Annotated in this window: 43 protein-coding genes (1 of these 43 running past the window's edge); 25 read left to right on the forward strand and 18 right to left on the reverse strand. The window is 31.4% G+C overall.

Annotation, left to right across the window (positions count from 1 at the left end):
- Both IW20_RS17465 and IW20_RS17470 read right to left on the reverse strand, forming a co-directional pair.
- On the reverse strand, positions 1–1,268 hold a 1,268-nt coding region (locus IW20_RS17465; protein WP_035625262.1), incomplete at its 3' end, for a TolB-like translocation protein.
- A 97-nt stretch (positions 1,269–1,365) separates the two neighbouring features.
- Positions 1,366–2,283, reverse strand: coding sequence for a PorP/SprF family type IX secretion system membrane protein (locus IW20_RS17470; protein WP_035625264.1), 918 nt, complete (start codon positions 2,281–2,283; stop codon positions 1,366–1,368).
- 230 nt (positions 2,284–2,513) lie between these two features.
- Here IW20_RS17470 and IW20_RS17475 point away from each other — a divergent pair, with 230 nt between their 5' ends.
- From IW20_RS17475 to IW20_RS17525, 12 genes are all read left to right on the forward strand, one after another.
- Positions 2,514–3,623 carry a hypothetical protein gene (locus IW20_RS17475; protein WP_035625266.1) on the forward strand — a complete coding sequence of 370 codons (1,110 nt, stop codon included), beginning with the start codon at positions 2,514–2,516 and terminating at the stop codon, positions 3,621–3,623.
- A 104-nt stretch (positions 3,624–3,727) separates the two neighbouring features.
- The gene (locus tag IW20_RS17480; RefSeq protein ID WP_035625268.1) at positions 3,728–4,225 is read left to right on the forward strand and encodes a DUF4280 domain-containing protein; all 498 of its coding nucleotides are present in this window, start codon (positions 3,728–3,730) and stop codon (positions 4,223–4,225) included.
- A 21-nt stretch (positions 4,226–4,246) separates the two neighbouring features.
- Positions 4,247–7,033 carry an OmpA family protein gene (locus IW20_RS25455; protein ID WP_051885869.1) on the forward strand — a complete coding sequence of 929 codons (2,787 nt, stop codon included), beginning with the start codon at positions 4,247–4,249 and terminating at the stop codon, positions 7,031–7,033.
- A 2-nt stretch (positions 7,034–7,035) separates the two neighbouring features.
- Positions 7,036–7,638 (forward strand): hypothetical protein, encoded by a 603-nt coding sequence (locus IW20_RS17490; protein WP_035625271.1) that lies wholly within the window; start codon positions 7,036–7,038, stop codon positions 7,636–7,638.
- Positions 7,639–7,644: 6 nt separating this feature from the next.
- The gene (locus IW20_RS17495; protein ID WP_035625273.1) at positions 7,645–8,337 is read left to right on the forward strand and encodes a hypothetical protein; all 693 of its coding nucleotides are present in this window, start codon (positions 7,645–7,647) and stop codon (positions 8,335–8,337) included.
- A 53-nt stretch (positions 8,338–8,390) separates the two neighbouring features.
- Positions 8,391–9,170, forward strand: coding sequence for a hypothetical protein (locus IW20_RS17500; protein ID WP_035625275.1), 780 nt, complete (start codon positions 8,391–8,393; stop codon positions 9,168–9,170).
- Between the two features lie 68 nt (positions 9,171–9,238).
- Positions 9,239–9,895: a hypothetical protein gene (locus IW20_RS17505; RefSeq protein WP_035625278.1), complete on the forward strand. Its 657-nt coding sequence runs from the start codon at positions 9,239–9,241 to the stop codon at positions 9,893–9,895.
- 135 nt (positions 9,896–10,030) lie between these two features.
- Positions 10,031–10,426 carry a type VI secretion system tube protein TssD gene (gene tssD / locus IW20_RS17510; RefSeq protein WP_035625279.1) on the forward strand — a complete coding sequence of 132 codons (396 nt, stop codon included), beginning with the start codon at positions 10,031–10,033 and terminating at the stop codon, positions 10,424–10,426.
- Positions 10,427–10,460: 34 nt separating this feature from the next.
- Positions 10,461–12,269 (forward strand): type VI secretion system Vgr family protein, encoded by a 1,809-nt coding sequence (locus IW20_RS17515; RefSeq protein ID WP_035625280.1) that lies wholly within the window; start codon positions 10,461–10,463, stop codon positions 12,267–12,269.
- A 17-nt stretch (positions 12,270–12,286) separates the two neighbouring features.
- Positions 12,287–12,454: a hypothetical protein gene (locus tag IW20_RS26400; protein WP_165571458.1), complete on the forward strand. Its 168-nt coding sequence runs from the start codon at positions 12,287–12,289 to the stop codon at positions 12,452–12,454.
- A gap of 4 nt (positions 12,455–12,458) precedes the next feature.
- Positions 12,459–14,048 (forward strand): hypothetical protein, encoded by a 1,590-nt coding sequence (locus IW20_RS17520; RefSeq protein ID WP_051885870.1) that lies wholly within the window; start codon positions 12,459–12,461, stop codon positions 14,046–14,048.
- 77 nt (positions 14,049–14,125) lie between these two features.
- Positions 14,126–14,464 (forward strand): hypothetical protein, encoded by a 339-nt coding sequence (locus IW20_RS17525; RefSeq protein WP_035625283.1) that lies wholly within the window; start codon positions 14,126–14,128, stop codon positions 14,462–14,464.
- Between the two features lie 155 nt (positions 14,465–14,619).
- Here IW20_RS17525 and IW20_RS26130 read toward each other — a convergent pair whose 3' ends face one another.
- From IW20_RS26130 to IW20_RS17545, 4 genes are all read right to left on the reverse strand, one after another.
- A complete protein-coding gene (locus IW20_RS26130) occupies positions 14,620–14,859 on the reverse strand; it encodes a hypothetical protein (RefSeq protein ID WP_123869476.1) in 240 nt (79 codons plus the stop codon).
- 277 nt (positions 14,860–15,136) lie between these two features.
- Positions 15,137–16,621 (reverse strand): DUF1254 domain-containing protein, encoded by a 1,485-nt coding sequence (locus IW20_RS17535; protein ID WP_035625289.1) that lies wholly within the window; start codon positions 16,619–16,621, stop codon positions 15,137–15,139.
- A 176-nt stretch (positions 16,622–16,797) separates the two neighbouring features.
- The gene (locus tag IW20_RS17540; RefSeq protein WP_081912506.1) at positions 16,798–18,213 is read right to left on the reverse strand and encodes an AcvB/VirJ family lysyl-phosphatidylglycerol hydrolase; all 1,416 of its coding nucleotides are present in this window, start codon (positions 18,211–18,213) and stop codon (positions 16,798–16,800) included.
- Between the two features lie 127 nt (positions 18,214–18,340).
- Positions 18,341–18,829: a hypothetical protein gene (locus IW20_RS17545; RefSeq protein ID WP_035625294.1), complete on the reverse strand. Its 489-nt coding sequence runs from the start codon at positions 18,827–18,829 to the stop codon at positions 18,341–18,343.
- 251 nt (positions 18,830–19,080) lie between these two features.
- Here IW20_RS17545 and IW20_RS26870 point away from each other — a divergent pair, with 251 nt between their 5' ends.
- The 4 genes from IW20_RS26870 (at position 19,081) to IW20_RS17560 (ending at position 23,612) form a co-directional block, all read left to right on the forward strand.
- Complete coding sequence (locus tag IW20_RS26870) at positions 19,081–19,341, forward strand: hypothetical protein (protein ID WP_243397484.1); 261 nt, start codon at positions 19,081–19,083, stop codon at positions 19,339–19,341.
- Positions 19,307–20,305, forward strand: coding sequence for a glycoside hydrolase family 27 protein (locus IW20_RS26875; protein ID WP_243397483.1), 999 nt, complete (start codon positions 19,307–19,309; stop codon positions 20,303–20,305). The genes IW20_RS26870 and IW20_RS26875 overlap by 35 nt, the downstream gene beginning before the upstream one ends.
- 51 nt (positions 20,306–20,356) lie before the next feature.
- Positions 20,357–22,360, forward strand: coding sequence for a glucosidase family protein (locus IW20_RS17555; RefSeq protein WP_035625297.1), 2,004 nt, complete (start codon positions 20,357–20,359; stop codon positions 22,358–22,360).
- A gap of 340 nt (positions 22,361–22,700) precedes the next feature.
- Positions 22,701–23,612, forward strand: coding sequence for a GNAT family N-acetyltransferase (locus IW20_RS17560; RefSeq protein WP_035625299.1), 912 nt, complete (start codon positions 22,701–22,703; stop codon positions 23,610–23,612).
- An 8-nt stretch (positions 23,613–23,620) separates the two neighbouring features.
- On the opposite strand, the gene IW20_RS17565 is transcribed toward IW20_RS17560, so the two are convergent.
- Positions 23,621–25,357, reverse strand: a complete 1,737-nt coding sequence (locus IW20_RS17565; protein WP_035625302.1) for a tetratricopeptide repeat protein — start codon at positions 25,355–25,357, stop codon at positions 23,621–23,623.
- 225 nt (positions 25,358–25,582) lie between these two features.
- On the opposite strand from IW20_RS17565, the gene IW20_RS17570 reads away from it, so the two are divergent.
- The 5 genes from IW20_RS17570 (at position 25,583) to IW20_RS17590 (ending at position 36,555) form a co-directional block, all read left to right on the forward strand.
- On the forward strand, positions 25,583–30,430 hold the full coding sequence (locus IW20_RS17570; protein ID WP_081912507.1) for a T9SS type B sorting domain-containing protein: 4,848 nt from the start codon (positions 25,583–25,585) through the stop codon (positions 30,428–30,430).
- 22 nt (positions 30,431–30,452) lie between these two features.
- A complete protein-coding gene (locus IW20_RS17575) occupies positions 30,453–31,391 on the forward strand; it encodes a PorP/SprF family type IX secretion system membrane protein (protein ID WP_051885872.1) in 939 nt (312 codons plus the stop codon).
- Between the two features lie 220 nt (positions 31,392–31,611).
- A complete protein-coding gene (locus IW20_RS17580) occupies positions 31,612–32,664 on the forward strand; it encodes a helix-turn-helix domain-containing protein (RefSeq protein ID WP_035625308.1) in 1,053 nt (350 codons plus the stop codon).
- Positions 32,665–32,712: 48 nt separating this feature from the next.
- Complete coding sequence (locus tag IW20_RS17585; RefSeq protein WP_035625311.1) at positions 32,713–33,777, forward strand: helix-turn-helix domain-containing protein; 1,065 nt, start codon at positions 32,713–32,715, stop codon at positions 33,775–33,777.
- A gap of 378 nt (positions 33,778–34,155) precedes the next feature.
- Positions 34,156–36,555, forward strand: a complete 2,400-nt coding sequence (locus IW20_RS17590; RefSeq protein WP_035625313.1) for a TonB-dependent receptor domain-containing protein — start codon at positions 34,156–34,158, stop codon at positions 36,553–36,555.
- Between the two features lie 43 nt (positions 36,556–36,598).
- Here the strand turns inward: IW20_RS17590 and IW20_RS17595 are convergent, their stop codons facing one another.
- The 8 genes from IW20_RS17595 to IW20_RS17635 form a co-directional block, all read right to left on the reverse strand.
- Positions 36,599–38,149, reverse strand: a complete 1,551-nt coding sequence (locus tag IW20_RS17595; RefSeq protein WP_035625317.1) for a DHA2 family efflux MFS transporter permease subunit — start codon at positions 38,147–38,149, stop codon at positions 36,599–36,601.
- A 118-nt stretch (positions 38,150–38,267) separates the two neighbouring features.
- Complete coding sequence (locus IW20_RS17600) at positions 38,268–38,858, reverse strand: TetR/AcrR family transcriptional regulator (protein WP_035625320.1); 591 nt, start codon at positions 38,856–38,858, stop codon at positions 38,268–38,270.
- Positions 38,859–39,425: 567 nt separating this feature from the next.
- Entirely contained in the window at positions 39,426–40,184 is a 759-nt protein-coding gene (locus IW20_RS17610) for a LytR/AlgR family response regulator transcription factor (protein ID WP_035625324.1), read from the reverse strand.
- Between the two features lie 59 nt (positions 40,185–40,243).
- Complete coding sequence (locus tag IW20_RS17615) at positions 40,244–41,563, reverse strand: RagB/SusD family nutrient uptake outer membrane protein (RefSeq protein ID WP_035625327.1); 1,320 nt, start codon at positions 41,561–41,563, stop codon at positions 40,244–40,246.
- Between the two features lie 10 nt (positions 41,564–41,573).
- A complete protein-coding gene (locus IW20_RS17620; protein ID WP_035625330.1) occupies positions 41,574–44,912 on the reverse strand; it encodes a SusC/RagA family TonB-linked outer membrane protein in 3,339 nt (1,112 codons plus the stop codon).
- A gap of 26 nt (positions 44,913–44,938) precedes the next feature.
- Positions 44,939–47,533: a zinc-dependent metalloprotease gene (locus tag IW20_RS17625; RefSeq protein ID WP_035625336.1), complete on the reverse strand. Its 2,595-nt coding sequence runs from the start codon at positions 47,531–47,533 to the stop codon at positions 44,939–44,941.
- Between the two features lie 104 nt (positions 47,534–47,637).
- Positions 47,638–49,200 carry a sensor histidine kinase gene (locus IW20_RS17630; RefSeq protein ID WP_035625340.1) on the reverse strand — a complete coding sequence of 521 codons (1,563 nt, stop codon included), beginning with the start codon at positions 49,198–49,200 and terminating at the stop codon, positions 47,638–47,640.
- Between the two features lie 147 nt (positions 49,201–49,347).
- Positions 49,348–49,905, reverse strand: coding sequence for a GNAT family N-acetyltransferase (locus IW20_RS17635; RefSeq protein WP_035625343.1), 558 nt, complete (start codon positions 49,903–49,905; stop codon positions 49,348–49,350).
- A gap of 1,058 nt (positions 49,906–50,963) precedes the next feature.
- On the opposite strand from IW20_RS17635, the gene IW20_RS17640 reads away from it, so the two are divergent.
- The 4 genes from IW20_RS17640 to IW20_RS17655 all read left to right on the forward strand — a co-directional run bounded on the left by IW20_RS17640 (position 50,964) and on the right by IW20_RS17655 (position 55,655).
- Complete coding sequence (locus tag IW20_RS17640; protein ID WP_035625346.1) at positions 50,964–52,715, forward strand: sensor histidine kinase; 1,752 nt, start codon at positions 50,964–50,966, stop codon at positions 52,713–52,715.
- Between the two features lie 75 nt (positions 52,716–52,790).
- Entirely contained in the window at positions 52,791–53,438 is a 648-nt protein-coding gene (locus IW20_RS17645; protein WP_035625348.1) for a response regulator, read from the forward strand.
- Positions 53,439–54,019: 581 nt separating this feature from the next.
- Positions 54,020–55,243: a sensor histidine kinase gene (locus IW20_RS17650; RefSeq protein WP_051885874.1), complete on the forward strand. Its 1,224-nt coding sequence runs from the start codon at positions 54,020–54,022 to the stop codon at positions 55,241–55,243.
- A 40-nt stretch (positions 55,244–55,283) separates the two neighbouring features.
- Positions 55,284–55,655: a YegP family protein gene (locus IW20_RS17655; protein WP_051885876.1), complete on the forward strand. Its 372-nt coding sequence runs from the start codon at positions 55,284–55,286 to the stop codon at positions 55,653–55,655.
- An 88-nt stretch (positions 55,656–55,743) separates the two neighbouring features.
- Here the strand turns inward: IW20_RS17655 and IW20_RS17660 are convergent, their stop codons facing one another.
- From IW20_RS17660 to IW20_RS17670, 3 genes are all read right to left on the reverse strand, one after another.
- Positions 55,744–55,920: a histone H1 gene (locus tag IW20_RS17660; protein WP_035625350.1), complete on the reverse strand. Its 177-nt coding sequence runs from the start codon at positions 55,918–55,920 to the stop codon at positions 55,744–55,746.
- Positions 55,921–56,300: 380 nt separating this feature from the next.
- Positions 56,301–56,663, reverse strand: coding sequence for a putative quinol monooxygenase (locus IW20_RS17665; protein WP_035625352.1), 363 nt, complete (start codon positions 56,661–56,663; stop codon positions 56,301–56,303).
- 37 nt (positions 56,664–56,700) lie between these two features.
- Positions 56,701–57,671, reverse strand: the 3' portion of a protein-coding gene (locus IW20_RS17670) for a ferritin-like domain-containing protein (protein WP_035625355.1). It continues 274 nt past the right edge of the window; the window shows 971 of its 1,245 coding nt (coding positions 275–1,245); its start codon lies beyond the right edge, outside the window — the gene reads right to left on this strand; its stop codon occupies positions 56,701–56,703.

Here is a 57,671-nt window from a genome sequence, read left to right on the forward strand (position 1 = left end):
GTTTCTAAAAACTTATAAATATCATCAGATCCAAGACCTCCATCTTTGTTAGAGGTAAAGAAACCTCTTCGTGATTTAGTATCGATTATATAAGCAAAATCATCTTTAGGCGAATTAATATCAGAACCTAAGTTTTGAATATTACTTACCCCGCTATCATCTAGTTTTCCAACAAAAACATCCAATCCTCCAAGTCCGGGATGCCCATCTGAGGCAAAATAAATCTCATTCTCATCAGTTACAAACGGAAATGTTTCTTTCCCTTCCGTATTTATTCCAGGACCTAAATTTACAGGAGAACTAAAACCACCATTATTATTAATACTTACTTTATAAATGTCCGATTGCCCAAACGTTCCCGGCATATCCGATGCAAAGTATAATGTTTTTTCATCCGGGCTAAGTGCAGGATGAGCTGTACTATAATTATTGCTATTAAAAGGAACCTCCATTATATTAGTCCATTTGTCCCCCTCAAGTGTAGCTTTGTATATTTTTATTAAAGTTATTTTGTTCTCATCTTTTCCCTTTTTACCATCAATGTAATTGTTTCGTGTAAAATAAACAGTCTTTCCATCTTTTGTAAAAACAGGAGTAGATTCGTGAAATTTAGAATTTATCTTAGACCTGAATTTTTTTGGAGCATTGGGATTAAAATCCTGATCCACATCAGACTGGTATAGATTAGTAAAATGCTCACCCGTCCATTTGTGTTTGCGTTGTCCTAAACCACCCGTATCTCTTGCCGTAGCAAATACAATTTTGTTTTGATAAAAAGTAGTTCCATAATCAGAATATTTACTATTTATTCCGGCATCCTCAATTTTATAGCGACCAGAGTTGGCTTTAATTTGGTCAAGATAATTTTTATCACCCTCATAGAGTTTACCGCGAGTATCCTTTTTTGATTTCTGATTAAATAAATCAAGCATTTGGTTGGCTTTAGTAATATCTCCGGTAGATTTTAATGATTGGGCATATCGGTAATAATACTCCGGTTCAACCTCAGAGTTCATAGCAAATAATTCGCCATACCACTTTGCCGCCTTATCAAATTCAGAGTTAAAGTAATAAGAGTTACCTAACTTCTTGAACATATCTTCAGATTTGTATCCTTTTTCGGCTACACGCTCATAAGTTTTAATAGCATCTATATAAGCATAGTTGTCGTATTTTTTATCTCCAGAAGCAATCTTGCTCTGTTGTGAATAACTGTTTAAGGAAAAAACACTTACTATTGTTATGTAAAGGATTGTAAAATTTTTCATGTTGATCTATTTTTTGTTTTTTAAAGGAACATGGTATCTTCATTCTTTTTATTATTGGCTATTTTAAAATCATTGCCGATTGCATAATAAATAGTTTTTAGAAGAAACGAGGGGTTGTCATTTTACCATTGTTTTTGATAAATTCAAAGCGCAAGAATATTTCATGTGAACCCGAATTATAATTGTTTAAGTTAGTAGTTTCACGGTCATAGCCATATCCTATATATAATCCATCGCTAACCTGAAAACCAACCATGGCACTTAATGCAGCGCTCCATCTGTATGCTACTCCAACCACAAATTTGTTGATGAACATAAAATTTGCCGAAACATCTACTTGCAGAGGCGCACCTTCTACCATTTTAGTCAATAATGCAGGTTTAAACTTAATGTCTTGGTAGTAATCCAAATCAAATACATATCCCGCCATTAAGTAATAATTTATTTTATCCTTATAAATTGCAATATCATTATCATTATAACGATTAGTCTCGATGAAGTTCGGCACAGATAAACCTATGTATGCTTTATCAGAATGAAGATATATTCCGGCTCCGATATTTGGTTTAAAGACATTATCTAAATTTTGAAATTGAGGATCGCCTTGATCGGCTGGGTTTAATTTATTGACATCTAAATTGAATAAATTCCCTGTGGCTTTAATACCAAAAGATAATTTATAGTTTGGTGAAGTAGGTATAGTATAGGAAAGATCTACAGAAAGATTATTTTCGTTAGTAGGTCCAATCTTGTCATTAACCAATGACACTCCTAATCCTAAATTACTGTTATTAATTGGGGTATTTACCGATAAACTACTAGTTTCGGGCGCACCATCAAGCCCGACCCATTGAGTACGATATAAACCAAAAATACTTAGAGCTCCTCGTGACCCTGCATACGCTGGGTTGATATTTATGGTGTTGTACATATATTGAGTAAATTGAGCATCTTGTTGAGCGTAACTTACTATAGCTGTAAACATCAAAACGAAAGAAAATAAATTTGTTCTCATAGTAGATATTTATTATTTTATTATTGCATTGGGTTCTTCTTGTTACTGATAAAAAGCATTGATGCATTTGTATATCAATAAAAAATATAACTTAATAAGAAATTATGCTTGTTCTATTTTTTAAGTTATTATGCTATTAATATACATTAAATCATAAGTTAGATTTATTTATAAATGAAAGCTAACCTCTGGATGATAAATCATAAAAAAACTTTGGAGATACAAAATTTATGAAGGAAAATAGTTTTTATGTAACAGAAAGAAATAATGATACTCATGATAGGTATAGCCTAGAAGAAGGAGACACATTTGAAATTGTTGCAGAAAAACTTGGTATCGAATGGCAAACTTTAAGAGCCTATCATAATATACATTGTGTGTCTGATGCAGATGTAATAAATGCCAATTTCCCAAGTCATTTAAAGTTTTTACTCTTAAAACCAATTAAATTACAAGCTAATGGAGAAGCTGTAGAAGAGCCTCTTAAAAAAGCTGAATTTTATAAAGGTCATAGAATCCCTTTTAATCACGTAACCATAAAGAAAAAATATGGGGTTATGTATACGATTGAAAATGGCGAACAAATTGACACGGTAAAATTTGAAGCAAGTGTAAATTGGATTACAACTGACAAAAACGGATATTCATTATTTGAAATTGATAGATTATCAAAAATATACATCAATGAGATAGAAGCTGATTCTGTAGCCGATGAACTTGCAGAAAAAACATCCAGTGTTTTATACCCTTTACAAGTAGTGGTAGATCAGGAAGGTGAGTGGATAGATGTTCATAATTATGAAGAGATAAGTGAACGCTGGGAAACAAAAAGAAATGAAATTCTTGAGGATTACCCTGGGGAACAAACAACCAAATACTTAGATCTGTTTGAAAGAAACTTAGAGAGTAGTCAAAGTTTATCATTAGTACTTGCTAACGACTGGTTTATACGGTCTTTTTTTAACGGAATCCACACAGAATACACTCCGAAATTGGCTTTTAAAGGTTATACCTATTTCCCGTTTATTGCTAAAAGTGATGACTTAATATTTGATATTGAACAAAAGGTCGATGAATATCTTGATGAGAACGATTTGATGAATATCAATTTGAAAGGAGTTTTAGACGACAAGAGAATGAAAATAGAATTTGAGAATGAGTTAGGTCATTTCTCTGAGTTTTCATCAAATCAAGAAACTGTTGGTCAATATAGAGCCAAATACTTCCTAAACCCAAATAACTACTCGATACAAACTCTATTTATAGAATGTATTCTTGCACTAGATGTACCTCAAAAATATACCGTAATGATTTCGAATCTAAATGAAAATGAAAACTAAATTTTAAGAACCAATTCCCTTTATGTGGGAGCTGAAAAGAAAAAAGAGGATGGTGTTTTCAAAATGATTGGAGATATTTTTAGAGGTAGATAAAAATTTAACTTATGAGCGAAAAACATATTGTAGTACAAGGCGCTACTTGTAAATGTAAATTTAGTGTAGAACCTAAAACAGACAAACTGAAGGTAAAAACACAAACAAAGCATTATGGTAATGATAAAGACGGGGCAGAAAAGCTGATTGCCAGTGATAAAGATATAGGACAAACTTTAGAGAAAAACACTTTCGGCAAATGCAAAAAGCAACCAGCGGGTAATGATTTTTTGCCTTGCCAGGCCCAAATTACAAAATGGAGTGGCCCTTACGAAAAAATGATTTTATCTAATAAGGGAAAGGCATTATTAGAAGACAGTAAAGCAACATGCCCAATGGGAGCACCAGACTGTATTGAAATCACTAAGCATGGACAGGTTACAGAAGCTAGTGAACAAAATTTCAAAAATGCAAAACCCATGGTACACAATCTGATAAATCCTATGGTAGATGTAAGGGATATGAATAAAAAACAGCCTACTCACAAAGGTTTAGATGATAACAATTGATTGTAACAAATATTTTTTGAAATGGCAAAAGGTGTAAAAAAAATAAAGTGGACTGGCGAAGGAACTGTAAAAAGCAATTTATCCATTCCTAATAAAAAAGTGACTATTGATCCTGATCAATTTGTCTTGTTTTCGGTTGGTCAATGGGATGAAGGCGTAACAGAAATTGAGAAAAAGAAAAACCTAACCTGGATGTTGCAAGACAGAAAGGCGAAAACGATAATAAAACAGAAAACATTACCATTTAATAATAAGTACGGCGTAAAGATTTCAAGAAATCTTTGTGGCCCTTTTGAGTATTATGTCGAGGCAAGTATTTCTGGTAAAAGAGACGTTTCTAGAGAATGCGGGCTTTTTATAAGTGGATATTGTGAACCAAGAATTAAAAATTGTAAATGGAGTACAAGTAATGATGGTGCGGATGTAAGTAAAACACATACTTTTTCGTATGGAAATACTATATACCTAAATGTTGAAACGGAAGGGCTAAACGGGCATAAGAATTTAATTGTAGATGTTTTTAGGAAATTACCAGGTTTTAGTAGCTTAATATATACATATACTAGTGTAGATGTTGTAGATGGAGAAATAAACCTAGCAATGTCAAATACTTTTATATGGTATGGGAAAATGAAACTTATGCGAGAAACTGAAGAGTTTTTTATACAAGTAAAAGATCCTATAACAGGGAAATATATAGGGGATAGTAAGCACAATATCGAACATGCAAAGTTTTTAAAAATATTAAAAAAAATAGAGTCTAAGGATATCAAACCCCCTAAAAACTTAACCCCTTTAAAAGTCGGTAAACCAGATAAAAGTGCAGTAAGGTATGAACCTTGTAAACTTGAAACAATTGCTTTAGACAAAGTTATTCTTTTCGACAAAGGAATAAGCAATAAGGGGGCGATTTACCCACAAGAAACAATTACCAAAACAATTATTTTCGATTTTGATAGCTCTGTAATTAATGCTGAAGGAAATAGTAAACTAAATAATGCTTTGCAATTTTTGTTAGAGCACGAGTATTCAAGTATTACAGTTGCTGGATATGCCTGCGTAATCGGAAAAGAGAACTATAACCAAGGATTATCTCAAAGGCGAAGTGATGCGGTAAAGAAGCTGTTTGTTGATGGAGGTTTAAATGCTAAAAGAATAATCTCTAAAGGTCATGGAGAGATACAAATACAGGCAGGAAACATAACAGTGCTAGCAAATGATGACAAAAAAGGCAAGGATAATATAAAATACAAAGATGAATTTTCATATAAAGAAGCTCGAAGAGTTGATGTATCTTTTACTTTTAATGGGCATGCACAAACTATTAGATATGAGGTAATTGCCCCTAGTCATGATAAAAATGTAACCATTGATATAACGGAATATCAAAATAAAGCCTGTTTTAGAGAAAAAAACAAACACGAAAAGAAAATTAGAGTAACCTCCCCAGAATATAGCGAGAAAAAGGGAAAAGAAAAAAAAGGAGATACGATTACTTTTCCTATTCGATCAAGCTTAGAAACATGGAATGTTGCACCAATGCAATACATTTGGCCAAAATATAATTTATTAGAAGGAGCTACAGGCAAAGCTTTAGACTCAGCAACAATATATAATGTTCACGCTCATTCTTGTAGGTATTTCTCAGATGAAAAATATGTTCCCGTAATAATAAAAGCATATCCCGATATTAAATGGGATTTTCATTTCTTTTTAAATCTTAGTAACCAACTAAGCGTAAAATGGCAAAAGCAGACACCTGCAAAGCATAAAGAAATGCAAAGTAAAGCAGGAAAAATAGGTGCTGAGAAAAGATGGAAACAAACTGAAATTGATTTTGGAGTAATTTTAGAAGCAAATTGGGATAAAGTTGGCAGCGATAAATATAATGGCCATTTTGATGGGACTTTGAAATATGAAAAAAAAATCAAGCAATTTTATTCTGTTTTTTCGTCACTAAAGGAATTTTCAAAAGGGGTAACTGATAAGGTTGGAGGAAAAGTACGAAAAAATGACTTCACAAAAAATTTACCAATTACCTTGGAAATATTACCTCCTAATTTTTGCCTTGGCGCAATTTGGCAACTAGAAAGGGCAATGCTTGACAAGAAAGAAATCGCAACAATTGGAGAAAGTGTTGAATTTTATTTGCAAGCGCACCCATTTATTGGAGTAGAATTTACTATTGATTTGCTCGATATGTTGGTACAAGCAGGAGTTGGAGTAGTAAGTGGTGGTACGGCAAATATTGCTGCTTCAAAAATTTTAAGAGAGGTTAGAGCATGGCTAGAAGATGATGGACATCCCGTAAATTTAAAAATGTATATCGATTTAAAGCTCACAGGCGAGATATCTGGTGACTCGACATTAAAATTTAATACTTGTTCTGATACAGGCGAGGCAACAGCAAAATTAGCAACTAAAATAGGATTCGAACTAGATGCAGGAATAGAAATTAAAGCAAAATTTGTAGTAATCATTGCAGAAGCTTATGCAGAAGGTAAAATGAAAGCAACAGGAAAAGCTTCAGCCACTTTTGGTCATGGTTTAGAGTATGACCAAAAAAGCAGTACTGATAAAACTTTGTATTATCTTCCTGAGTTAAAATTTAATGGATTAATTGCAACTGTAGTTGTAAAGGCAAGTGTTGGTCTTACTATAAAAAAAGGAGTTTTTAAGGGGGATAGAAAGGTTGATCTTGTTGATTTTGACAAAGAGTATAACATAATACCCGAATTTGATGTAATTAAGAATTTAGAGAAATATGCAGGAATAGACGCAAAGATTCCTCTAATTAAAAAAAATTAAAAATGAAAAAAGTTATTTTAATGTGTACAGTTTTTATATTATTTAATTGTAAATCACAATCAAGGATTGATTTGGCAAATCTAGATTTGAAAAGTTCTTTAAATGATTTGATAGAAAATAAAATAAAACATCAAAATTTAGATCAAACAACAGGGCTTCCTTATTATGAGACCTTTAAAGTTGATAAATATAGTTTTGCGGATGTTAATTTTTCTATAGAATATCCTAAAGAAAAATTCTTAAAAAGTGCAGTTGGATTTTTAGTAGACAATCAAAAAGATAATAATTTAAAAGGCTTTTATTTATCAACATATAATTTTAGTGAAACTAATACTTTATTTGAGGCTTTAAAACAAAAGTATGGAGAGCCAACAACAATAAAAATTGCTAGTGATAGCTGGCCTTATTCAGCTTTTTATTGGAAGAATACTGCTGGAGATTTCGATATTCTATTAAACCAAGTAAAAGAAGAATACAAAGTTGAAGGAAAAATGATTTCTGGTTTTTCTTGTACACTATATTTTATTGAAAAAAACTTAAAAATAGGTAATGTGACAAATAGAGAAAATGTCTTAGATAATTTTATTGAAAAAAACTCACGATAGTAGAAAATGAAGAAAGTTGAAATTATAATAATTTGCTTTATCCTTTCATTGCAATCATGCAAATCAGATGTGAAGAAACAAGACATTCAAATAAAACAACCTTTTGATTTAGCTGATTTAACATTAAATGAAGATATAAACGATATTTTGTCATCTGTAAAATTATCAAAAAAAGATACTGTTAAAAGTGATAATTTGACTTACCTCGGAAATGAAAGAGTTGCATTTAACATTGATAAAGTGCTAAATTTTAAAAGAATTAATCTAAAAGGAGAAAGCAATAAAAACAATGTTATTTTTCATTATGGTGTAGTAGATAGTGAAATAGGCCCGCTCTTTAATGAACGAAATAATATTTTGGGAATGTATCAACTGAATATCTATACAGAAATTGAAAAGAAAACTCTTTTTGAAGTTCTTGAAAAAACATTAAATAAACCTGTTTTTGATACTATTGTAGAAGGCGTGGAAGCTGATATAATTGATAACAATATTATACCAACAAAAAATAAAACTAAGAGGGTAGTGTCTATATGGAAAAAGAGCAATTTAATATATTACTATTTTAAATTAGAAACCAAAAATAGCCCTGAAAAAGACATCTGTAATTTATTTGTTTTTAATAATAAGCATAAGGAATGGATGGAACTTTTGAACGCGAGCGGTTATCCGTATCTAGATAAAATATTAAAAAATTAAAAATGAGAAAAAGTTTAAGATATGTGCATCCCTGATAATAAAGAATAAAATTCATGATAAAAGAGCCTTATTACACAATAGATTTCAGTGCAACAGCCTGTAATTTTGAGATTTTGATTAATGACATTCCTGTGATATCAATGGAGGTTAATGGTCAAGTAGCCACTAATGTCCCGATTAATTATGCCATTTATAATAATGGTATTCAAAATGTAACAACTAAGATGACACCTTTATTGGGTGAAATAAGCTTGGATCCAGAGGCGGCATTAAAGTATAATGTACGATTATTTGACGTAGCCAACGATGAATTCAAATTCGTGCAAGATTTTCCAATTGCTGAACTTCCAAAAATTGAGAAAGATCAACAAATACCATTTCTTACTAATTCAGCTGAATTTTCGGCAGAAATCCCTTATTCAATGACTAAATGGAATGACGGTGAAAATTTAAAAGACGTAGAGAATATTAAAGATAAACTTATTGCTTCATATAAAGATCTTACCGAACTTCTTAAGAATGAAAAATACGATGAGTTTGTGGAGAAAATAAAAGTTAGAGAAAAGAATATGGCTATTTCTATGTACTTAAGCAATTCCGATTCTAATGCAAGAATTAATAGTTTAATTAATGATGCAAAAAATGGCTTTAAAGTGATGCCATTTCCAAAGGATACTGTCATAAAATTTTATGGCTATGGCAAATTAGCAACTTTTAAAAAATTAAATGGAGAACCAGCTTTATTTTTATACAATGATGAAACTAGTGAAGAACTAATGATTGATCAAATGTTTTATGTACCTAAAGGTAAAACTGAACTTGAAGTTATTTAAGAATTAGAGTAGCTATTAGGTATAAGTCCAGATAGATATATTCACAATTAAAATTTCAATTGAAGAAAATGAAACAATTAATTTTATTAGTCACAATCAGTTTATTGATTACGTCATGTAATTCTCAAACAGATTTAGAAACTATGAAATACAATCAAGATATTACAGAGTATATTGATGATAGCTTCTCTGAAGACAATAATATAATAACAGGTCAAAAGGCATATATTTCTGAAGATGTTCAAAAATTTAAATATGGTTCAACAAAATTTAATAATTACACACATACAGACGACTTAATAAAAGATAGTAATAGTCTATCCTTTTTTGTGGATTCCTATGATAAAAATAAGTATCTAGGTTTTCAATTAGATATTTGGGAAATAGAGAAAAGCAACGAGCTTCTTAATTATTTAATGCAAAAATATGGAAAACCTTTAAAAAAATATGAGTATAAAGGTAAAGGAGATTATCTCGATAAAAAGTACCTGTGGGAAAGCGTATCTACGGATGAAATAGTTTTTGTAAACATTCATAATGAGAATAGAATAAATAGCAGTACCAAGCAAAAATATATAAGTTCCCAAAGTGAATTTATAATTATTAAAAGAGGATTAATATTAAAACCCAGCGAAGAAAATAATCCTGAAAACATTAAAAAATTGCTTGAAGAAAACCCAAATGCATTTAACATATTAGAAATATTGAAAAAATATTTTTATTAATGAGGAATGAGTTTTACACTGAAAGTGATTAGTATAACTAGTACAATGAAATTATATAGATTTGAGAGATTAGGTTTATATATAAAAAAATACAAAGAATTTTAATATTTAATAATCTAAAAAAATATAAGACAAATGAGTTTTTTATCCAAATTACATATTGATGGGGAAGAGTATAATGTCCTTGAATTTAATATCCATTTTAAACAAGAAATTGATACCACAAGCAAACCTACCGGAAATGCTAAAGGAGGTATTATAAAAATGATAATAGAATCCAACCAAAACACCCATTTTTTGTCTTGGATGTTAAATAGTGATTTAACTAAGGATGGAAAAATCGTTTTTTATAGAAGAGATGCATTAAGTAAAATGAAAGAGCTAAAGTTTGTGAAGGCATTTTGCATTAGTTATGAAGAGCAATTTACGAGCACTACAGAAGTACCAATGAAAATAACAATGGAATTAGTTTCTAAAGAATTGACTTTTGGAGATGCTAAATTCTCAAACAACTGGATTGCTTTAGATTAAATTTTTAAAAATTTATTAAACACAAGTACGCATTATGGCACATTTCTCAGAACAAGTTCATATTTCCATAGGAAGTTTTACTCAAAATGTTGTTTATTATGATTTAAAGCTGTCTCAAAAAATGGCTGATCATCATCATTTTTCGTTTGTTTGGCAATATACGGGTAAAGCAATAATTAAACCAGCAGATCAAGCCAAAGCTTTAAGGAGTTATTTGGGAGATGAAGTTATTTTTACTTTTAAGAGCCTTACAGGAGTTAGGCTTATGAGTAAAGGAATAATAACAGAACTTTCATCAGTTGATCTTCATGGTAGCCCAGTAGGTTTGCATGTTACAGGTATAAGCCATACGATTGTTTTGGATGACATGAAAAAATCCAGAACATATTTAGAACGAGGAATGGATGATATCGCATTAAGTATCCTGGCAGAAGGACCTGGAGAGTTTTATCAGCGTGAATCGATTCGCTCTACTTATCTTAAGGAATTTAAGTACATGGCACAGTATAACGAAACTAGTTTTGAGTTTCTAAAAAGATTAGCTACACGATACGGACAATGGTTTTATTTTGATGGAATGCGTATGCAGTTCGGACAAACTAAAACATCCAAAGTAAAACTCATCAACGGAGCTTCTCTTCATAGTTTTAAGATACAAACCAACATGAAAGCTCATAAAATTTCATTGGCCTCTTATGACTACAAGAATGCAAGCAATGCCCGTAATTCAGCTGCTAGAACATCTGGAGGGAGTAAAGATAGTTTTTCGTCTATTGTAGGTTATAATCAAGGAACAGTTACTCAGGGCGATTTGAGCACGGGAGCTTATACAACCAATGCTCAAAACAAAGATGAGATAGACGAGATGGTCAATTTACAAACTGCTGGTAGTGATGCCAACAGTGTGTTTTATAGCGGAATATCTTACTTACCCTTGGGATTAGGACAGGTATTTACAATAGTAAATCAAACTGTAGAACATGAACTTATCGCTACAGAGGTTATACATCATTCTAAGGTACACGGGAATTATTCTTGTGAGTTCAAGGCCATCCCAGCCGATGTAGCAGCACCACATTACACAGATGTGCATGTTTTTGCCAAAGCAGAAACTCAACCTGCCAAAATAAAAGATAATAATGATCCAGAAGCATTAGGACGTGTAAAAGTTGAGTTCTATTGGGCAGGAGGTACCACTACGAGCGAATGGATGCGTATGATACAACCTCACTCTGGTGGAGGAAAAGGATTTTACTTTATTCCTGAAATAGGAGAAGAAGTATTAGTAGGTTTTGAAGGAGGTAATGCACAGAATCCGTATATACTAGGAACACAGTATAATGGTAAAGAGTCTTCTGGCTATGGTTCTGCCCAAAATGATATGAAAGCTATTCATACCCGTTCTGGAATAAAAATGGTCTTTAATGATGCCGAAGGAAGTCTTTTAATAGAAGATCCGAGTGGAAATACTTGGCTAATGGACGGAAAGGGAAATATAAGTGTAAACGCACCTAAAAATTTCACCTTAAATGCAGGTGAGAATGTGAGTATTTCGGCAGGTAAAAACGTAATTATAACAGCTGGAGAGAATATTGAAAATTCGGCAGATAAAGATATTACACAAACTGCTGGACAAGATATTAGCCAAACTGCAACTGGAGATTTTACAGAAACTGCAAATAATAAAACTGAGATAGTAGAAAAAACGCATATCAGAAGTTCTCTAGAATCAACTCAACATGCCGAAGAAGTTACCATTTTTAGCACTAAAGAAAATATGCTTTTAGAAAGTAGTGCAAAAACAGTAGATGTAAATAGTGCAGAGAAATCGAATATGTTTTAATATCTAATACGTTAATTATGGCCATTAATAAAACTGCAAAAAACTTATACGTTACTATCGAAAATAAGTATTATAGTATTTCGCAAAAATTTACAGAAACAGCAGAGAAAGTTGAAGTTGTTGCAACTGACAAGAATCTAACATTGCTTTCAAACAAAAAAGTACAACTAAAAGGTAATAAATAATAGTATGGGGAATGTAATACTTGGAGAACCTAGATTTAAAAAACCAGAAGTAGTAGTAAAAGGAAATGGATTACCAACGGATATTATTATGTTTGTACCAGGAACTACTGATCCTATTAACCTAAAAACTTTAAAACACGAAGCTAATAAGGATTATTGGCGCGCTAGTAAAGATAATTTTTGGGGAAAGTTAAAAGAATTAAAATTTCAATTTAATGATTTACATATTGAAGATACTTTTTTAAGTTGGTCAGGGGATAATAACACAGAGGAAAGAAATAAGGCTGCAGACGGCTTGTTAGGTTTGTTTGTTAGAGTATATCCTAAATACAAGAATAAAGAAACACACCTACACTTAATAGGTCACTCGCATGGAGGTAATGTTATTAATCAGTTTACAGAACTGATAGCTACTGACAGTCGTTTTCCTAAATTATGGAAAATAAAAAGCATTACTTATTTATCTACGCCGTTCTTCCAAAAAAAACACCAATTAAACCATACTAAATTACATGAGGAATGTAAAATCATCAATGTGCATAATGAGTATGATATTACCCAACAGTTTGTGGCAGACTTTTCACTTGTAAATTTGGAAATTCTTATAAGAAAATTAAATAAAGGTGATTTTGAGGCAGCTTTAAAAAGAATAAAAGAAACAAATTTCGAGCCTTTTGCAATAATTGGTGATTCTGGATTTAGAGGTAAAATTAATGAAACGCAAGGGCATAATCTATGGAGAAATACTGGTATTTTGTTAGATGGTGTCGGAATGCTTATGGATGCTATTATAAAATATATTAATAGTATTGAAACCAATAAATTTAAATCTGAAAAAACCAAATTTGTAGATTTATTTGATAGAATACATAAATGGTCAGTTAATGCTAAAACAACAATTATAAGAAATCAAGCTGCAAGAAATGGTGGATATAGTAGAGATTTTTACTTTGACGACCTCGATTTACTAGGTATTTTAAGACTCATAAATGAATTGTTGGCAATTAAAACAGGATTGACCGATAGTTATTTACTTGGTGTTTTAGCGGCATTGTTCAATGAAAACACTGGTATTACCGAAAGTATCGAAGAAACCTCTTGGACTCCAAAAAAGCAAACAAAAGGGTTAGCTATAACCGATTTAGTTATAACAGGCAACGACAAATATGCATCTAGAAAGAAAAGAGCTAACTTCGATAAATTCCTTTCAGGCTTACAAACTGCACAAAAAAACAAAGACACAAAAGAAATATTAATGAGATTGATAAGTCAATTCATAACAGAGGATCAAATCCAAGCTATTAGGGATCAAATTAATAAATTAGAATATGTTGTAAGCGGTGCAAAAGATACACAATTAACGTTGTTAAGAGGAACCAATCTTAAAGTATATCAAGAACTTGTAAAAAAATATAATGCTGATCTTGTTGCAAAAACAGATATGGACATAGAAATGGCTAAAAGACCTGGAACTGTACCTTATTTAGCAACTGTTTCCCATAGTTTGAGTCACACTCAATATTGGTTAAAAGTTGATGAGGCATTGAGATCAGCTTTTAGCTCGGGTATAAACACTGGATACAAACCTAAATAGACTTTTTTTTATTTTAATAAACAATCTGTTTAAAAAAAATAATAATAATTAGTTACATTTAACCACAATTATTTTAAATGAAAGTTATAATTACAATTATTAAATATCTAATATGGCTGTTTTTAAGTATGTTTTCAGGAATGGGATGGATGAGAATAGAACTTGGAAAACCTATTAAAGCAACAGGATTTTTTTCGATACTTAATGGACTAGATGAATCTATAATGATTTGGATAGGTGGGTTTATTGGATTAATTTCCTTTATTCCGTTTGTATTAGTCGACATATATTATATTAAACGAAAAATAGAAACCAAACTAAATCAAAATATCGCAAGAATTTTAACTGTTTTTATTTTAACTGGAATAGTTACATTAATTCATTATGTTTTAGAATTCAAGCTAAATTGGATATAAGTTTAGTTTTTACTTGTTCTTGAATGTATTTAGCTATAACGTAAAAGGTAAATTAAGAAGTTTATTTGGCTAGGTATGACAAAGAATTAAACCTAAAAAGGTTTTATACTTTAATAATAATCCGTTTGTCCAAAAAAATAGTTGATTTCATCATATTAAACCATAATTAGAATGAAAGTTACAATAACAATTATTAAATATATAATATGGCTTCTTTTAAGTATACTTTCAGGAATGGCATGGATGAGAATAGAATTAGGAAAACCTATATCTATAGATCCAACAAGTATTTTCTCCATATTTAATGTACTAAATGGACTATATGTATGGATAATAATTTGGATAGGTGGATTTATTGGATTGGTTTCTTTTATTCCGTTTGTATTAGTCGACATATATTACATTAAAAGGAAAATAAAAACTCGACTATATCAAAATAGTATTAGATTTTTTGCAGTTCTCATTTTAAGTGGATTATTTACATTAATTCATTATGTTTTAGAATTTGGACTAGATTGGATATAACATTTGCGTGTCTATAGATTTACTAATAATGCTATTTTTTATATCATCATTTTAAAAATTAAAAATCCAGTATTAATTTGATTCTTAAATTAATACTGGATGATTAACAATTCCAAATACAATTAAGCATTTAGAATAATATAAATTTTATTCTACTTTTTCAAAATCGCCTGGCTTCCAATTTCCGCTGAAAGCAGTTGCTTCAGGGCCGTAAATTCTGAAATAAGTAAACCAACCTTTACCAGGAATAGTTTTAATCCATTGCCCTTCTTTTCCTGCAGGAGCTTTTGGACCAAAGTATAAATCAATAGTTTTCCCGCCAATCTTGTCTTTCAGTTCAAATAAAGAACGTAATGCGGCTTTATTTTGATCAGTAATAATTTGGCTTCTTGTATTTGCATCATATATGGTTACCGACCAAAATAATTTTGCAGGAGCAGGAGTAGGGATAGTTAATTTATAAGTATTGCTTCCATCTATATATTTTCCATCTTTATCTTTAAGACCAAGCCAATATAATGACCCAGCACCTTCTGTTCGTCTAAACATCGCTGGAGAAGCCCCAATAGCTTGATAAAACCATGTTTCTCGAGCATCAAGATCTACATAAAAAGGAGTGTTAAAATCGCCATCTTCAAATCTGAGGCCTACCCATTCCCATTGACGATCTTTCCATACTATTCGGTCTGGGCGACGATCTGCAAAGGATTGTACTCGCATTTGAGCATTGGCAATTCTAGCAGCTTTTTCAAGTATTCCTTTCATACGAGCATCAGGTTTAAAAGGTTTGCCTTTTGCTATACCAAGAACAGCAAGTTCACCATAATTATTTCTATAACCATCGTAAGCAGGTTCACGTTGTATGGCATCATTTAAATTTTCCCAATATTTAAAGTTGGTTTCCCATGCCAATGGTGTTGTATTTTGATGTTTATCAGTAATATCTATCCATGTAGGTTCTTTCCAATCTGGTGTTTTGTTTAGCGGATATACTTTCACGGTTTTTATTCGCTCTAATGCCGCTTTAACGTCTCCACCTACAGGAAGTGAGCGCACACCAACAGTAAGATTATCCGAAGATGATTTCCAGACATGATAGCCAGAAGCAGGAACAGCACCTTTATAGTTTGGTGGTAATAGTATATGTTTTCCTCCGTTGCCAGCATCAGGTCCTGGAATCCCCATATCGGCAACCCATCGTTGGTTTACATCCATTGCAACAACAATAAGCGGACCTTTAGGAATATCTATTACCATAGGCCCTTTTGATAGATCGATTAAAACAGGCCCATAAGGAGTGTCAGAATTCAGAGTAAATCCAATCTGTCCCGGTTTAGTATCTAGTGTACCAAATGTTCTGTTTGGTTTAATATTAACACTATCATTCCCTTTTACCAAACCTTCTCCTGAAACAGTTGGATAGAAAAATTTGTAGGCTTGTATAGCACGATTTAAATCGGCATCATCATATGCTTTTTTTATGGTAGCTTCTGTAGGATAACCGCCAATAAATTCATAATCTTCTGAATTGGATACGCTAGTATTGGCTGTATCGCCTTTATTTTCAGATTCTTTTTTACAGCCACTAAAAACAAGTGAAAGTGCACAGAGGCAAAATAATACTTTTTTCATAAAATTGATTTATAGTTATACTTTAGAAAACAGTATCTAATGTATAATAATACTAAATTCAATCCCATTTATGAGAGTTTAATGAGGTTTCAAATTCCAAAATGAAACCTTATTAAGCTAATAGTTTGATATTTTGAATCTTTGAAATGTAGCAATTACAATTTTTGGACAAAATTTTAAGGCAACATTTCTTTTGCTATTGCAACAAATGCATCGGTATAATGATGTCCTCCATCCAGATATATAATTTTTGCGTTTTCTTTTGAAATTTCTTTAATCGGGAGATCATCTTCATCTTTTCCAAAAAAACAGATTGGATGTATATCATTTATTTTATTGATTTCGTTAGGTACAGAAAACCCTGATGAAGTATTAATATCTAAAAGTTCGGTAACATGAACCTCAAAATCAGTTTCTTTAGATGGAGATAATAAACCTAATCCTGTAATACTTTTTTTGAATTTTTCGGGAATCCTATTATACACAAACGGAACGATATCTGCTCCAAAGGAATAACCAACTAGAATAATTTTCTCCTTTTTCCATTCTTCGCTATAAGCTTCAATTATTCTTAAAATATCAGCAGTAGTTTCTTCAGGGCTTTTCTTCTGCCAAAAATATTTTAATGCATCAAGACCAACTACAGGAGCACCTTTTAATGCAAATGCACTTGCCATTTGCTGATCAAAATCTGTCCATCCGCCATCGCCAGATATAAATATAGCCATATATGGACTTGTTTTTTCTTTGGTATTTGTAATATGTAATGGAAGATTAAGGTTTTTTGCAGCTAATTCTGGGCTGTTCTCTTCTTTTGCGTTTATGATTGTAGTATAAGCTTCCATGAGTTGCGGAACCCAATTTTTTTCCTGTCCATAACCATGTCCAACTTTAGGAAGTGATATTACTCTTGCATTAGATACATTTTTTAGGAAAGCAACAGTTTTTTGATAATTGCAAACTTGATCATTTTGCCCTTGTAAGGATATAAAAGGAGTTTTAAGATTTTCGGCGGGTCCTAAATCATAACCTTTAGCATTTTCTAGTTTAGTTGAAGTAAATTTTCCAGAACCAGTACATAATGGTTTATCTATATTTATATCTGGACAAAATCCTAGTGCAATTCCTGCTCTAAAAGTATTTTGTGGAGCTTGAGCAACTAGCCCATAAACTAAAGTTGCTCCAGAGGAATATCCTAAAAGAATGGGCACGGTATAGGTTGGATATTTTAATTTTTTTTGAACAAATTGACTCATTCTTTCAAAGTCAGCAGCAGGATAGAGGCAAGCAGATTTGTTTTTTTTCATAGATTTAAAAACCTGACGAATATCTACACCAATAAGTAAAGTGTTTTCGTTTTTTAGATGAAGTGCAATACCTTCAATTCCGCTATTCCAACCACCATCGCCAGAGATACAAATAACCACATTATTGATTGTTTTGCTTGGTTTATAAAGCGTAAGATATCCAAAACCATTATAGGCAAGTGTGTCTTTGGGTATTGAAAAAATTACTGTATTAAATAACATCAGGAATAATACAGTAATTAAGGTTCGATTAAACCCAATGGTTTTTATCTTTTGTAGTATCATATGATTTAAGTTTTTAATCTTAAGATATTGGTTGATAACTACATAAAGATACTATTTTCTGTAATAAAAATTAAACTAAATATAAATTTGATTTGGTTTAGTGATGGATGTTTTAGACAGTTGTGAATTATTTTTTTAATTCAAATTCGCTAATTCTTATTTGGTAAGTTTCTTTAGCCCATCTGTCACTTGTTTCAGAACCAGCGTGTGTTCCAATATTTGAAATTTCTTTAAACACTCCATCTTTTTCAGTTTGAATTTCAGTTTTGAATTTAAAAGAGTATTTAGATCTGTTGTTCATTAAAAGCATCATATATGGAGCATCTTTTTTAGGATCCCTATCCCAAGGTATTTCTAAACAGAAACAAAATTCAATTGTTTCTTTCTCACCCTTTTTCTTAAAAACTTTAGCGCTATTCGAAGCGTCAACTATCTTGGTGTAAGGCTCAACTTTAATTACTGAATATTTAAAATCTCCAGTGCTAGTTGGAATAACCTTTACAGTAAATTTGGTTTTTATGGGAAAAGTCCATTTTTCTGTAGCTGTTGTTTGTTCTTGTTGTGCGTAAGTGCTAAAGTTAGCTATTAAAATAAGAAATATAATTACTCTCTTCATAACCTTTAATATTAATTCTTAATTCCTACTATTTACGATATAAGATTTTACAGATGTAAATATAGTACTATTTTTAGTACAATTATAAATGATATATTTATGTTATCAGATAAAAAACATTTGTTAATTATCTCATGAACTCCCGTTCCAAAAATTCACAATCAGATAAAATAGTATAATTTAAAGCTAATATACTATATGCGTTAAATTCAGATTGCATGTAGGTTTGCTTAAAAAAGTAAACTTAAAAAATGAGAAGATTTCTAAAAGTAAAGATTTGGACTTTAATGACTATTGCACTTTTTTGTGCACAACTAAATGCGCAAAAATTAGATAATTTGGTATTGAAACCACCAATGGGGTGGAATAGTTGGAATACTTTTCATACTGATATTAATGAAAAAATGGTAATGGAAACTGCCGATATCATGGTTTCCTCAGGAATGAAAGATGCTGGTTATATCTATTTGGTTCTAGATGATGGATGGATGGATGGCAATGGAAAGAGATAATCAAGGTAATCTGGTTCCTGACCCTAAAAAATTTCCTAATGGTATTAAGGTTGTTGCCGATTATATTCATGCTAAAGGATTAAAATTTGGATTATATAACTGTGCAGGAACATTAACGTGCCAGAAATATCCGGGAACACGTGGTTATGAATATCAAGATGCAAGAAACTATGCTGCTTGGGAAATTGATTTCTTAAAGTATGATTGGTGTTTTGCTACTGGTATTAATGCCAAAGAAGCTTATACAACAATGAGTACTGCCCTGAAGAAGACTGAAAGACCTATTGTATTTAGTATCTGCGAGTGGGGCGTAAACAAACCATGGGAGTGGGGCGAAGGCGTTGGGCAGTTATGGCGAACTACCGAAGATATTTATCAAATCTTTGATTCGGTTCATGATGAAGGAACTTGGAACTCACTTAGCGTGATGCATATTGCCGATCTTCAGTCTAACCTTCGTAAATATTCTGGTCCAGGACATTGGAATGATCCTGATATGCTCGAAGTTGGTAACGGAATGACCTATGATGAAGATAAAGCACACTTTTCTCTTTGGAGTATGATGGCAGCACCATTAATTGCTGGTAACGATATCCGAAAAATGTCTAAGCAAACGCTTGAGATTCTTACTAATAAAGATGTACTGGATATTGATCAGGATGAATTAGGAATACAAGGATTTAGATACCTTGATAAAGACGGATTGCAGGTTTGGTGTAAACCTCTTAAAAACGGAGATTGGGCTGTTTGCTTTATAAATCGTAAAACCGAATCTAAGTCTGTTAGTTTTGATTGGAGTAAAGAAAATATTGTAGATGCTATTTATAAATATAACTTGGATAACAAGAATGTATACAACTTATTTGATGTTTGGCGTAAAAAAAATACAGGAACAACTGCCAAAATACTAAAAGAAACTATAGAACCTCATGGAGTTTTAATGTATCGATTGAGCAAAGCATAATTTTTTCGATAAAAAACAAATAAGACAATTCTAAAAATTTTAATTCAATCAATGAATACTGCTTTTACAATAAAACAATTCGCAATTATTATACTTTGCCTTGTATCTGGTAAATCATTTGCACAACAAAATAATCGTTGGCAAATTACTACAGACGGAGCTATTTCGTGGAACATTAATAATATACCTCATGACGATCATATTGAGATGAGCGGCAAGAAAATCTCTTGTGTAATAAGATACGGAGTTGCCGCAGATAGTTCTTTTCATGCAACCCGAAGCCTTATATGGCCTATGTTAAGGACAATCCCGAACAATACACACGCAAGTCTTACTCGAAGGTTTACACAAGATCATTTAAAATTGGTAACGGTAAACAATAAGGCTATCGAGAACGAAAAAGTAGTTTCGATTATGCTTAATGGTACCTTATTAGTAAAGAGCAAAGTTGGCAAAACACTTGAGCTAACCAGACAATATTTTCCGACAACGACTCAGGCAAGTTATTGCGAAATATATACTATCAAAAACGTTTCTGGAAAAGAATATACAGTAGAAATTCCGAAATCGAATACCATTTATAATATAAATCCAATAAATGGAACTGAAGGAAGTTATACTATTCAATCTAAAGTATTAAATGAAGGTTATTACACTCTAAAACCAAATGATATAATTAGCTTTTCAGTTATCTATTTTGCAGGAAATTCGAATGAAGTATTACCCGAATTAAATCCTGAAAACGAAAAAATAAAACGTTTGGAATTGGTTAAGGAATTATCTAATAAATTGGTATTAGAAACTCCTGATACCATATTAAATACTGAATTTGCTTTTGCAAAATTAAGAGCTGCCGAAAGTATATTTGAAACCAAAGGAGGGCCAATGCATGGTCCTGGTGGAGAAGCATATTATGCCGCAATTTGGGCAAATGACGAAGCGGAGTATATTGGACCTTTTTTTCCTTTTTTAGGATATGATTACGGTAATAAAGCTTCTCTAAATGCATATCTTCATTTTGCACGATTTATTAATAAAGACTACAAACCAATACCAAGTTCTATCATTGCCGAAGGAACAGACATTTGGGATGGAGCAGGAGACAGGGGAGATGCTGCCATGATTGCTTACGGCGCTGCACGTTATGCTCTTGCAAAAGGTGATATTATCGAAGCCAAACAATTGTGGACACTGATAGAATGGTGTTTAGAATATTGTAAGTTAAAACTAAATTCCGAGGGAGTTGTTACATCAGATTCAGATGAGTTAGAAGGGCGTTTTCCTGCTGGAAAAGCAAATCTTAATACATCATCATTGTATTATGATGCGCTAAACTCAGCAATATATCTAGGAACGACTTTAGATAAAAGCGAAAAACAACTTAATGCTTATAAAACTCAGGCAAAAAACTTAAAATCAGCAATCGAAAAATATTTTGGTTCTACAATCGAAGGGTTTAAAACCTATAAATATTATAAAGAAAATGATGTCTTGCGTGCATGGATTTGTACACCATTAACAATGGGTATTTATGATCGAAAGGAAGGAACTATTGCTGCATTATTTTCTCCAAAATTATGGACTCAAGATGGTCTTGCAAGTCTTTCGGGCGATAAAACCTTTTGGGATAGATCGACTTTGTATGCTTTAAGAGGAGTTTTGGCTGCTGGTGAAACAGAAAAGGCAATCGATTTTTTACATTATTATTCTACACGTCGTTTATTAGGAGATCATGTTCCTTATCCGGTTGAAGCTTATCCCGAAGGAAATCAGCGTCATTTATCGGCAGAAAGCGGTTTGTATTGTAGAGTTTTTACCGAAGGATTATTTGGTATTCGCCCAACGAGTTTAAAAGGTTTTGACTTTACACCTCGTCTTCCGTTATCGTGGCCAGAAATGGGTTTGCGTAATATTCATGCGTTTGGTAAAGACTTTAATATTGTTGTAAAACGAGTAAACAAAAAACTAAAAGTAACTATTTCTGATGATAAAAAAGTATTACTAGAAAAGGTTATTAATGATGGAGATACAGTTAAGGTATTATTTGATAAATAGTTTATTGAAAGTCATTATATAAAGTGTTTATTTAATCTTTATTTTCAACACATAGAAACATAGATTTTAGTGCACTAAAAAAACGTTTCACTTATTTAAAATACACAAAGCTAGCTATGTGAAAGAAATGTATTTCTTTTTGTGCTCTTTTTGCACATAAAATCTATGTTTCTATGTGTTAAATAAGGCTTTATGACTGAGCAGAATAGAAGAAATAATTACACCCAACGAGTTTTATTTGCTATATATTGTGCATTATATTTCTTCTATTTTTTGAGATTATAGAAAACAATAATGTGGTAGAAATGCAATTATTATGTAATTTTGAAATAAAAGATATATGCAGACTGAAACAATTACACTCGACAAACAAGAATTTACATTATATATTCAATATCAATCTGAGGAGAACTTGCGTAAAGAGTTTAATCAACTTACAAATGAAACATGGGGATTTGATTTTGAAAATTATTATAAATCAGGATATTGGGATGATAATTGTATGATTTATTCTTTATTTCATGATAACCATATTGTTGCCCATACCACTGTAAGTACTTTTGATACAATAACTAAGAATGAGCATCTGGTTTTGGCACAATTAGGAACAGTAATGACACATCCTGATTATAAAAATAGAGGATTGTCTCGCTATTTAATGGAAAGAATTAAAGAAGACTACAAAGACAAGATAAATGGTATGTTTCTGTTTGCCAATGATTCTGTTCTAGACTTTTACCCTAAGTTTAATTTCTTACCCGTACAAGAATTTCAGGCGAGTAAACAAATAGAATTTAGAGAAAGTAGTCATCAGGTAACCAAACTAAATCTGGACAATTTAGATCAGCGTAAACTATTAGAAACTTATGTAGATAATTCAATATCAACTTCATCATTCAATACTAAAAATCGTAGTCTGACATTCTTTTATTGTTATGCTTATCCTGATTTTGGGTTTAAAGATTCGGTATATTATATCGAATCCTTAAAGACTATTGCCATTGCACAATGTGATGAAAATGTATTGACAATACTTCAACTTTATCAGTTAGAAGAACAGAATATAGAGGATATTATCTCTGCTTTGGCTACAGCCGAAATTGATACTGTTCTATTTGGGTTCAGCCCTGTAAATACAGATTTTAATTATGATATTTATAAAGAAGAAGACCTTACATTGTTTGTTTCTCCAGAATTAGAAGATATATTCAATAACCAGAGACTAATGATTCCCGTATTATCTCATACCTAATCTTAAAATTAAGGCATATCTATAATCTCAAATAAGAGATTGTGTTTTTCTCCAAGTTTTTTCTTTAGGCGTTGTTTGCTCTTTTTCACCGCATCTAATGTTATACCTAATAAACTTGCGATTTCTGAATTGCTGAATCGTAATTTTTGAAGCATTACAATTTTTAGATTAGAATCCTTTAACTCCGGAAAATCTGTCATTAAAGTATCATAAAAACTACTGTATTCTTTCTTAAATTCTTTTTTAAAAGCATTCCAGTTTTCATCTGTCATTAGGTGAGAATCTAACAATTCCTGAAGTTTTCCTTTCTCTTCTTCTAAATAATAAGATGGAGATTGTTTTATGTTTTCTAGTTCTAGTTTTAATTTAGAAACCTGAAGATTCTTATTATGCAGGTATTTAATGTGAGCATCAAGATCGAGGTTGGCATCATTAAGTTTTTTCTCGTAATTTCTTTTTTCGGTTCTATAACCCACTATTTTTTTATGATATTCCTGATTACTATTTTTTAATCTCTTTTTTAAAGTGATGAATATAGCAACAGATAATAAAATCGCCAAAACAACAATTAGTATATAAACATTATTCATCTTACTTTCCTGTTCATACTGCAATTGCGTATCCTTGACTTTGTTCTCATATTTGGCTTTCTGAACAAACCAATTTGCTTTTGTTAAAGCAGTTTTTCCATCTTTTTTAAGTAATAAATCCTCTAAATTTTTGAGTTCACGCCTTAATAATAATTCTTTTTCAGGGTTTTTCCCATTTAAGATATTCAGCTTTAATTCGATAATATCTTTTAAAGAACTAATGTAATAAGGTTTAGACAAAGCAATTTTTTCGGCTTTTTGTAATAACGTATTTGCTCTGGCCGTATCTTGTTGTTTTAAAAGAATTTTTGCCATTAAAGTTGAGGCATACATCGTATTTTTCTCGTCTTTATATTTTTCTGAATAATCAATATCCTCTTGCAAAAGCTGAAGAGCCGTTTTATAATCTCCCTTTATATCATAAATAAGCGCTTTGTCGCCCAATGCCTTTGCATAACGTATATTGTCGCCTATAGGCAAAGAAACAGCTATAGTTTTATCAAAATAATACATTGCTGTAGAGAAGTTTTTTTCTTTAAAATAATATACTCCAATAGCATTTAAAACACTGGCATATTCAGGAGAATTAGTTTTGGTATAATGCAGGGATTTCTTCAAAAATTTTACAGCCAAATCTTCATCATCAATGGTGGTCATTATCCAACCAAAAATTTTAAAAGTTTCTCCCGGAAAAATCATTTTATTAGGATTTATGCCCTCTGTGGCTTCAATCGTTTTTAATAAAGTTGGGATAAGTTTATCTATTTCTCTGTAATAATAAAGATATTTAGAATAATTCATTTGTGTCCAAACTACAAGAGCAGGGTCATTTATATCTTTTGCTTTTTGGATAGAAAGTAAGTAATAAGCATCACTCTTAGAATTTATTTTATCATAAAAACTAGAATATCCATTTGCAAGTAAGGCGTCGTACAGAATATTATATTTCTTATTAGAAGATTGTGATAAGGGAGCTAAAAACTTTTTTAATTGTACAGAATCTTTTTGGAAATCTGTTTCCTGAAGAATGATGCGTTCTATGTTTTCACGTGAATCTTGCGACGGAACAGATAGCGTTTGCGAATATGATTTGGTAAAAAAAGCAAAAATAAAAACGGCAAACAGAATCCCCGTTTTTTTTATAATGTGAGCCATGCGTAAGAAATCGTTGATTGGCTAAAATACAAAAATAAGAATCTATCATAGCCAATATATAATACAAAATAGATGTTTTATAAATGGCTATTTATAAGGTTTTTAAAGAAGAATTCATCATTTGTCCCTCATTTGTCCACCCCTTATTTTATAATAAAAATTCTTTCTAGAGTAGTTTTGCGCGCTCTTCTGTTAGCCGTTTCAGGCAATAAATAAAACTTAATTATGAAAAAAAAATACTTTGATAACGTAATATCGAAACACTCATATATTGCTATATGCATGTTTTTTATTTTACTAAACAAAGCTTCTGCACAAAAAGTATTAGACAACGATATACTTCGTTTTGGTACAGGAACAGAAAATTCTGTAAATCCTGGAGGGAACTTACAACAACCTTTTTATTACAATCCTACAACATCGTTATGGGCAAAACTAACCTATGATAATTATCCTTTTGACAATGCTTATTATATTGGCGGAGATGGTTCTAACGAATGGAATACAAACGGATCTTCATCAATTAATGCGACTTTAACAGCTCAAACGGTTGATGATTCACAGTTTATAATTACTACGTCGCCAAAAGGTTACGGTACTATAGTTTCTAAAGGAAATATTACTATAAATGGATCTTTATTAGAGGTAGAAAATACATATACATTAGAAGAAAAATCAAGCTTTATTATAATTAATGTAAAAATTAAAAATATAGGTACAGCTCCAGTAACCAATGTAAGATTTTGGTCGGGTACAAAAGATGATTTTATTGGAATTAATGACAGACCAGAAAAAACAAGGGGAAATATAGTTGGCGAAGCATTTGTACCTTTAACTGCAAGCACTGATCGGGCTAAAGCACTTAAACTTTATTCAGGAGAAGAAGGAGTTATAATTTTTTCAAATTCTAATCGTGCCAACACCATTATTCAGTCTTGTTGTCAGTGGAGCAATGTAATTTATCAAAACCCAAATACAAGTGTTATTAGTAGTGGAGTCACTGATGGTTCTTATGGCTTTTTTGTTAGATTAAATGATCTTGCTGTAGGGGAGAGCGATGAATTTAAATGGTATTACGCTGCTGGTAAAGTTGTAGTCTTAGAAGAGATAATTAAAGATATTGCTAATGCAAGTGGAGTTGTTACGGATATAAAATATACTTCGGCAAATTTTAATACTTTATCACAAACTAATGTAACAGGATATTATGTAGTCGTACCCGCTGGATCGCAAGCACCAACAATAGCTGAAATAAAAAGTGGGGTAAATTATGGAGGTGTAAATATTGTAGCTAGCGGAAGTTCGGCGCTTGTAGCCAATATACCAAAATCATATCCAATTACAGGACTCACGATTAATACTGCTTATGATTTTTATTTTGTTACAGAAGATGGTGGTTCCTCTTACTCGACAATATTTAATTCTCCATTTGCCACACCAGATTTGCTTAAGTTAACAGTAGCATCAGAAAGTAATGTTTCATGCAATGGAAAAAATGATGGTACGGCTTCGGTTACTACTACAGGAGGTACACCTACATATTCTTATTCATGGTCTCCGTCTGGCGGAAATAGTGCAACTGCAACAAATCTTAGCCCTGGAAATTATGTTGTAACAGTAACCGATATTAATAACGAAACAGCAACCCAAGATTTCACCATAACAGAACCTGATGAACTCATTGCAACTATAGATTCACAAATAAATGCCGATTGTAGTACGCATGCTAATGGAGAAGCAACTATTGCCGTAACAGGCGGAACTGGAATTTATACCTATAGTTGGAACACCACTCCGGTACAAACTACAGCCACAGCCACAGGATTATTGCCAGGAGGTTATATAGTAACTGTAACTGATGAAAAACTTTGCAGTACTACAGAAAGCGTAACTATAATTGTTGATGATAAAATAGATCCAACCGTTGTAACCCAAAATATAACTGTAGGTCTTGATGCCACAGGAAATGCTACTATTACGGCTGATGATATTGACAATGGTTCTAGTGATAATTGCGGAATTGATACAATGCTACTCGATAAAACAACCTTTGATTGCACTAATATTGGGGTAAACATCGTAACACTTACTGTTACCGATGTTAATGGAAACTCAGCATCGAAAAGGGCAACAGTAACTGTCGAGGATAAAATAGCTCCAAATGCTATAACCCAAAATATAACTGTAGGGCTTGATACTACAGGAAACGTAACTATTAACGCTACGCAAATAGACAATGGTTCTTATGATAATTGTGGTATTGATACAATGGAACTTGATAAAACAACCTTTGATTGTACTAATATTGGAGCAAATACGGTAAGGTTTACCGTTATTGATAAAAATGGAAATTTAGCTAGTAAAACAGCAACAGTAACTATCGAGGATAAAATTGATCCAAATGTTATAACCAAGAATATTACTTTAGGACTTGATGCCACAGGAAATGCTACTATTACGACTACCGATATTGATAACGGTTCTAGTGATGCTTGCGGAATCAACACAATGCTACTTGATAAAACCACTTTTGATTGTACTAATATTGGAGTAAATACGGTGAGACTTACCGTTACTGATAAAAATGGAAATTCAGCTAGTCAAACAGCAACTGTAACTATCGAGGATAAAATAGCTCCAATTGCCATGACCAAAAATATAACAGTTCCGCTAGATGCTACAGGAAATGTAACTATTAACGCTACGCAAATAGACAATGGTTCTTATGATAATTGTGGTATTGATACAATGGAACTTGATAAAACCTCTTTTGATTGTAACAATATTGGAACAAATGCGGTAATATTTATTGTAAAAGATAAAAGCGGAAATACAACCGCAAGAATGACAACTGTAACTATCGAGGATAAAATAATTCCTAATGTTATAACAAAAAATATAACTGTTCAGCTTGATGCTACAGGAAACGTAGCTATAAACACTGCGCAAATAGATAAAGGTTCTAATGATAATTGTGGTATCGCTACAATGGTACTTGATAAAACCACTTTTGATTGTACCAATATTGGACCAAATACCATAACAGTTACAGTCACAGATTTTAATAGAAATTCGGCAACTGGAACTGCCGTAGTAACTGTGGAGGATAAAATAGATCCAAATGTTATAACCAAAAATATAATTGCTCAGCTTGACGCCTCAGGGAATGCAACTATAACGACTACGGATATCGATAATGGTTCTAGTGATGCTTGCGGAATCGATACAATGCTACTCGATAAAACTACTTTTGATTGTACTAATATTGGAGCAAATACAGTGACACTTACTGTAAAAGATAAAAACGAAAATTCAGCTACAGGAACGGCAACAGTAACTGTCGAGGATAAAATAGCTCCAAATGTTATAACCAAAAATATAAGTATTCAGCTAGATGCTACAGGAAATGCAAGTATAACGACTGGCGATATCGATAACGGTTCTAGCGATGCTTGCGGAATCGATACAATCCTACTTGATAAAACTACCTTTGACTGTACTAACATTGGAGTAAATACCGTAACACTTACCGTAAAAGATAAAAACGGAAATTCAGCCAGTAAAACGGCAACAGTAACTATCGAGGATAAAATAGTTCCAAATGTTATGACAAAAAATATAATTGCTCAGCTTGATGCCACAGGAAATGCAATTATAACAGCAGCTCAAATAAATAATGGTTCTAATGATGCTTGCGGAATCTATACAATGATTCTTGATAAAACAACTTTTGATTGTACTAATATTGGAGCTAATACCGTAACACTTACTATAAAAGATAAAAATGGAAATTCAGCGACTGGAATAGCTGTAGTTACTGTAAAGGATTTGATTGCCCCAAATGTTATAATACAAAATATAACTGTCCAGCTAGATGCTACAGGAAACGCAGCAATAATTCCAGCGCTGATTAATAATGGTTCTAATGATGCTTGTGGTATCGATATGTTGGTACTCGATAAAACAGCTTTTACTTGTAGTGATATTGGAACAAATACCGTAACACTAACTGTTACAGATTTTAATAGAAATTCGGCGTCTGGAACTGCTGTAGTTACTGTAGAAGACAAAATGATTCCAAATGTAATAACACAAGATATTACAGTACAGCTCAATGTAACAGGAAATGTTACAATTACTGCCAATCAAATTAACAATGGCTCTACAGATAATTGCGCTATTGATAAAATAATGTTAGATAAAACAACTTTTGATTGTACTAATATTGGAGCAAATACAGTAAAACTTACTGTAATAGATAAATCAGGAAATAGCGGTTCAGCTACAGCAATAGTAACAATTCCGCCTATTCCAGAGCCAACATTCCTAAGTCTTACACAAGAATTTTGTTTAATAGATGCACCCACAATAAGAGATATTGAAGTATCTGATAAGACAAATGTAAAATGGTTTATTGATGCTACATCTACTCAAAGTCTTTCATTAAACACAAACATAACTAGCGGAAAATATTATGCCGCTACAAATTATGGTAATTGTTATAGTAATCGTATTCCGGTTGCAATTATTGTTAAAGACGCATTAGCTCCTACAGGTAATAATATACAGTATATATGCAAAGAAAAAGAAGCAACAATTACAGATCTTATTACAAATGAACAAGAAGTATTATGGTACGGAACTGCTACTGGAGGCGCTCCGTTATCATCGACTACAATCCTCGAAGATAAACATAAATATTACGCATCATACATAGGAGCAGAATGCGAAAGTTCAAAAAGGCTAGAAGTGGAGGTCATTATTCGTTATTGTGATGTTGTTGTCTATAACGGAATTTCTGCCAATGGCGACGGAAAAAATGATTCCTTTTTTGTTGAAGGAGCAACAACTTTTCCAGACAATAAACTAGAAATTTTTAATAGTTGGGGAAGTTTAGTCTACGAAAGTAGTCGTTACGGGCAAGACGATAATCTATTTAAAGGATTTGGTAATAAAGGATTAGGAAACGGCAATGGTTTGTTGCCATTCGGGACATATTATTATGTATTTAGCTTTACAAATCATGATAATAAGCGCATTACAAAAACAGGCTTTTTGCACTTAAATCCTTAATATATTTAAACCTAACAAACAAATGAAACTCAATTATATACTAGCTCTGGCATTTATATTTACATTTTTTTCTGCCAGAGCCCAACAAGATGCTCAGTTCTCAGATTATAAATTAAACATGTCGAGTTTTAATCCCGCTTTTGCTGGTTTCTTTGACGGAAGCGTATTGCTAATACACCGAACACAATTTGCAGGATTTGATGGAGCTCCCGAAAGTTTGAATTTAAACGTTAATATCCCGCTTACAATGAATATGGGGGCAGGACTTAACGTATCTAGTGAAAAATTAGGAGTAACCGAAGAACTAATTGTAACAGGAGATTATTCGTATACTATTTTTACAGATGAGATAAATATGCTTTCATTTGGTTTAAAAGCGGGTTTTAATATGCTTAATGTAGATTATACACGGCTCGATGTACAAAACAATAATGATTTAAGTTTTGAAAACAATATCGAAAACAGAATATCTCCAAGAATAGGAGTTGGTTTTTTATTTAATACACCCAATTGGTATATCGGATTATCTACGCCCAATTTTATTAAAGAAAGTTATGATCCTACAATAGTAGGAATAGCGGTAACAAAACCACAAATTTATTTTACAACAGGATATCAAACTGCATTAACACATGAATTATTATTTAAACCTTCAATACTAGCGAAAGAAGTTCAGGGATCGCCATTGGCAATAGATTTTGCTCTTAATTTTGAGTTTAAAGAAAAGTTTAGATTTGGGGCTTCCTACCGTTTAAACTCGGCTGTAACTGGTATAATAGGAGTTAATTTGCTACAAGATTTTCAGGCAGGATATGCGTATGATCATAACATAAACGGATTAGGAAAGTACGCCCCGTCATCACATCAATTTTATTTAAAATATACATTCAAGCAGTCTAAAAACATGCGTAGAGAATGTGGTTGTAGTTTTACAGATCCAGTAAATAATTTAGGATTTTAAAACGTATTGATCTAAAATAGAAATGTAATAATAGCCAGAAAGAATCTAGTATAAAGCCCAATCCTCAAATTGGGCTTTTTTGTGAACTTTACAAATAGTATTAAAGCAAAATTTGATTAATAAGAATTATAGTAATTTTTATATAATTTATTTTTAGTAGGCATGAATCTTTTTTTTAGCTTTGTTTGCAGAATAATTATTTATAAAACAGAAATAAATTATGGATACTAGCAAAGAACTTTTATTCTTTTTTAGTGCTTTGGGAGCTTTCAACGGGATTATACTTGGAATTTACTTCTTCTTTTTTACAAAGAAAAAGTACTTCGGGAATTATTTTCTAGGAGCACTTTTATTAGCATTAAGCATAAGAATTGCTAAATCTGTATTTATACATTTTGATCCAACTTTGCCTAAAGTATACCTTCAGATAGGACTTTCGGCATGTTTTTTTATAGGTCCGTTTTTATATTATTTTCTAAAAGCCTCGGTTAAAGAAATTCACGTAATGCCCAAATCCTGGAAATTCATACTTGTTTTCTGGGCCGTACTTATTGTAACTGTAGGGGTATTATACCCTTATAATGACTACCCAAAACTTTGGAGAAATTATTTTGTAGAGCTTATTTATTTTCAGTGGTTTGTATATATAGTTTTTGCAGGTTTTACAATTAAAGATGTACTTAAAAAGATTGTAAGCAGAAAACAAAAAGCAAATCCAGCCGAAATGTGGTTCGGGATGATTTTCCTTGGCAATACCTTGCTTTTTATCTTCTATTTTCTGGCATTAATTAATACTCCACACGTCTCTTATTTAAGCGGTTCTTTAATTTTTTCATTTATACTGTATATAATAATTTCTATACTTTTATACCGAAAAAAGACAGACGATTTATTCTTGCTTAATGCTCCAAAATATTCGGGCAAAAAAATAGATTCAGCCGAGGAAACAAGCTTGTTGAAAAAGCTGGAAAATGTAATGATAGAAAAAGAATTATACAAAAATCCGAACCTAACCTTACAAGATTTATCTAAAGAAATAAATAGTACAAGCCATCAATTATCTCAATTCTTAAACAATAATCTGGGAAAGAATTTTACCAGTTACGTTAATGAATTCAGGATAAACGAAGCTTGCAAAATTATAATATCCAATGATAAACTTACCATAGAATCTATTGGTTATGATGTAGGATTTAATTCTAAATCAACATTCTTTGCAGCATTTAAAAAACATACCGGAACAACGCCTTTAAACTATCAATTACAAGCCTAATAAGATTGAATTTAGTACTATTTTTCAAAGAATAACTAAACGTAAATTATGAGTATTGGCAAAGAAATTTTATTCTTTTTTGGAGCTTTAGGCGCTTTCAACGCAATCATTCTTAGTTTGTATTTCTTCTTTTTTACAAAGAAAAAATATTTAACTAATTATTTTCTAGGAGCATTGTTATTAGCCTTGAGCGTAAGAATAACTATTACCGTTTTTGTATATTTTAATAATGCTTTGCCCAAAACGTATCTACAAATTGGTCTTTCGGCCTGTTTATTAATTGGCCCTTTTTTGTATTATCTTCTTAAATCAGGAATTCAAGGTAATACAACTATTTCTAAATTATGGAAATGGAATCTTGTAACATGGCTTACCATTTTATTCGCCGGAGGTCTTTTATTTTCTTATGAAAATTATCCTGTTTTATGGAATGATTATTTAGTCGCAATTATTTTCTTTCAATGGTTTCTTTACCTTGTTTTATCAGGTTATGTAAGCAGAGCTATTCTATCGAAAATGATTAGCAAAAACAGTAAAGCTAATGCTGCGGAAACATGGTACGGCATAATTTATCTTGGTAATGCAATTGTATTTCTTTTCTATTTTCTTGGTTTTATCGGAGTTTCGTTTGTTTCTTGTATTACAGGATCGGTATCGTTTTCATTTATTTTATATCTGATAATTTTTATCCTTTTATACCGAAATAAGACAGACGATTTATTCTTGCTCAGCTCTCCAAAATATACAAGTAAAAAAATAGATTCTGCCGAAGAATTAGTTTTATTGGGAAAATTAGAAAATGTAATGGTAGAAAAAGAATTATATAAAAATCCAAACCTTACATTACAAGAATTATCCAAAGAAATAAATAGTACAAGCCATCAGTTGTCACAATTTTTAAATAACAATCTAGGGAAGAACTTTACCAGTTTTGTTAATGAATTTAGGATAAACGAAGCGTGCAAAATTATCACTTCCAGCAATAAACTGACTCTAGAATCTATTGGTTATGATGTAGGATTTAATTCTAAATCAACTTTCTTTACAGCATTTAAAAAACATACAGGAACAACACCTTTAAACTATCAATTGCAAGCTGCTTCATTAGCTTAATCTTATTCCTGCAAGTTCCGAACTAAGGGTGTAAAGAACTTTAGTTTTACACAAAACAATCTCAAACTTGTCATTTCGACGTAGGAGAAATCTCCGCGAGAAGCTCGCCAATTTTGGGCAAAACTGTTAGTTAATTTCTTGTGGAGATTTCTCCTACGTCGAAATGACAGTATTGTGTTTAATCTTAGCTTTTCTAAAAGAAAAAGCTCAAAAAAATACCTAACTGGTTTTATCTCTAAGATTCAGGGCTGTTAGGACAGTAAAATAGAGTATAGATTTATAAATTCGTACTCCTAATTTCTTATTGAATTACCTCATACCGCGATTTACAGTAGACTTTTGTACTTATAAAAAGTCAAATCTTAATCGCAAAATTTTATGAGAATACTAATCTTAGTTTTCATTTACATCTATTGTTTACTTATATCTTCTGTATCTGTACAAGGACAATCGATACAAATTCTATCAGGAAAAGTTGTTAATCATAACAATGAACCTATGATGGGAAATATCTCCTTGTTATCTGTTCGTGATTCGACTCTAATTAAACAGCATGATTTTTTGGATGGTATTTTTCAATTTTCAAATATCAATCAAAAGGAAGTATTGGTAAAACTTACTTCTGTAGAATTTGCCGACACATTTCACCGTATTACTTATGACGGAAAAGAAAATATAAATTTGGGTACCATACGTGTTAAAGAAAATAACAATCAGTTAAATGAAGTTGTTATAAAAAATCAAGCTTCATTGTTAAAATATAAACCTAATGGATCTATTGAGGTAAGCGTAGCTAATACATTACTTTCCACCAGTAGTTCGGTAAATGAATTATTAGACAGAGTTCCTAATGTTATAGTTTCCGAAGGTCAAATTAGTGTTTTAGGAAAAGGTGAAGCAATCATTTATTTAAACGGAATTTTAATTAGTAACGAACGTTTTGCAGCAATTCCTGTTTCGCAAATTGCAAAGATTGAAGTTATTTCTAATCCTTCTGCCAAGTATGATGCCGAAGGAAAAGCAGTAATTAATATCATTACAAAGAAAAATATGGAAAGCGGAATCATGGGAACAGCGAGCCAGCAAATTACAGTTTCGGAATTTGCAGGAACGAGTACAAATACACTGCTGGATTTTAATTATAATAAAAACAAGTGGTCTTTTATAGGTAATTATGGATTACAATTAGGGAAAGGCAGGGAACTTTTATACACAACCAGAACAAGACCTGATCCTACTGAATATATGAAATCTGAGCTTACGACAGATTGGAGACGTAGATTTAATAACTATTCTAATTTTGGATTTGGGCTACAATATACCTTTTCTGAATCAAATTATATTTCGTTTGAATATAGTGGAAATGTTGATGATTTGGGTGGAGTAGTAGCCAATAAAAATTCGATTACAACTAATAGCAGTACTAATTTTTATACCACAGATGTTGATAGAAACGATGTTCGACTCAATCAGTTTGTAAACTTAAATTATAATGCAATTACCGATCCCAGAGGATCATCGTTATTTATTGGAATGCAATTTTCTAATTACAATGGTTTTACAAGAGATTTTATGGATGAAAATGGTTTGGTTAATAGCATAAATACAGAGCGATATTTAAAAAATAATGCAGACAATACTATTAATATTATAAATACTCAAGCTGATTATTCTAAAAAAATAAGCGAAGAAACAAAGCTAGAAGCTGGTGCAAAAGTAAGTTATGCTACAATTAAGACAAGTTCTGATTTCTTGATATCTGATGACAGAAATTCTGAATTTGAATTAGACGGAGATCTTTCGAGTGATTTTAAATATGAAGAAAAAATAGGAGCAGCGTATATAAATTACAGTAGTTCGCTAGGAGAAAAATTTAATTATTCTTTGGGCGCTCGAGGCGAATGGACCAATTATGAATTAAATACAACTGCAGGAGGTAATCAGAAATTTAAGAAGAACTATGCCGACATTTTCCCTAATTTATTATTGAATATGCCTCTTTCGGACGAATTAAAGTTACATGCATCTTTTGTGTCAAGAATAACAAGACCAAGATATCAGGGACTTAATCCGTATGTTATTTATCAAGATCCATTTACAACCATAGAAGGAAATCCTCACCTAAAACCTGAAAGAACATACGCTTTTGAAATTGGTGCTACATATAAAAAGTATGATTTTAAAGTAGGCTATATGTATAAAATAGATCCTATATCAGGAGCTGCTTTGCGTGGTAATAATCCTAACAGTTATATTTTGAGATCATTAAATTTAGAAAAAGAAGATAGTTATTTTGCATCGATATCAAGATCATTTTCAAACAAATGGTGGAGTTCGACCAATACAGTAAGTATGAGTTACACAAAATCTGTAGACAACTCTTATGAATTTACACTAGGAGCTACAAAACCTCAGATTTACCTGTATACTAATAACACATTTACAATTCCTAATATGTTCAAAATTCAATTACTTGCTTGGTATTTGGGAGACAAAAGCTACGGATTGAGAGACGAAAATAGTCGCTCGACAGTGACAGTTGGAATCGAAAGAAACTTTTTAAATAATGCATTAAAACTAAATTTTTCTGCCAATGATATTTTTCGTGGATTTAATGCTTCGGGAAATTATACAGTAGGACAAACGGAGATTTATTACCACAGAACCTATACAACAAATTACTTTAAACTGATTGCAACATATAGTTTTGGAAATTCTAAAAAAACAGATTACAAGAAAAAAGAAGTGGAACAAACTGAAAACAGCAGAGCAAGATAAAATTTTAAAACAGCCTTAGATTTAATTCTAAGGCTGTTTTGTATTAATGATCAGATATTATAATATTCGATTTTGCCTTTTTAGATTTATTCATAACAAGCAATAACAATGGTAATGTTACAGCAAAAAATAGCCCTACAAGAAAAAAAGCATCTCTATAACTCAATAATGAAGATTGTTTGGTAACGATGCTTTCCATTAATTTTAAAGCCTTTAATCTGGCTTCATTATAAGCAAATCCTTTGTGTTCAAAATATTTTATATAAGCATTAATCCTATCCATTGCGATTGAATTATCGGGAGTAATTCTGGATATTAATACATTTCGGTGTGATGCATAGCGATGTACGATGTAGGTATTTATTATCGAGACTCCAAATGATCCGCCTAACTGTCGCATCATATTATTAAGAGCAGCTCCTTGCGCAATATCTTTATCATCTAGAGAAGAAACGGCAAGCATAGTTAGCGGAACCGTGAGCAAAGCCAATCCTAAGGCACGAAAAATAAGTGCCGTAGAAACTTCTGCAGCGCTAGTATTTAGAGTTATACCCGACATTCGCCAATTAAAATAAATAAAAAGAAGGAATCCTGCTGCTATAATTAGTACAGGCGAAACACCTTTTTGTAATAATGTACCACATATTTTGAGTGCTAACAATGCAAATAATGCTCCTGGAAGTAGGAGTAAACCTGTTTGATAAGGCGAAAAACTAAGTAAACGTTGCGCTACAACAGGACTTATGTATATAGAAATAAACATACCAAACCCAGTTACAAATGTTAGAATTGCAGCAATGCTTAAAGATTTACTTTTAAGCACACGAAGATTTACAACAGGTTTTTCGACTGTTAATTCCCAATATATAAAAGTTATTAATGTCATTGCTGCAACAATGGTAAGCACAACAATATATTTAGTTTCAAACCAATCTTCGACTTCACCTCTTTCTAATACCGTTTGCAAAGAACCCACACCAATTGCTAATAGAACAATTCCTGTCCAATCTACTTTAGTTACTTCGGGTTTTACAGGAGGTTCTTTTAATAGAAAGTAGCATGATATCGCAACCAGAATACCAATAGGAATGTTGATTAAGAATATCCATGGCCAGTCGTAATTTTCAGTTATATAACCTCCAAGAGTAGGACCTATTGTAGGACCAATAAATATTCCTGCACCAAATATTGCTCCCGCAGTTGACTGCTTGTCTTTAGGAAAAAGTTCAAAAACGATAACTTGAGATATTGATAATAATGCACCGCCACCAATTCCTTGCAAAAACCTGAAAAATACCAACATCCATATATTGTTTGCGTGACCACACATAAAAGAACAGAATGTAAATAAGACTACAGAACCTATATAATAATTACGTCGCCCGAGATTAGCGCTCAAAAAACTTGTAAGCGGAATAATAATGACATTGGCAATTGCGTAGGCAGTAATAACCCAAGATGTATCTTCAAGTGTTGCTCCAAGATTTCCGCTCATATGTGAGAGCGCCACATTTACAATCGATATATCTATTAATTCCATAATAGCTGCTAGAATGACTGTAATGATTAAAATTTTTCGATTAAGAGGTGTCATAAAATAAATATTAATTATACCAATCGGTATATTTTAGTTTAAAAAAAGAGGTTAGTTTTAGATTAAATAATACCGAACGGTATGTTTTTATTTTAAAAAAAAACAAGGTCGAATTTAACTATTCTAAATCCTCGATGATTTTGTTTAAAGATATCATGATGTCTGATAAGTTTTTTAGATTTCCGGTTACTTTACTAATCATTACAGCACCTTCGATTATGGCAATGATTGTTAAAGCAGTTCTTTCAGGATCGATAGATTTAGCTTTAAATTCGCCATTTGCAATACCTTGTTGGATAAAGAAAGTTAGTTTTTCTTTCCAATACGTAATTGCTTTTTCTACTCCTCGTCTTAAAACAGGGTGGGTATCGTCGGCTTCAGTTGCAGTATTAAGAATAGGGCAGCCTCCTTGAGTAATTCGTAGTTTATAATAATCAGAATATAGTCGGGGATATACCAAAAGCTTTTCTTTATAAGTACTTTCTTTTTCGATTGCTTTAGCAAAAGTATCCTGAAGTTTTTTTATGTTGTATTTAAAAGCAGCAATAGCAACTTCATCTTTATTTTCAAAATTACCATAAATACTACCTTTTGTAAGCCCAGTTGCATCTGTAATATCGTTTATAGATGTACCGCTATAGCCTTTCATGTTAAAGATAGGAGCAGTTTTCTCAATGATAAATTGTTTGGTTCTTGCAGCTTTACTCATGACTATTTTAATTTTAAAATACAAATATATACCAATCGGTATTATTTTTAATCTTTTTGGAGGTAATTTTTTTTGTACATTATTTGCTTGTGGCAAATTAACCGCAGAGTTCGCAAAGTTTTACGCAAAGGTCACAAAGTTTCTCCTCGATGCTGTCATTCTGAGCGGAGTCGAAGAATCACTAGAAATCGAGTGACTTACTTGTGGCAAATTAACCGCAGAGTTCACAAAGTTTTACGCAAAGGTCGCAAAGTTTCTCCTCGATGCTTTCATTCTGAGCGGAGTAGAAGAATCACAAGAAACTCCATAATCTTTGTCGAGCTACTCGCGGAGACCCTTCCTGCGTCAGGGTGACAAGATTGTGGTTTGTAGCTTTAAATTAACCGCAGAGTTCGCAAAGTTTTGGAATAACTTTAATTCTTTTAATCTGTGGCAAAAAAAGAAGCACGCAGATACTGCAGATTTTTTATTTGTGTAAATTCGTGTAATTCGTGGCAAAAAAGACTTAAACACAAGCACACAACCTTAGTACCTTAGTCCCTCAGAACCTTAGCAACTTTAAATGAATCACGAATCAAGCCAGTTCTTGAAATTATTAATTTCTTTTTTACTCAAAATAATCGGATCTGTGTCTGGCATAGAAATGTTTAATAACAATTCGATTTTCTGACTAGAATGTTTAATAATTTCCTGAATATGATTTCGGTTCAGAATGTATTTTCTATTTACTTTAAAGAAAAGAATAGAGTCTAATTTGTTTATTAAATCCTTAAGATTGCTATTATAATAGTAGCTATTGCCTGAATTTGTATAAATAAAAAGATGCTTTCCTGTGGCATAAAAATAAGAGATTGTTCTATCGTTTATAGATATAAGTTTATCTCTGTGGTTTACCAAAAAGTGATGCTGAACGCTAGTTTGATTCTCAATTGTAACAAGCGATTCAACAATTGGGTTAGGATTAAATGTTTCTTTTATATTTTTATATTTAGCTAAAGCTTCTAATAATTCTTCCTCTTCGTATGGTTTAAGGAGATAATCTATTGTAAAATGTTTAAAAACTTTAACGGCATAAGAATCGTAAGCCGTTATAAAAATAACAGGGCATGAAATAGTCGCTTTCTCAAAAATATCAAGACTCTTACCGTCTCCCAGATGAATATCCATGAAAGCAAGATCTACGACGTTTTTCTCAAAAAAAGCAACCGCATCTTTTACAGACTTCAATAAAGTTATCTCACTTATAGTAATAATACTTTGCTGTTCCAGAATAGATTTCAGATAGCTTGAAGCAAGATATTCGTCTTCAATAATAACTATTTTCATTTCTCCTTTTTTTTGCAAAGTTAAAAAAAAAAGCTCCGTTAAAAACGGAGCTAATTAATTTACAATTCTGGATTATTCAATCGCGCATCTAATGGGAAAGGCAACGTATATCTTGGATCATTTTTGATCAAAGTATACGTTTTGTTACTCAATGTATGTTCGATTTGTTTTTGAGTAGTTCTTCTTAAATCAAACCAACGGTGTCCCTCAATGGCAAACTCACGTTGTCTTTCCTGATATACAAAATCAAGAAGTTCTGTTTGGTTCATAGCACTAATCTTTGTGCTCAATTGAGCGTAACCTGTGGTATTATAGCGGTTCTTAATAAAATTTAATATAGTTGTTCTTGCTGTTGCAAGATCATTTAATTGTACAGAAGCTTCTGCTTTTGTTAAATACAATTCAGAAGTTCTAAATGTATTTTTTTGGTATAATTCACCACCTTTTAAAAATATAAATCCGCTTCCGCTTACTTTATAGTACAATTTAAAACGCAAGTCATTTACTTTGTCGTATGCATTTGTTAAGGTTGGAGCTGGATAAGCAGATCTTTTTAGTTTATTCTCAAATGTATTTTCAAGAGCCATTATAGATTCCTTAGTATCATAATTGTTTGGCAAAATAGGAGTAGCATTTAAGTCAACTAATGAATTGTTAATAGACATTCCTCTGTCTGCCGCTTGTAAAGCTTTATCCCATTGTTTTTGGTACAAATAGATACGAGATTCCATTGCGTACAATGCTGCTTTAGAAAAACGATAGTTTAGTCCTTTAGCCTGAGTATCCAAGTTAAGCAATTTTTTAGCTTCTTCTTTATCCGATAAGATTTGACCATAAATAATTTCCACACTTTGTGGTATATACGCTTGTTCTAAATCTATTTCTAATGCCAATGGAACACCTCTTTCAGAACTAGCAGTTGCTGGGTCATATTGTTTTGCAAATAGGTTAATCAAGTCAAAGTAAGCAAGCGCTCTTAATGCGTATGCTTCACCAACCAACTGATTTTTTTCTGGTGACGGACCTAGTTTAGCACTAGCTTCATTAATAATTACATTGGTATAAAAAATACAATTATATAATCCTGCATACGGAAATCTTGTAGCAATAAGATCCGGATTTGCATCATTCCACATATAGTTATCTTTGTAGAATACTAAATCATTGGTTTCTTCTTCAAGAAGCACTTCATCACCTCTTAAAGAAGTTAGTGATTTATGGGTAGGAAAAGTAGCGTATCCTTTAGTAAGAACAGCTCTAAAATCAGTAAGTGTTTCAGGAATTACTTTCCCTACGGGCTTTACATCTAGGTAATCATCGCAGCTTGTAGCTACTATCGCAGCTACAAAAAGGAATAGGTATTTTGATATGTTTTTCATCTTAAATTAATTAAAAAGTTATGTTACATCCTAATGTTATTGATTTAGGAATAGGCTGAGCATAGATGTTTCCATAAGTCTCCGGATCAAAATATCCTTTATAATCAGAGCTGATAACAAATAAGTTTCTTCCTTCAATACTGAATCTTAGATTATCAAAAAACATTTTTTCGATTGCTTTTTTAGGCAAAGTATATCCTAAACGTAAACTACTTAATCTCATATAACTCATTTCACGTACCCAAGTATCTAAAAATTTATTGGTATTTATTGAGTTTGCTCCAGCATACCATTTGTAAGCCATCCAAGAGTCGCCAGTACCAGTTTCATTCCCAACAATTCCTGGTAAGTTTGATCCTGTGTTAGTAGGTGACCATGCATTTAGAATATCAGTAGAGAAGTTTCTTCCACGATCTACCGCTGTTCCATTGTACGGAGGTGTTTCTACAACTGTTTGTTTAATATTAAAAGTGGTAGCAACTGTAATATCAAAATCATGAATTTTGAAAGTATTAGTAAGACCACCCGTAAACTTAGGATCTAAATCTCCAGCATAAGTAAATAAATCTCTTATTTCTTTAGTATCAAGTTTAGATTGTGCAAACTCTCCAGGTATAACATCAGCTAAAGCATCGTACAGTTGGAAGAATGTTTGGGTATTAACTGTTTCTCCATTTTTATTTACAAACAATGGGTAACCATTCTCATCAATTCCATTTGTTTTTAAAGCAAATAAAGCTCTTACAGGGTATCCTTCTATTGATGGTGTAAGTTGATTTTCTCTAATTTGCATACGATCTACGTTGCTCTTATTGTGTGAGAAATTAATATTAGTTGTCCATTTAAAATTTGGATGATCAATATTTTTCGTTGCCAATGCAATCTCAAATCCTTTATTAGTCACTTGTGCCCAGTTTAGGGTAGTGAACTCAAAACCATTTTCTACAGGAAGTGATTGAATACCGATTAAATCACTACTTTTTCTTCCGTATACATCAGTAACGATACTAATACGGTTATTGAATAATCCCAGATCCATACCAAAATTGGTATTTTCTGTTTTTTCCCATCTTAATTTATCATTTGGAGGGCTTAATATCGCAATACTTGGCTCAGTTTGCCCTGGCAAAATAGTTTCGATTTTATATTCTCCTACTACAAATGGCGATGTTCCTTTGTCTATATTCCCTTGTAATCCGTAAGAAGCACGTAATCTTAAGTTAGATACAGTTTCATTACCTTTTAAGAAATCTTCTTCAGATACTAACCAAGAACCAGAAGCTGCCCAAAGTGGTAAGTATTTGTATTTTGGATCTACACCAAATAAGTCAGAACCATCATAACGTACACTTCCGAAGAATGTATATTTTCTGTCGTATGTATAAGATGCTGTTGCAAAAAACGAAGCAAATGCATTTTCATTTTTAGACTTTTTATAACCTCTATAAACAGGTTCGTCTGCAAGATCGGCGCTTGGGAAAATTATCTCGATAGAAGTTAACGTTTTAGGATCATATCCAAACGCTTTAGTTGCAATACTAGTATTGTAATTTCTTCTTAATTCACTACCTGCCATAAGTTCCAACTCGTGTTTTTCATTGAAAACAGTAGAGTAGTTTAACATCGTTTTCCAGTTGTATTGAAAAAAGTCAGTATTTGTATTTTGGATAATTCCACCTTCAGGAAGAAAGTAAGCCGGCTTACCATTATTAAAACGTAGAGTTTTTTCTCTTTCTTTTCTTGTAAAATAGGTGTTTTTGTCAGCAAATTTCTCACTTGCAGTATTGTCAAATTGTAAACCAATCTGAGTACTTGCTTTTAAGCCTTTTGTAATTCTGTAATCTACATCAAGAATAGCTTTAATGGCTCTGTTCTTTAATTCGTAAGAGGAGTTTTCTCTTTCTTCGATAAAGTTAAACGGTACATAAACATCAGAATAACCACTAATATCTTTGTCATATCTATAAGATCCATCAGCATTATATGGAGTTAAATATGGGTTTACTGTTCTTGAGTAATTAGCAGGATTTGTAAAACCATCCGTATCTGTTATGTATGATTTTGTTTTGCTTTCAGAACCAAATAAACCAATACCAATGTTTAACTTATCAGTAACTTCAAAGTTGTTTTTTAAAGTAATATTATATCTATCGTAACCAGTTCCTACTGTAGTTCCTTGTTCGTTATAAGCTCCCAAAGAGAAGTAATAATCAGATTTTTCGCCTCCACCAGAGAAACTTAAACCATATTGTGTATTTACAGCACTTCGGTATAATAAATCACCCCAGTTTGTGTTACTGTTTCTTAAGTTATTAATAGAGTTTTGTGTAGCTGAAGACAACGCCGAAAAACCCCCCGTTCTATAAGCCCCTAATTCATTAGACTGTTTTAGTATACGAGAAATTTCTCCGCCACTGTCTCTATAAGTTAAGTCTGATCTGCTGGCTAAACCTAGTTCAAAATCTACTTTTTGAGAAGCATCTAAAAGATTTAATTTAGAAAAATCTGGTTTCATAGTAACAAAAGTATTTGCTATGAAATTTACTTTCATGTTACCTTTTTTACCTTTTTTGGTAGTAACAACAATTACTCCGTTTGCAGCTCTTGCTCCGTAAATTGCGGTAGCAGCAGCATCTTTTAATATCGTAATGTCTTTAATATCGTCAGGGTTTAATCCAGCGATAGAAAAATTATTTAATTCGTCGATATTGTCTTTATCAAAGTTTTTAGGAACATCATTGCTCTCTAATGGTAAACCATCTAATACCCATAACGGATCTTGTGAACCTGAAAGTGATGCTGTACCACGAACTCTAATTTTGGCAATAGCACCAGGAGCACCAGTATTTTGAGTTACTGCTACACCCGCAACCTGACCTACTAATAATTGATCTAAACTTGCAACTCCGGCTTGTTGTATATCGGCCATATTAACTTTTGCAACAGCAGAAGTCAATTTTCTTTTTTCAATTTTTTGGTATCCAGTTACAACAACCTCTTTAAGTTCGCTTAAGTCTGGTTTTAAAGAAATATTATAGCTTTTTTGAGCCGTAATATTAATAGTATACGATTGATATCCCATAAAGGTTACACGTACACTTGTAGTATTGGTAGATATTTTTAATTCAAAATTACCGTCAAAATCTGTGATAGTACCTATACTAGCACTTTCGATAACACTTTTCTGGTTTGTACTATTAGATACTGAGCTGTTTTCAACATAAACAGTCGCACCCGGAATTGGTAGTTTGTCTTGGTAATCAATTACCTTTCCTGTAATCGTTCGAGTTTCCTGAGAATACCCGACAACCGTCAGGAACAAAGTCAAGATGTAAAATAATTTTTTCATTTCTGGTTTTTAATTAGGATAAAGATTTATAGTGTGGTATTTAAAGCTTTCTCTATTCGTTGAATCAAATCAAAATAATGGTTTTGAGTTTCCTGATTTCCAATATTTTTCTTCGTTCTTAATAATTGTAAAATTTGTTTTAATTCTCCTTTTTTATCAGATGTTACTTCTGAAACTCTTTTAAGAGAAGATTGATTTATATTACGTGCCATTCTTGATTCATCTAGCTGATTGCATAAATGAGGAATGCTTAAATTATCTTGTATTTCGATTAATTTTTTAGCGTCTGTTTTCTCAAAAAGTTTGTTTGTAGAAACAATAAGCACATCGATATAATTCTTTTGTGTCATACGCTCCATAATCGTCAATGATTTATTTTGGATTGTTGGAGCAAAAATATTCTGACGTAATGTTTTGAATAATTGTGTTACAGTAAACACATTTTCTTTAGCTTCATTACGTTGGTATAATTCATTTTCTGTAATTCTCAATAAACGATCATCACTAAGCATACTATATAAAGTACTGTATTGCAATTCTCTCGCTAGGGTATAAGGTGTATACTCATAAGGACCAACTGGAGAATCTTTTAATGCATTCGTTTTATCTAGAATCGGGTTAAAAAACAACCATTCAGGAATAGTAATACTGTTTTTTAATAGATACGCTACAGCTCTTTTTTGGATTGAAGCAGGAACAGGTACATAACTAGGCTTGTTATCACCATGTACAGTTGTGTTAAGATAAATACCTCCAAGGTTGCTTAATACGTGTCTGTTATAAAGTTGCCATTGCCCAATAGTTCCGATATAAAGTTTACCAGTTTCGTAGTAAGATTCATCTTTATCATACGTCCAGTCAAGGATATTATTTACAACACGTTTTAAGTTTTTAAGTCCGTATTCACTCGCTTTCATCGCATCATTTCCTAAATCTTCAGATTGTGAGCGTGGATCGATTATTTCGTCTTGTTGCTCACCATAAAAATAAATTGGATCATTTTGATGTTTTGAGATAAGACCGTTTAAAGCCGTGTGTTCTTCTTTCTCATCACCATACCATCTGTATCCCCATTCGATAGCGTATTTATCATATTCACCAATTTTTGGCGTAATAGCTTCTACGTGATCTTCTGGTTGAGCAATATAATTGTAACGAGCATAATCCATGATTGATGGAGCCGTGCCACCCATTTTTGCTGTAAAATCTTTAGAACGAAGCGACTCTACATCATAAGCAAATGAAGAACCCATATTATGTTTTAAACCAAATGTATGTCCAACTTCATGTGATGATACAAATCGGATAGCTTCTCCCATGTGTTCGTCGCTAAATTTATTTCCTCTCGCTTTAGGATCAATAACACCAGTTTGTATACGCATCCAGCTGTGTAAAGATGTCATAACATTATGCCACCATATAATGTCAGACTCGATTATTTCACCACTTCTAGGATCTACAACTGCAGGTCCCATCGCATTCGATTTAGGAGAAGCTACATAAGTTATAACAGAATAACGTACATCATCAATATCAAAATCAGTATCCTCTGCAGTAGGTTCTTTTGCAATAACAGCATTTTTAAATCCTGCTTTTTCAAAAGCTACTTGCCAGTCACGTACACCTTCTATAATATAAGAGCGCCATTGTTTAGGAGTTGAAGGGTCGATATAATAAACGATTTGTTTTTTTGGTTCAACCAATTCTCCTTTACGGTACTTCTCAATATCTTCTTTTTTAGGCTCTAATCTCCATCGAGTAATCAATTCTTTCTCACGCATTGCATGTTGGTTATCGCTAAAATACCAGTGCTTTTCGGTAAAATATCCAATACGTTTATCCGAAAAACGTGGTTGCATAGGAACTTTATCTAATAAGATAATGTTGCTAGTTACCCCAATTGTAACCGATAGGGCAGGACCACCTTCACTAACAGAAGTTGTAAGTTGCGATTTAACAACTATGTTTTTCGGGAATGATTTTGCATACTCTATATATGATAAATCAGATTTTACAGAACCTCCAAAACCAATGTTACTTAAAACATCATTGAAACTTTTTTGTTTTCCGTCAAAAACTTTATTTGCTTTGATTACAACCGAAGTCGAATCATTATTTTTTGTTTCGATATCAAAGACCTCTATAATAGACTCCGAGAAGTTATTATTTACAGAAGCTGTTATTGCATCGCCTACAGGAGATGAAACATTAGGAACAGATGATTTTACCCATACTTTTTTGGCAACAAGATCTTTATGAAAAGTGATAATCTTGTTTTCGTAGTTCATTCCTTTGTTTAACCCAGCCTCATTAACTTGCATTGGGACATTAGAAATTTTATTTACCACAAGAAATTCTCTTTGAAAAAGAGAATCATTTATTTCCAGATAAAGATCAGTTTTAACTTGTATAATGTTAAACAATCCTTTTTTAACGGTTGCGTCCTTTAAAAGATCGTTATATTTTTTTCCTTTTTTGTTGGTTGTAGAATCCTTAGCTTGTTCAGTTTTGTTTTCTTTGCTTTTTTTGTCTTTTTTCTGCGCAATAATTGTACTACTACTAAGTATTAATAGTAGAATAAATGTGTTTTTTAAATTTTTCAATAATGCCTTTTCCCTCATTTGAAGTTAAGTTTAGGTTAATTTTTCGCCTAAAATATTGCATCCATAACGTTAAAAAAAACAAAACGGAGTGAGTGGCTTTTTTTTGGGAGTGAATGCTTTTTTTATTCAATTAAGGGTAAAATACAGACAAAAAATCCGTCTCTTTTAAACGTCTCAAAATCGGTTTTAGAATAGTAGTTATAAATACTCTGTAAGTACTTATGACCAAACTTAGATTCTCCACCGAAGTTTTGTTTTTCGTTTAGATTATTGGTAATGACCACCTTATTTTTTTGGATGGTAATTACAATTTTCAACGGGTTTTCATCTGAAGCAATGTTGTGTTTGATAGCATTTTCTATCGCTATCTGAAAAGCTAAGTAGGGTACTTTTTTTGATAAAACACTATTGTCTTCGATTGTAATTGTAAAATCAAATTCGTCTTTATAACGAGTTTGTTGCAAAAAGATATACTTTTCTATAAATAGAAGTTCTTCCTTGAGCGTAACAATATTTTGTTCGGGAGGGTTAATTAAATACCGATAAATTTTAGAAAGATTTAAAGTAAACTTGCGTGCTACACCAGTATTACTTTCAATAAGCATATAAAGAGAATTCAAAGAATTAAATAAGAAATGAGGATTAATTTGCTCCTTTAATTGGTGCAATTGTATTAATGCTTTTTCCTTCTTTATCTTTTCGTTTTCTAAACTTAATTTATTCTTTTCTTTTGCTAAATCTTCTTTTTCCTGAAAGCTTTTGCGTGTAAAAATGGCAAACAAATAAAAGAATACGAGCAAGATTGCAGTCGTAATAAAGTAAATTAATGACGCATATTTTTTTATATCATTTACATCTTCGTTTGATATATTTTCTGGAAAATTGACACAAACGTACCAGTCAGTACCATTTACATTTAGCCGTTGTGTGTACCTAAGAATATCTAAATTTAAATATTCAGAAAGCGCTACTCTTTTAGAAAAACCTTTTTTGGTAATAAATATAGTATCTGTAGGAACGATATTTGTCACCTTAAAAACATTCTGTTTTATAAAATTAATTTCAGGATGATAAAGTATAGTACCTTCTTTATCAAATACAAATGCGTAATTTTCTGCCAATTGATCTACGGTAGAAAAATAAAAACGCAATGCTTTTAAATCAATATCATAGCCATAGCGTACTACTTCGCCATTTTTTGTTTTAGACTTAAAATAAATTCGCCAAAAGATATTTTTACCATCTTTAATAATAGTGTTAACTCTGTCTTTATCCCCATTTTTAGCAATAAAGTCGTTTATACATGCCGTTAAACGAGCTTTATCATCAGAGGTTTTTAATTCTATTTTGCCATTATTTATCTGGAACCAATTGTTCTTAACAAGATTTTTATTGGCATGTATAGTACTAAGAACTCTTAAATTATCCGATAGATTATTAGGAGTGCTAATTTCAATAATCTGAGTAATTTCTTTTTCAACTTCTAGAAAACGAGAAAATTCGAGTGCTAAAACTTCCTTTTTTTTGAAAAAACTACGCAGTGAATTAGTCGAATTTGATTTTTCGGATATTTGCGTTATTAAGCTGCTTAATATATAAATAGAAAACATGGTAAGGATCACAAAAACAATCCCTAAAATAAAGAAGTTACGCCCCGAAAGGCTATTTTTCGATTTAAAATTCAATGGTAATCTTTAAAAATAAGGAATATTAAAGTCCTTATTATAATGTGGTATTATTAATTTTTTGCAAAGATAATTCTTTTCGTCTTCGTCTTATTTGGGGATTATAAAACGTATCTATCAATATATCAGCTAAATCTATCTGAGTATTTAGGCTTTTATCTGCAGGTGTTCCATTTTTTTTCCAACCAGAGTTTTCTCTCCAACAGGTTTAAATCCTAATTTTAAATATAATTTTTTAGCATTCGGATTTGCTTCTTCTACAAGTAACCCCAAAGTTTGTTGATTCTTGTTTACATATTCTTCAATCAAAAACTGCAGCATTTTTGATCCAATACCTTTTCCCTGACACTTAGGATCAACTCCTAATGTATCTATATAATATTCTCCTTTTTGAGTTTCGTATTCAGGGTTAAAGTTTTTGTTGTAATGAGTTCTAACATATTGTACGATAGGCTCTCTTAGCAAACTTAATTTTGCACCATCATATATATTTACAGCAGCAACAATCTCGTTGTCTTCTAGGGCAACAAAACAATTCTGATAAGAGTATTGATTATTTTCTTTTGTTATAAAGTGTAGCAAAAAGTCTTTTGCTTTATTGTAGTTCTCTTCACAAATAAATTTATAAATGATATCCTCCATTGCTAGTAGTAAATAGTTTGCAATACTTTCAGAGTCCTTTATAGTTGCTTTTCTTATAATCATCACCTTTTCATTTTCGTTTTTGCAAAAATACCCTAATATTGCATATATACCAAAATCAAGCAGATATATTAAGCTTTATTTAGGAATTTATAGATAAATAAGCTTTTATTGGTTATTATGTAATAAAATTCAATCAAGAGTTTCTTAATAATTTATTTAAATTAACAGATATTTTTATTTATCGATATAAGTTATTTAAGGAAATATAAGTTTGAGTATGTATAACTTAATTATGGTTTTAACAAGTCTGGCTTAAATGTACTTACATAACTTATATGTTTCAGGATTTTATTTAACCATATAAGTTATTTAAGGAAATATAAGCTTGAGCACGTATAACTTAATTAAGGGTTTAACAAGTTTGGCTTAAATGTACTTACATAACTTATATGTTTCAGGATTTTATTTAACCATAAAGTTATTTAAGGAAATATAAGTTTGTGAATAAAAATTCTTAATTAAAATTTTAACAAGTTTAGTCTAAATATTCTCATATAAATTAAATGGTTCAGAATTTTATTTAATTATTTGGAATATATGCTTGAGAATTATTACTCAGCAAGTTTGCTTATAAATATACTAACATGTATTATATCGTTTACATTTATATTAAAACTTATATTTGTACCATAAAAATTGCTAAATTGTAGAACAAGTTCTAAAGTGTAACTATTAGATGTTCTACAAATTGATAAATTCTAGCAAGTTATTTTTGCAAAATATTCTTTCATAAAAAAAGAAAATATATTTCTAAAAAATAATTAAAATATGTAAATTGTATGAACATATTGGTTTTTATATTTAGTTAAAAGACTTCCCCAAATCTCTTTTAAATGCGTGTTCTTGTTTTAGTTCAGTATTAATTTTTTTTCAAAAAAAAGGTTGATGTCAATTAAACTTATTTTATCTTTAATAGGTAAGTCAAATTTTAATATTTAAAACAATTACTAGTTTAAAAAAATGTAGTACATATACTACTTTAAAAACCTGGATCAAAACAGTTATTATGAGTTAATATTTTTATTAGTTCATTTTTTAACCTTAATACAATATAAATTTTGATTAAAGAAAACTCGACAAAAAATACATTTGGTTTTACAAAACTAAAATTCGAACATAGAAAAGTAATTCATTATACTTTGCTGGCATTTGTAATTCTTTTACAAATTCTGGCAGTTATATTTTGGTATAACGAGTCGACGAATGAAGCCAAAGTATCGAAGATTTTTGATTCGATAAACCATTTAGGTAGTGTAAAACAACTTACAAACGAGGTTAATGATTCATTTATTAATTCTCAAAAATATTACAACAATTATATTACCAATAAAGATGAAGCTTCTTTAAAAGAATATACAGCATCAATAAATAAAACTGGAGAACTGGTAGATAAACTAAGTGCTGTTACTGCTAATAATGAAGAATTTAAAAAACTCTTAATGGAGAAAAGCAAGTCAGAATCAGATGTTTTGGCTTTACGTTCCACTATAGATTCTATTATTGCATTACAAACCAGTCCTAAAAATAATGAAGCAGCTAGTTTATTAGACTTTAAAAAGTTTGAGTACAAAAAAATCCTTGACAGCATAAAAACGGATTCTTATATGAAAGTTGACAGCGTGTCGAAAAAAGGACTTTTCTCGAGATTAGGCGATGCGCTTGCTGGCAAAACCGATATACAGAAGGAGCAATTAAAGATTATTGTAACCATGAAGTACAATGATAAACTTGTTTCGGGAAGTATTGAGGATCAAATAAAAAATGTATTTACAACGACTAATAAATACTATGAAAGTCAATTTAATAATTTAAAGAAATCATTTTCGAGTTTAAGGGATCAGGATTTAAAACTAACAGAGCTTAATAGCAAATTACTAAATTTAAGCGCTACGATATTACCTAATTATACAAACCCGATTAACACTCTTCAAGCCGATTCCCAGAAAAAATTACAGAATCAATATAAATCAAATACAGAGGTTAGGAACTATACGTTATTAATACTAATAATTGTTATGCTTATTGTTTCTATCATACTATTTAGTTTTACCAGAATGGCTTTTGAGTATGAAAATAGATTAACAATTGCCCAGAACCAAATACGCCAAAGTTTAAACTTTAAGAATAGAATCATGGGGATGATTAGCCATGAGATAAGATCACCTTTAAGTATAATCTCGATGTATAGCAAGAAAATTAGTTCTTCTATAAAAGATGTTGAAATTAAAAACACTTTTAAATCTATTCAGTTTACAACTAATTCTTTGATTTTATTATCGAATCAAATCTTAGAATATTCTAAAGAAGAAAATCATGAGCTTAAGCTAAAGAATAAAAACTTTCATTTAAAATCAGAGATAAATCAGATTGTTGATTCTTTGTCATCGTTGGTAGAAAGTAAAGGAAATAAAATAAAACTAAATTCTAATTTAGATTCAGATTACGAAGTGTATTCTGATGCTACAAAAATTCATCAACTTTTTTATAACATCGTTGGTAACGCCAATAAGTTTACAGAAAACGGACTTATATCAATTGCCATTGATCTGGATAATAGTTCGGATTATGAATATAATTTAAAAATAGAAATTCAGGATAGTGGAGTAGGTATTCCAGAGAATGATTTAAAAAATATTTTCGAATTATATTATCAAGGAGCTGTCTCTAACAAAATCAATGATTTAGGAGTAGGTTTAGGTTTGAATTTATGTAAAGAAATAGTCGAATTGTTTGATGGTGAAATCAAAATTGAAAGCGAAGAAGGAAAAGGCACAAAAGTTGTATTTAATTTGATATTAAGCCCAGTTTAAAAATAAAACAGAATAAATACTGTTTTGTATTTTTAGAAATAATAATGGGTTTATAATAATTAAAATTTATAAACAATGAATTCATCAAATAGCTATAGTTTTTTAATTGCCGACGACCATGTTGTAGTACGTCAAGGAGTAACTTTAATAGTTAAAGAACTATTCTTGAATGCTATGGTTTATAAGGCAGCCACTTTTAACGATACTTTTAAAATATTAAAAGAGGTTAAAATAGATTTATTGATTTTGGATGTAAATTTCCCAGATGGCAATAGCTTGAATATTCTGGCAGAAATTAAGGCAATCCAGCCAGAGGTTAAAATATTAATATTTTCGGCTCTCGAGGAGAACATTTATGCTATGCGATATTTAAACGCTGGAGCATCGGGATATTTAACCAAAGAAAGTTCTGAAGACGAAATGAAATTAGCAATAAATACAATGATTTCTACAGGTAAATATATGACCCAGAATATTAAAGACAGGATTCTGGACTCTTATATTACTAAGAAACCAACAAATCCCTTAGAAGTATTATCGAATAGGGAAATGGAAGTAGCTCGTTTATTTATTAAAGGTTACGGTAATCTGGAAATTTTGGAAATTTTAAAAATAAAGAAAACTACTGTTAGTACTTATAAAAACAGGATTTTCGAAAAACTAGAAGTTGATAATCTAGCAGAACTGATAAAACTCTTTCATCTATATTATGATGAGAAATAAATAGATATCTAAAAGATGTTTCTCTAATCTGAAAACATTGCTTTGAATTGCCTCCTGCTTTAGCTGGAGGTTTTTAATTGACAATATATTCTTGGCTTTAGCCAAAAGAATAGAGCATTTTGGCTAAAGCCAATCACACTTCCTTATTCTATTCCTCCAGCTAAAGCAGGAGGCAATTCAAAAAAACTAGATGTTTCTTCGCTACTTCGCTATTTTGCGGTAAAAAAAACATGATTTACTTTAAAGTTAACCGCAAAGCACGCAAAGACTTACGCAAAGATCGCAAAGGCCATAGAGCGACAAAGCTTTGCGAACTTTGCGATTTTATAAAATCTTACTTGTAAAAACTTTGCGTGCTTTGCGGTAAAAAGAATGAGATTTAGTTTTTTGTAGAATCTTGTAAATAAAAAACTTCGTGTGCTTTGCAGTAAATAAACCTCATAATCATGTAGTACAAGTTCTATAGAAAGTGGTTCGATGTACTATAAACTATTGATTTTATTGCTAGTATCTTTGTCAAAGAACATTAAGAGATAATTTCTTTTATTGTTTTATGAAGATGAATTTAGCAGCGAAGAGTTATGGTGTTTGATATTTATAATAAGGATAGTTATAGAGCTATAAATAGTTTTCCTTCAAAAATTCATGGAGATGGAAACAGAATGCTTTATAGTAAGGTTTCGAATATAAAGGAATTAAGAGCTCAGGAATTGAAATTTAAAGTTCTGGAAGAACGTTTTCAGTTTGCTCTTGAAGCTTCAAACACTGGTGTTTGGGATTGGGATATTAAAAAGAATACAGTTTATTATTCTTCACAATCATTTAAAATTCTTGAAATAAATTCTGCTGATATTTTTGATAATCCAGAGCGTTGGGATGAAATTGTACATCCAGATGATCTTCAAGAATATTACGATACCATAAATGAGCATTTTGAAAATAAAACTCCTTTTTATGAAAATTTTCATAGAGTATTAACTTCTAGTGGAAAATATAAATGGATTTTAGATAGAGGAGAAGTTATAGAGCGTGATCGCAATGGAAAACCATTACGTGTTATAGGAACACATACTGATATTACTACTCAGAAAGAAAAAGAGTTAGAGTTGGTAAAAACAATGAAACTATATAGCGAAAAGAATAGTCAATTATTAAACTTTTCTCATATAGTAGCACACAATTTAAATTCGCATGCAGGGAATTTAAAATTGCTTTTGGATATGATCGATGCAGAGAATAAAGGCATGGAGAATAGTGAAGCGTTTAATTATTTAAGAACTGTATCGAATGATTTGAATAATACAATTGCCGATTTATCTCAAATTGTAACTATTCAGAATAATGTAAATATTACTGTAAAACCGTTAAAATTAAATACATATTTAAAGAAAGTACTTGATATAGTAAGTGCATACAATTATAGAAATCTGGGAACGATTATAAACAACATTCCGGAAGATGCTACAATAAATTTTAATCCGGCGTATCTGGAAAGTGTTTTATTAAATTTTTGTACCAATGCTATAAAATATGCAGATTCTGAAAGAGCTTTAATAATTGAGTTTAATTTCTTTATAAAAAACGGAAAAAAAACATTTACCATAACCGATAATGGTTTAGGTATAGATTTAAAAAAACACGGGGATTTATTGTTTGGGATGTACAAAACATTCCATAAACATAAAGACTCACATGGTATAGGTTTGTATATCACAAAAAATCAGATTGAATCAATGAATGGAGCTGTAAGCGTTGCAAGTGAAGTTGGGGTGGGAAGTACGTTTACAGTGACATTCAATGATTAAAAAGAAAAGAATATATATAATAGATTAATAGTTTTAAAAAATGGAGAAATTTGTAATTACAAAAAATACAAATGATGAGTTTCAGTTTGAATTTATAAACAAAGAAGGAGAGATACTTTTAAGAAGTAGCGGATATACCAGAAAATTTATGTGTGAGAAAGGAATAGAATCTGTAAAAACAAATTCACAAGACAGCACAAAATTTTACAAAAAAACAATTTCTGATACTAAGGTTTATTTTAATTTAAAGGCTTTTAACGGAAAAATTATCGGAATGAGCAAAATGTATGACGATAGAACTTCGCGCGATGAAGGAATTGAATTTTTGAAGGAAAAAGCACTTCATGCAATTACAGAAGATCAATCAAAATTGATAGAAAAAAATATAAATTCTGAATCTATAGCATGCTAATTTAAATAGAATAAATATACTTACTTGTAGAAAAAAAGAAAGCCCTCTGGAATTAAATTTCAGAGGGCTTTTTAACTTGAGAATAAATTTATTTTTTAGATTCTTCTACAGAAACTTTTCTAAATTCTTTTAATAATTTCTCTAATTCTAAAGTTGATTTACGAGCTCTTGGTCCAGCTGCTTTCACACCTTTGTCCATTAAAGACTCATATTCATTTTTGAATGTTTCGAATTCAGTTGTAATTTTGGCGAATAAGTCGTTCATGATAATGCTTTTATTTAATTAAGGCGCAAAAGTAAAATTTTGTTCTTAAGTACTAAATAATTTGCTGTTAAAATCATTATTTTTTTTCAAAGCACACAATCCTAGTGTTTTAGGGGCTTTAAAAGATAATAATAGCTTAAAATAGCATTAAAAATGATGGTTTTATTCAGTTATTAGCGTGATTTTTTTTACAAAAAAAGGCTTAGAAACGTCTTAATATGCATTCCAATAGTCTGTACAGCTCATTTGAATGTTTTTTGTCAAATATTTTCTTGTCCTTATAAGCATTTCTACAACAATTCTAGAGTTTACGCCACTTCTGTAACATTTATATGAGACAATCATATTGGCATATTTATTATTTGCACCAATTTATCAGATTAAAAAGCTTTTCGGCTAAATCCTTCAATTTGGGTCAATACTTCGGTAATCATAAATACTTGTGGCGGATTGCTAAAATCACTTAAAAATAAAGAACCGTATGTCTTTACAAATTCTTTAAATATTGGTCCGTTTAAATGTTTAAAAAAAGCATCTTGATTTTCGTAAATTTCCCAGAATATGACTTCACCAGAAGGAGGAGTAGGAAGGCTTTTTTCGTCGAAATTAGGAACATGAACCATATATAGTAATGTTCCTGGTTCTTTTTCATTTACATCTTGTGCAAGTTTTGTTAAAGCTGTTGCGGCCTTAACTTCATTTCCGGGCAAGATAGTCCATTTTGCGATTAGAGGATAATACATAATAGGTTTGTATTTAGTTTATAGATGAGTTAAAAAATTATACTTCTACATATTCAAATGTTGGTCCAGCACATTCTCCATTGGCTAACGGAATGTTTAATAATTCCAAAGCTTTGTATTTAAGATCATACATTACTGCAATACCTTTAATTAATAAATCAGGCTGTCCGCTTACAGCATCATTTATATTATTAAGTAGTGTAACATATACTTTATTAAAATCTATGGCTTTTTGTAATAACTCTGGATTATCCTTATAATCTTTCATTTTAGGATTTGCCTTCATATTATATACAGCTGACCAACTTACTGTAAACGGGCGACCTGTAGGTACACTTTTTACTGGCATCTGAAAATTAGTATCATTGGCACTATACATACGGCCATAGCTTATTTCCTGAAATTTAAAATAATGAGCATATTCTATATCCTCTCCAAACATGACATAATCAGTAGCAATAGTTCCGTCTATACCCTCGCCTTGACCAACGATTTCATCAATGGCTTCTTCAGCCTCTTCATAGTTTGTAACCTTTGTGATCTTACCACCACTACCATAATAGTGTTCGGGAGTTATCTGGCGCTTAGGATCGCCTTTAAATATTTTGCCTTTCGTTTCTCTGTTCAAGCGTTCTAAACCACATCGTATGGCTTCATAAAATTGCCCTATACTATCAAAACTCTTCGTAATTGGAGCATTAGGATCTGAAGGTCTTTCGATCGTAGAAAATTCCTCTAATGCTTCTTTAGAAAATTTAAGTAAGTGTACTTTAAAAGGCGGAGCTCCTTCGGGAACATCAGGATGAATGCCTCCTGGCAAAAAGGTAGGATAGGAAGGGATGATATCTTTTACATTAAAAAGTTTTTCGCCTTTTTTTATACTTTTAGGATCAGTGATTGCATTAAGAATATTAGATACTAATACCATGTGCAACATTTCCTCTACAACTACGCTTCGTATTAGCGCAGCAGCCTCGACATTACTTCCCTCTTTTATGGTGTAAAGTC

The organism is Flavobacterium hydatis (genome assembly GCF_000737695.1).
GTDB classification, from domain to species: domain Bacteria; phylum Bacteroidota; class Bacteroidia; order Flavobacteriales; family Flavobacteriaceae; genus Flavobacterium; species Flavobacterium hydatis.

Bases quoted from the DNA above. Each gene is read 5' to 3' on its own strand.
- IW20_RS17470 (WP_035625264.1), bottom strand. From the start codon at position 2,283: ATGAGAACAAATTTATTTTCTTTCGTTTTGATGTTTACAGCTATAGTA.
- IW20_RS17475 (WP_035625266.1), top strand. From the start codon at position 2,514: ATGAAGGAAAATAGTTTTTATGTAACAGAAAGAAATAATGATACTCAT.
- IW20_RS17480 (WP_035625268.1), top strand. From the start codon at position 3,728: ATGAGCGAAAAACATATTGTAGTACAAGGCGCTACTTGTAAATGTAAA.
- IW20_RS25455 (WP_051885869.1), top strand. From the start codon at position 4,247: ATGGCAAAAGGTGTAAAAAAAATAAAGTGGACTGGCGAAGGAACTGTA.
- IW20_RS17490 (WP_035625271.1), top strand. From the start codon at position 7,036: ATGAAAAAAGTTATTTTAATGTGTACAGTTTTTATATTATTTAATTGT.
- IW20_RS17495 (WP_035625273.1), top strand. From the start codon at position 7,645: ATGAAGAAAGTTGAAATTATAATAATTTGCTTTATCCTTTCATTGCAA.
- IW20_RS17500 (WP_035625275.1), top strand. From the start codon at position 8,391: ATGATAAAAGAGCCTTATTACACAATAGATTTCAGTGCAACAGCCTGT.
- IW20_RS17505 (WP_035625278.1), top strand. From the start codon at position 9,239: ATGAAACAATTAATTTTATTAGTCACAATCAGTTTATTGATTACGTCA.
- tssD (WP_035625279.1), top strand. From the start codon at position 10,031: ATGAGTTTTTTATCCAAATTACATATTGATGGGGAAGAGTATAATGTC.
- IW20_RS17515 (WP_035625280.1), top strand. From the start codon at position 10,461: ATGGCACATTTCTCAGAACAAGTTCATATTTCCATAGGAAGTTTTACT.
- IW20_RS26400 (WP_165571458.1), top strand. From the start codon at position 12,287: ATGGCCATTAATAAAACTGCAAAAAACTTATACGTTACTATCGAAAAT.
- IW20_RS17520 (WP_051885870.1), top strand. From the start codon at position 12,459: ATGGGGAATGTAATACTTGGAGAACCTAGATTTAAAAAACCAGAAGTA.
- IW20_RS17525 (WP_035625283.1), top strand. From the start codon at position 14,126: ATGAAAGTTATAATTACAATTATTAAATATCTAATATGGCTGTTTTTA.
- IW20_RS26130 (WP_123869476.1), bottom strand. From the start codon at position 14,859: ATGTCGACTAATACAAACGGAATAAAAGAAACCAATCCAATAAATCCA.
- IW20_RS17535 (WP_035625289.1), bottom strand. From the start codon at position 16,621: ATGAAAAAAGTATTATTTTGCCTCTGTGCACTTTCACTTGTTTTTAGT.
- IW20_RS17540 (WP_081912506.1), bottom strand. From the start codon at position 18,213: ATGATACTACAAAAGATAAAAACCATTGGGTTTAATCGAACCTTAATT.
- IW20_RS17545 (WP_035625294.1), bottom strand. From the start codon at position 18,829: ATGAAGAGAGTAATTATATTTCTTATTTTAATAGCTAACTTTAGCACT.
- IW20_RS26870 (WP_243397484.1), top strand. From the start codon at position 19,081: ATGAGAAGATTTCTAAAAGTAAAGATTTGGACTTTAATGACTATTGCA.
- IW20_RS26875 (WP_243397483.1), top strand. From the start codon at position 19,307: ATGATGGATGGATGGATGGCAATGGAAAGAGATAATCAAGGTAATCTG.
- IW20_RS17555 (WP_035625297.1), top strand. From the start codon at position 20,357: ATGAATACTGCTTTTACAATAAAACAATTCGCAATTATTATACTTTGC.
- IW20_RS17560 (WP_035625299.1), top strand. From the start codon at position 22,701: ATGCAGACTGAAACAATTACACTCGACAAACAAGAATTTACATTATAT.
- IW20_RS17565 (WP_035625302.1), bottom strand. From the start codon at position 25,357: ATGGCTCACATTATAAAAAAAACGGGGATTCTGTTTGCCGTTTTTATT.
- IW20_RS17570 (WP_081912507.1), top strand. From the start codon at position 25,583: ATGAAAAAAAAATACTTTGATAACGTAATATCGAAACACTCATATATT.
- IW20_RS17575 (WP_051885872.1), top strand. From the start codon at position 30,453: ATGAAACTCAATTATATACTAGCTCTGGCATTTATATTTACATTTTTT.
- IW20_RS17580 (WP_035625308.1), top strand. From the start codon at position 31,612: ATGGATACTAGCAAAGAACTTTTATTCTTTTTTAGTGCTTTGGGAGCT.
- IW20_RS17585 (WP_035625311.1), top strand. From the start codon at position 32,713: ATGAGTATTGGCAAAGAAATTTTATTCTTTTTTGGAGCTTTAGGCGCT.
- IW20_RS17590 (WP_035625313.1), top strand. From the start codon at position 34,156: ATGAGAATACTAATCTTAGTTTTCATTTACATCTATTGTTTACTTATA.
- IW20_RS17595 (WP_035625317.1), bottom strand. From the start codon at position 38,149: ATGACACCTCTTAATCGAAAAATTTTAATCATTACAGTCATTCTAGCA.
- IW20_RS17600 (WP_035625320.1), bottom strand. From the start codon at position 38,858: ATGAGTAAAGCTGCAAGAACCAAACAATTTATCATTGAGAAAACTGCT.
- IW20_RS17610 (WP_035625324.1), bottom strand. From the start codon at position 40,184: ATGAAAATAGTTATTATTGAAGACGAATATCTTGCTTCAAGCTATCTG.
- IW20_RS17615 (WP_035625327.1), bottom strand. From the start codon at position 41,563: ATGAAAAACATATCAAAATACCTATTCCTTTTTGTAGCTGCGATAGTA.
- IW20_RS17620 (WP_035625330.1), bottom strand. From the start codon at position 44,912: ATGAAAAAATTATTTTACATCTTGACTTTGTTCCTGACGGTTGTCGGG.
- IW20_RS17625 (WP_035625336.1), bottom strand. From the start codon at position 47,533: ATGAGGGAAAAGGCATTATTGAAAAATTTAAAAAACACATTTATTCTA.
- IW20_RS17635 (WP_035625343.1), bottom strand. From the start codon at position 49,905: ATGATTATAAGAAAAGCAACTATAAAGGACTCTGAAAGTATTGCAAAC.
- IW20_RS17645 (WP_035625348.1), top strand. From the start codon at position 52,791: ATGAATTCATCAAATAGCTATAGTTTTTTAATTGCCGACGACCATGTT.
- IW20_RS17650 (WP_051885874.1), top strand. From the start codon at position 54,020: ATGGTGTTTGATATTTATAATAAGGATAGTTATAGAGCTATAAATAGT.
- IW20_RS17655 (WP_051885876.1), top strand. From the start codon at position 55,284: ATGGAGAAATTTGTAATTACAAAAAATACAAATGATGAGTTTCAGTTT.
- IW20_RS17660 (WP_035625350.1), bottom strand. From the start codon at position 55,920: ATGAACGACTTATTCGCCAAAATTACAACTGAATTCGAAACATTCAAA.
- IW20_RS17665 (WP_035625352.1), bottom strand. From the start codon at position 56,663: ATGTATTATCCTCTAATCGCAAAATGGACTATCTTGCCCGGAAATGAA.